The organism is Pseudoalteromonas aliena SW19 (assembly GCF_014905615.1).
In the GTDB taxonomy this organism is placed as follows: Bacteria; Pseudomonadota; Gammaproteobacteria; order Enterobacterales; family Alteromonadaceae; genus Pseudoalteromonas; species Pseudoalteromonas aliena.
This window is the reverse complement of the sequence record NZ_AQGU01000027.1, coordinates 115,344-173,014: the sequence shown is the minus strand read 5'-3', so window position 1 is coordinate 173,014 and position 57,671 is coordinate 115,344. Positions and strand designations below refer to the sequence as shown.

The following is a 57,671-nucleotide window of genomic DNA, read 5'->3' as shown; positions in this document are numbered from 1 at the left end:
CATGTACATTTAGCAGCCCGCAAGCCGGTAAATGGCATATCAGCATTAACGCATACAGTCGCGTTTCTGGTTTAACAATTAGCGGCCAATATAAGCCATAAATAATTAAAAAATAATATTATAAAAAGAAAACCCCGATTGTTAAAGTCGGGGTTTTATATCACTTAAACACATGAAATATTTAAATTTATAGTTTTTCTAGAATAGCTTCTGCACGGCTAATAGCAAATTCTTTGTCTTGCTCTACAAACAAACCCGTTACGACACTATTTTCAACTATCATAGCGTAACGCATCGAACGGATCCCACCAAAACCAGCAGTATCTTTATCAAGTCCTAATGCCTTAGTAAAACTAGCATCGCCATCACCCAGCATTAAAATTTCTTCTGCATTTTGAGAGTCCCCCCATGCTTTCATTACAAACGCGTCGTTTACTGATACACAATAAATGGCATCAACGCCCTTTGCTTTAATTTTATCTGCAAGCGTTATAAATTCAGGTAGGTGGGCATTAGAACAAGTGGGTGTAAATGCACCTGGCACCGCAAATAACACTACTTTTTTACCTTCAAATAAATCATTATTAGTCAGCGTTTTCATACCATCATCGGTTAACTGCGACAGAGTAATTACAGGGAGTACTTGGCCTTGTTCAATCATCATAAATCCTTAAAAAATTGTAGTACCCACTTCATTAAAAATATGATCATTTTAACAAGTAAAATAAATCACCAATTTAATACACTTGGGATAGGAGTAACCAGGGTCTATTGACCTTTGTGGATTAAAATTTGTTCTATCTAGGCGCAGCGCATGTTTGACATTTATGCTGCGTTATCGCTTATGTATGGGGAATAACCACACTACATGGTCTCTACTTTGCCTAAAAACCAAACAACCTGCTGCAAAATCAATCACGAAAGGTCAACACGCCTAGCATACAGGCTTTGCCTAAAAACAACATACACGGCCGTAAATTTAACCTCAAAAGATAGTCTCCATAATTAAAATTTGAGGCTGCCTTTAATCGTTTGCATTTGTTGCTGCAGTTGGTTTTGAATATCGTTAACGAGTAAACTTGACTCGCTTACTTGGCCTTTCATACTCTCCATTGATTGGCTAAAATTATCCAATAAACTATTTTGCTGCTTAGCCAATGCCATAGCCTCAAAAGCAACACTATTTGCACTTTGCGCATTATCGGCCACCCCTTCAGAGTTTAGCTTTAGCTCTTGAGCATTTTGTGTTTGTGATTGAGCCCCTTCGGCTAAGGCCGATATTTGTGCAGAGACAACCCGAGAGTTTTCAGTCAACAAATTGAGCTGATCGTTTATGTCACTTAGCGATCCTTGAGTTTGACGCGCTAATTGCCTCACCTCATCAGCTACTACGGCAAAACCACGGCCATGCTCGCCAGCTCTTGCTGACTCTATCGCTGCATTTAGTGCTAATAAGTTAGTTTGATCCGCAATATTTCGAATAATTTCAATTATTTTTCCTACACCATCAACACCATTTAATAACTCTTGAATACTTTGCATGCCATGCTCTACACGCTCTTGAGTCTCAGAGCTGGCATTGAGCATATTTTGAGAAAACCCTAAGCTTTGCTCCATTGCTGAAAAGGTACTTTTTGCGTTATCAGCAACTTGGGAGTTAATATGATTAACCTGCTCACCTATATGTTGAATATCGCTTAGCAAATTTTGGTTTTGCTCAACTTGCCCATGACTTAATGAGGTTTGCTGGCTGATCGTTTGCAGATGGTTACTCATCTGCTGCATAAAATCGTTAACGACTTCGAGCATTTTTGCACGATCTTGTGCTTCATTTCGCTGACGATCAATTAATAGGTTAAAATATTGCGCTATTTCGCCCACTTCCGTTTTTTCATTTTTGCATTCAATATTTTTAAGTTCATTGCTCTCAATTAAAAAAGCAAAGCCATCACGCAACTGCCTCAATGGTGTGAGCACTTGATTTCGTTGCACAAAATAAACACCTGCAGCCAATATAACAAGTGTGCCTATAGCAACACAAAACACCCAAAAAACACGCTGTTTTAAAGTGCCCTGCTCTACTTTTAACAATTGCTCTGCATTTATAACCGTGCTTGAAAGTGTACTAATTTGTGCACGCAGATTATTAGAACCACTTTCGCGTTGCTGCGTTTGTTTTAGAGTACTTGATAAATCACGCGGATAACGACTGGGCCAACTCAGCAGTTCTGACTTTATTTCGTCGGCTAAATCTTCGGCCTCTTCGTCAACAAATAAAGCATCCTCATCAACATCACTCATTACACCTAAGTTAGGTAGTTGATCGATAGACTTGGCAACTTGATTTAAATTATTAACACTTTGCTGCAAACTTTGATAAGTACTTTCATCATACTGAAGGATTAATTGATAAGTAAACAAAGATAAATTAACAGCTTCGCTATGGTAATCACTGGCCAGTGTATAGTAATTGAGTGCATCACTATTTTGCGGTGATGCTTTTGTAGCGTAACTGATAAGCGCTGACGCAGAGCCCGTCATTTGCCTCAATGCATTATCGAGTAAGGCCGTTTCGTTGCCTGAGAGCTTGCCAAGCGCTCGATACTTACCGTTTATATCATCGTTGAGTGTAGTTAGCTGCTGCTCAAGCTTAATGCTTAGGTCATTGGGGAGTATAGATAACTGATTGGTTTTTATTAACTCAATTGAATTTGATGCGGAATTTAAATATTGACTATCACCTTGGTCTAAGTAGTTACCTAACTGCCCAGCTAAATCGACCAAAATAGTATTTTTAAGCTGGCTGTAGGCCGTATCTTGTTGCTCTAGTTTAAGTAATGTTTGGCTCGCCCAAAACAGTGTAGAACCTAATAAAACGCTTGCTGAAGCCAGCAATATTGCTAATAGCCGAGTAAAGGATGAAACGCGCATAAATCTAAATTCCTATAGTGAATGCGCGCATAGAATATTAACTATTTATGACAACTTAATGACATTTGTCTGTAACTGAAAAATAAACAAAACAAAAGTAGTGTGTTGTAAGCTTATTTTACTTCGTTATACCAACCTGCTTATATATGGGGTCTATTTACCGTTAAGAAAATTACGCTAGAACTAGGCAAAAATTTTTGTATCTAGTTGTTCTAAATAAAAGATTTTTAACGACGTTATAGTGCAATTTAATTCGTTAAATTGATCAAAGATTTATGCAGTTTGGTATTATATAAAAATTGAGAAAACTCCTCACCTAACTTATCATCACGCATGCTGTACTCAACTATCGCTTTTAAATAACCAAGTTTGTCTCCACAATCATGTGAACGCCCGCTCATATGAAATGCCTCTACGGTTTCTTGTGCCATGAGTGAGTCAATCGCGTCAGTCAGTTGTATTTCATCACCAGCGCCAATCGGTGTTTTAGCTAACAGTGGCCAAATGTTTTTGCTAAGCACATAACGCCCAACCACCGCTAAGTTTGAAGGAGCGAGCTCAACCCTTGGCTTTTCAACCATTGCCATAATAGCAGCGCTTTCACCTGGGCTAAGCTGTACACCGTTAATATCTGCAATGCCGTATTTACTAACCTCATCGCTCGCGACTGGCTCCAGCATTATCTGACTCGCCTTAGTTTCGCTAAATCGCTTGATCATAGCGGCCAAGTTTTCGGTTTTTTGATCTGCCGTATAAGCATCAAGAATGACATCGGGTAAAAGTACAACAAAGTCATCATTACCTACAATTGGCTTAGCACATAAAATAGCATGCCCTAACCCTTTAGCTTCGCCTTGTCGCACACTCATAATGGTTACATCCGGCGGACAAATAGAGCGAACTTCATCGAGTAGTACGCGCTTAACGCGCTTTTCGAGTGTTGCTTCAAGCTCGAAACTCGTATCAAAGTGGTTCTCAATAGCATTTTTTGAGCTATGCGTTACTAGCACAATCTCTTTTACCCCTGCAGCAACACATTCATTTACTATGTATTGGATAAGCGGTTTATCAACAATTGGCAACATCTCTTTTGGAATCGCTTTAGTCATTGGCAACATTCGCGTGCCAAGGCCTGCAACGGGGATGACAGCTTTCATAGGTAGTCCTTTGATTTAAAATAAATAAGCAATTAAATTAAGTTACCAGTTGTGAGATAGATCTAAGCTGAATGGGGTTAAATGAGAGTTTAAAAGCAGGTTACGAGGCCAAAAGCGCTGAGTGATTTAAGGATTGAGTTTGATACGACTTACAGGAGCACTTTATTTATTGCTCCTGTAATATGGCATAGATCCTTAAAAAGCGAGGTATAAATTAATCGCTACCAAATAAATCTCGGGTGTAAACTTTATCAACAATATCACTGAGCGCCTCAACCATTCGGTTTGCAACAACCACATCGGATATTTTTTTAAACTCGTTTAAATCTTTAATCACACGAGAATGGTAAAATTCATTTTCATTGAGTGTTGGTTCATACACTACAACTTCAATTCCCTTTGCTTTTATACGCTTCATAATACCTTGAATAGCTGAAGCTCTAAAATTATCTGAGCCCGTTTTCATCACTAGTCGGTATATACCCACAACGCGAGGGTTACGTTTAATTATGGAGTTGGCAATAAAATCTTTACGTGTTGTATTTGCATCAACAATTGCACCAATAATATTATTGGGTACATCTTCATAATTAGCACGAAGTTGTTTAGTATCTTTCGGAAGGCAATACCCGCCGTAGCCAAATGAGGGGTTATTATAATGTGTGCCAATTCGAGGATCTAATCCTACACCTTGAATTATTTGCTTACTATCCAAACCATGAGACTCTGCATAGCTATCTAACTCATTAAAATAGGCGACCCGCATAGCCAAATAGGTATTTGAAAAAAGCTTAACCGCCTCAGCTTCGGTTGAACCAGTAAATAAAATGTCTATATTTTGCTTAATAGCACCTTGCTCTAGTAGTTTAGCAAATACTTTAGCGCGCTCACTTTGCTCACCTACCACAATACGAGACGGATACAAATTATCGTGAAGCGCATTGCCTTCTCGTAAAAATTCAGGCGAAAAAATAATATTATCACAGTTAAATTTTTCTTTTACAGACTCCGTAAATCCAACAGGAACCGTTGATTTAATAACCATTACAGCACCTGGATTTATAGAAAGCACATCAGTAATTACAGCCTCTACTGAGCTAGTATTAAAATAATTAGTCTCTGCATCATAGTCTGTAGGTGTTGAAATTATTACGTAATCTGTATTTGTATAAGCAAGATACTTATCAGTCGTCGCTGTAAAATCTAAATCGGTGCGCTTTAAATAAATCTCAATTTGCTCATCAATTATCGGAGATTGCTGGTTATTTAATAACGCTATTTTTTTCTCATCTATATCAAGCGCTACCACTTGATTATTTTGAGATAAAAGCATCGCATTAGAAAGGCCCACATACCCAGTGCCAACTACAGCTATTTTCATCTTTATTCCCTTAGGCTATTTATTCAGTAGGCTATTAATAATACGTATGCTCGATAAGTCATCACCGTATGGACTATGTGCCACACTCATTCATTTAATATAATGGGCATAACATCTCGCACTTAAAAATTATGTACATTAAATCAATTAAATATGTAGAAATAACAAAATTCAGCGCTTTATTAATCAACCTTACACTTTTTTTGTTAAATAGTAATAAACATATTTAACCAGATTGCCTTGGCGCAGTAAGCGCGAAGGCTGTGACAATAATCTAAATAGCCATTCTAAGTTTAAGGCTCTAAAAAAGTGAGGCGCACGTTTAACTTTATTTGTGAAAACGTCATATGTACCGCCTACACCCATAAAAAAAGTATTAGGGGCATATTTTAAACATTCAAAAATAAACAACTCTTGGCGTGGTGAACCTAATGCGACACTGACTATTTTAGCACCTGAGTCAACAATTTCATCAATCACTGATTGTTGCTGCTCTTTAGTAAAATAACCATCCTTGCAACCAACAACATTTACACCTAACGCTATTAGTTTTTCGCTGGTTTGTGAAACCGTGCTTTGCGTAGCACCTAGTAAGAAAACTGGCGTTTGTTGCTCAATAGAGCGAACCATTAGTCGCTCCCACAATTCGCAACCTGGGATCCGTGCTACTTTAGAATTCAAACGCCTAGACATAACATACGATACACCGACTCCGTCTGGATAACGAAGTGTCGCGCTTTGTAAAATACTCATCAGGAGAGGATCTTTTTTTGCCGCCATTATTTTTTCAGGATTAATTGCGATACCCACGCCAGGTTGCACACCTTCGATTGTCAATATAGATGAATTTATAAGTTCATCTATAGATTGATAAGCAGCAACATCAATACCGCCTACATTTACTTTATTTATCATTAACGTTTTTCGCTTGTAACTTGGCGTACATATTAAATATTTGCTCTGTAACTACTGATAAACGATATTTTTGTACCGAACTAATTGCACTATCGCTCATCTTTGTATACTGATCATCTTGCATGCTTAATATATGCTGTATTGCATTAATAGCACTTGAACAAACACTGTCGTCTTGATTTGGTATTAAAAAACCGTTTTTTCCATCTACTACTTGCGTACAAGCTCCGTCGGTTCGAGTGGCAACAACTAAGGCACCACATGCCATCGCCTCACTCATCACTAAACCAAACGACTCATTATATGACAAGTTTATTAATATTGAGCTTGAGTTATAAATTGTAACCAGTTGCTGTGGAGTGCAGCTACTGAAATATGAAATACTCACATCTTGATTATTTTTAACCTGCTCTATAAATTCACTATTTCCAGCGCCAACAATTGCAACTCGTATTTTACAAGGAAATGTTAGTAAAATCTCTTTTAGCCTTTCTATTCCTTTATTTTTATCAAGCTGCCCAACGAACACAACATCAAACTGCTTGTCTTTAAAAGTACATTTTTCATGTTTTTGATAAAAAATATCATTTACGCCAGCGCTTTGTACCGTACAAGGTACTTGTTTAAAAAATCGTTCTTTTAATTTATCACTTACAAAAATTGACTCATCAACAAAATCAATACACTTTTTATATACTCTACTGGGAGGATAATAACTATAAATATCACTGCCATGAAAAGTTACTATAATTTTAACCTTCCAATTTCTTAGCATTTTATAAGTGATAGCTAATAAAACATTAGGGAAAAAAAAATGAACATGAATGATGTCTAATTTCTTCATCGAAAAAATATACTTAAACAAAAAGCGAAAGTAAAAAAAAGGATAACGAAATAAGCGTAATAAACCAGACTTCTCTTCTTGGTCTAGATAAAAGTAATTCATATCTAAATCAGTATACTTTTTTAAGCTAGTATACTGATTCATTATAAATCGACCTGAATTAGGTTTATTTTTGCTTGGCCCCATATTAGAGAGCAGTAATATACGTATTGCTTTTTTCATTTTTTATTATTTTCCATGCGCTTACTTTTTACACCGTAGTTTGCACGTGATGGAATAAAATGAAACATTAGCCTATAAATCAATTGTATAGATGGAATTGTTACGGGGTTTGAAAGTGGAGTATATCCTGATTCAACTTTGATTTTTTTATACTTTACAGCCACTTTGCTCCATATTTTTTTAAGCGCTCGGTAGCGAACCGCTTTAGCGTAATCTTGCTGTATAAAAGAATCAAAGATCCCCCTTGCAGAAAAAGGTGAAACAACAGTAAAAAATTGCGCAGCTAAAATATTACTGCCAAAAATAGTATATCTGCCACCTCGCCCATATAAAAACTCATAATAAGTCACTTTTTGGTAATCCGTTAACGCTAGGCTATCTGTACGTTGAACAAAGTCTTGCCACAAAATAGTAAATTCTTTATCGGTTAACTCTTTGTACCTTAAACGCATTAAAGTTTTTGCCTTAAAATTAATCACACTATAAATAAACGGAAATAACTTTAAAACTTCACCTCTTTTGCCTTTAAAATTTATATAAGTGCCACGCTGAAATAAATCACCTAAATAACCATCAAAAAATATTTTTGCTTGTTCAAAGTGTTGCGCTACAAAACTATAATTAGTTAATAACCTTGGAATAGGGTTGAGTGTGCCAAAAGCCATTTCATCTAAAATAGCCTGCTCTTGTTCATGTAATGGTTGCTCACTATAATCAAAAGCTAAATACGTTTTAAAATCCTCACTAAAGCTGGCAGCTATTTCTCTCTCTGGTGAGTTATCTGGTCCATAAGTAAAGCCATATTTATAAGTGCCATTTGCCAATAAATACCTAGAATCAAGGCCGCTACTGATAGGTAATATTTTAGAGTGCTCTTGCCAAAGTGAAGTTAACTTTTTAACAGCGTCAGCTAACGAATCTAAAGGCTTAGCTTCATGAAATACAAAATAAGAGCGCTCATTCATCACTCCAACACAACTCCCTGGTGTTAGCCTCTGTAAGCCATCAAAAAGAGTGTAATTACCAAACAAGTGGTTTTTCTTATTTAAAATACATTGCATGTCATGGTTGAGATGATGCGAATCATTTTTTAACACTTTAACGCTAGGAGCAACACGTAACTGAGTCGATAGCTTGTCGATAAAGTGCGTTGATAAACCAAGCGGATCGGTAAAAACAAACTCTTCGTGCTCATTTTGCCAAAAAAGCGTAAACACACCAGTCAAAACATTATTTAAAGCGTCAATTCCTTGTGCCACTATATCGTTAGCTAAAAGAGTTAATGGGTTTAGCTGCTCTTTATAAATAAACCAGCCTGACATAATAAAAATATTATGCTCTATTTGCTCATACGGTAATTGCGACCAATTTTCCTCGTCATACACAATGCAACCACTGACTCTACACGCTTGTGGAAAATCGAAAATACGACTATTGTTTTTAGTCAAATAAAGTGACGACGGTAGTCGTTCTTTATCGCAATTAATATACATGCCACGCATCAAACGCCCCTTAATAATCCGAAGTAGCCATACTGACTGAAGAACGCTGCTGACGTTTCAATAAATAGTACTCAAGTGGCTTTTTACCTAAAATACTGCCAAGTACCAGTTTCGCAAATACGCGCATCGATAGCGGTGACATTTTTAGGGCTTTAAAATAATGTGTTATCGCAGTAGTACGATTACCACTTCTTAGCTCAAAATCAGCAAGGCTTTCATATTGACGCGCAAGGCCTTTCTTTAAGCCTAAACTTATATACTCAGCCTCATATTTAGCAATAACCGCCCTATGCCCATTCGCTTTTGAAATTGGGTTACACGATATACCATCATCCGCTAACTGATAGGTGATCAAAGGCTGCGCAATATGTATTGCTTTGTATTTTTTTGCTAGTCGAAGTAATAAATCATAGTCTTGCATGCTAGGTAAGCTGCTATCAAAGCCATTAATTGATCGGATAGCCGTTGTTGATATAAGTAAAACGGAAGTACAAATACCAAACCCTTGCTTTAGCAAAGACAAATAAAAATCATCATCGCTTACACATTTAAAATACCGCTTCCAGCCTTGATATTCTAAAAACATATCTGAATAACAAATTTTTGCATCACTTGAGCTCAAAGCTGCCACTTGAGTTGCTAGCTTGGTGTCGATCCATAAATCATCATCGTCTAAAAAAGCAACATACTCACCTTTGGCAGCCTCTAAGCCAGTATTCCTAGCTTGACAAGCACCGCTATTTTTATCATGGCGTAGATAATGAATACGCTCATCATTGGCGTATCCAGCCATAACATCAGCTGTTAACCGTCTGTCTTCACTTGAGGGATCATTATCATCGATAATAATGATTTCCAAACATGAATAAGTTTGATTCTTAACGCTTTCAATTGCTTTCGACAAAGCCTCTGCGCGCTTAAAGGTAGGTATTATAACTGTAACTAATTTATTCATATTTAACCTAAATAAAGGTGTACAACTATTTATTACGGTATCCATCGTAATAAATAACTTCAGTGTTCCAATAACGCTTAAACATCACAAGATAATCAAAGCCACGCCTTTCTAGTGGGTGACTGTGTTTATCGCCTTTATAAAAGAATTTACTCTCATTTATTAATACCACATAAGAAAATGCAGCTATATGAAAGCCCATCAGTAAAAATAAAAAGGCGCCAGTGATCGACTTAGGTTGTATATATTGCAAAGCAAAAAGTAGCATAGGTGCGTAAAGTAAGTACAAAGGTAGAAAAATACGATGCAACTCCTCACCTATAAAAAACAGTGCCACTGAGCTGAGTAAGGTTAAGTAACTCATCATGTTAAACAACCTTAAATAAGCCACATTATTGGTTTTTAAATAACCGGGTAGTGCAATAAGGTTCACAACAATAAAAAACAACAACGAAGGGAGCTTTGAAAAGTTAGGCTCAAACACTAATCGCGTCAGAATTTTATTCACCATATAATTATTAACAACTGAGCCGAGTATTTTAATAGCAACAACCCCCGCTAGAGCCGCCAATACAAACCCTAAAAACATGACAATAAGTTGTGACGCACTCCAACGGCGAGTTAAATGCTTACTAAAAATCAGCAAAGGAAGTAATAAAACAAATGTAGAAAAATGAACAAGCCCTCCTAAAATAAAGATAAGGCTGCCATACTTTTTATTTTTTTGCGCATACCATATTCCCATAAGTAAAATAGGAACTGCCATACATGTGCGGATCAAATGCCATTGAAACTGAAAAAACTTATAAAATAGAATAATCAGTAAAAAACATAATAGCGGACTTGGCCCATCAACTAATTTACAAAATTTCCAGATTAATCCATAAGTGATTAATACGGATAAAAAATAATATGTAAAAATATCGTTATCGGTTAACCACGCTACAGCCCAGCTATAAAGTCCAAATAAAGCATCACCATGTTTAGCGTAAAGTAACGATACACTGAGCATACTTGAGAGTTCATCATAGCGATCGTACGCCATTAAATACGATGGCATATCATCGGAACCGTTCCACAAATAGCCAATGTATCTAGACGCAATAAGTATGCTCAGTGAAACAGACACTGCAGCAACTAGCAAACTATCTAAGCGCGTTTTCTTTACTGCAAATGCATATAAAAACAACCCTAGTAACCAAAAAACAAATGGTAAAAGCAGCCAGCTTAAAAGTAATAGGCAGCCAGATATATACAACTTAGCGTCATTACTATTATTGCTATTAACTGTATTTATACTATTACTCGTATTCACTGTAGCTGGCCAAAAATGCATAAGTTAAGCGCGTGCATTTGTAGCTTTATTATCACGAATAAAATGAACTAACAAAACCATAATACATATAAAAAACACCGAAAAAGCAGCACCTAAAATACAAATAACCGCTCTATTGGGCGATGATTTTTGCTCTTCTATAATTGGACTTTCTATTACTTTAAAAGCAAATTCTTTTCTCACTTTAGCCAATAGCATCGCTTTGGTTTGTTCTTCAATAATGGTGTAAAAAACATTTTGCATTTCAGCAATATTTGTATTGGTTAGCTCTTCATTCAAGTATTTAATACTTTCTTTATTTTCTGCGATTTCTCGCTCTCTCACCGATTTATTAATTAATGTAACTATATTTTCTACATACATTTTAGAAACGCGAGGGTCGATGTGCTCAAACGAAATTTCTACCAACCCTGTTACTTTATCTTGTTCTATGGTCAGGCTTTTCAAAAAACGCTCGTATGCCTCATAAAGAGTGGGTTCAAATGTTTCCTGTGTTTTTTCATCTACTAACCACTGACCATTTTTATAAACACTGTCGTCAAGCTCCAGCGTTTCGCTATCTTTGTCCCACTTTTTGGCAGCAAATAAATTTACTTTTACATTATTATTTTCGATAAATTCATATAAAAAATCTTTCGACTTAATAACTTCTAAGTAAACCCCCGTTTCATCACTAGACCCACCTAAATTAATGCCCGCCACACTCGCTAAGCCGCCAAATTCTCCGGCTAAAGCAGACAATCCACCGCCTTCTTGCTGTTTTTGAGGAGAAAGTAGTACCGACGATTTATACATATTTGGTAACGTTAAGGAAAATGCTAACACGCTCGCACAGCATAAAAAAGAAAGTGCAATAATCAGCCATTTTTTATTCCATAAAATTAGCCACAGCTCAATAAGATCAAGTGCGTTTGTATTTTCTGAGTTTTGTGTCGAAAACTGATTTAAATTTTGAGCCATTAGTGTGTTCCTGCCGCCAGCTTTAAAAGGTACTGACCATAACCCGTTTTGTTAAGTGCATGTCCTTGCGCCACAAGTGCATCTTTTGTTAACCAACCTTGTGTATAAGCTATTTCTTGTAGGCAGGCGATTTTAAAGCCTTGTCGTTTTTCAACCGTTTGAACAAACAACGACGCCTCCATTAAGCTATCGTGAGTGCCTGTGTCGAGCCACGCAAACCCACGCCCTAGTACTTCGACTTTTAAGTTTTTATCTTCTAAATAAGCTTGGTTAATTGCAGTAATTTCTAATTCTCCACGAGCTGAAGGTTCAACTTGCTTCGCTTTTTGTATTACTGAATTATCATAAAAATAGAGTCCTGTAACAGCATAATTAGACTTAGGTTTCTCTGGTTTTTCTTCTATAGAAATACCATTAAAATTCTCGTCAACTTCAACCACACCAAAACGCTCAGGATCGTTAACCTGATAAGCAAAAACACAAGCCCCTTGCTCAATTTTTGCCATCGCTTTTAGTTTAGGTGAAAAATTAGCGCCATAAAAAATGTTATCACCTAAAATCAAACATACTGAGTCTTGGCCAATAAAGTCCTCACCAATTATGAATGCTTGAGCTAACCCTTCAGGTTTTTCTTGAATTGCATACGTTAGATTTATACCAAAATTACTACCATCACCGAGTAGAGCTTGAAATTGAGCTTGGTCTTGCGGGGTTGTAATGATCAAAATATCTTTAATGCCAGCAAGCATTAATACCGACAGTGGATAATAAATCATCGGTTTATCGTAAATAGGTAAAATCTGCTTAGACACGCCAAGCGTAATCGGGTGGAGCCTTGAACCACTCCCGCCAGCTAAGATAATTCCTTTCATGTATTTTCTCCTAAACGCTCTCGCTGATAAGTTCCTGCTTGTACTTGCTTGCACCAGTCAAGGTTGTCTAAATACCACATAATTGTTTTTCGAATACCAGACTCAAAGGTTTCTTGTGGCTGCCAGTTAAGGCGGCTATCTATTTTTGATGCATCTATTGCGTAACGCCTGTCATGACCTGGTCTATCTTTTACAAACGTTATTAACGCTTTAAATGATGCCAAATTGTGAGGTTTGCTTTCAATGAGTTTATCTAGCTCTGTACAAATAGTACTTACAACGTCAAGATTAGACTTTTCGTTATGCCCACCAATGTTGTATGTTTGACCTACTTCGCCAGCACTGGCCACAGCAAACAGGGCTCTTGCATGATCCTCTACATAGAGCCAATCTCTAATTTGTGAACCATCGCCATAAATAGGTAAGTCTTTACCTTCTAATGCATTTAAAATAACTAATGGAATAAGTTTTTCAGGGAAGTGGAACGGCCCATAGTTATTTGAGCAATTAGTAATAACAACAGGTAAGCCATAAGTACGCTGCCATGCTCTTACTAAATGATCTGAACTTGCTTTACTCGCTGAATACGGGCTACTAGGCGCATACGCAGACTCCTCAGTAAACAAAGGTAAATTTTGTGAAGCGTTTTCACCCTTCTCACTTCCCTCTTCAGTCTTCATATCTGCTGGATGTGGTAAATCGCCGTACACTTCATCGGTCGAAACATGATGAAACCTAAATGCGTGTTTTTTAGTTTCGTTTAAAGAAACCCAATATGCACGCGTTGCTTCAAGCAAAGTATATGTGCCAACAATGTTAGTCTGAATAAAATCACCAGGGCCATCAATTGAGCGATCAACATGAGACTCCGCCGCTAAGTGCATGATAATATCTGGCTGGTACGTTATAAATAATTTATCCAGTTTTTCCCGATCGCAAATATCGCCCTGTACAAAAGTATAACGCTCTGAGCTATCAATGCTTTTTAATGATTGTAAGTTACCTGCATAAGTGAGTTTATCTAAATTAATTACTTTATGCGGTGTCTCCTTGATTAAAAAGCGTATCAACGCACTACCAATAAACCCTGCTCCACCAGTAACAACAATAGTTTTCATTAAAAGCCTTTACTTTTTACATATACAATTTGCTCACCAAATACAATTTGCAAGCACATCAAGTTATTATCGCAAAATAATCCCGTGTTTACCATATTCGCTACTGTTTGAGGCATTACGTAGGCGCTTTAAATAAAGCTCAACAGTTAATAAGCTGCCTATTTTTTCAGGCTTAATTGCATCGTCCATAGCAAAAAAACGGGTCACAACATTATCAATATATTCATCACCTAATAACTTTTTAACATCGCTATTTGAATCACATAATGTGTTTTCTACATAACGTTTAAATTTAGCCTCTCGCAACCAAGTATCGTATGCAACATAATGCCTTTTAGGTGTAATGCGTCGATATAGCTTACGGGCAAGACGTTCAAAAACAGAGCCTTTAATTAAACCCACTAGGCGTTGCTTTAACGGGTTGTTCAGCGGTTCAACATGTGTTGATTGCAACGAAATAGGTTTTCCTGTTTGCTGCCATGCAATCGTTTTAAAGTAGTCAGGGTAGTAACGCAGTAACATCGCATGATAAAGCTTACCATTGCGGCGATATTCATCTGGTAACGAGTACAAAAACGCCACTAAATCGTTATCCATAAACGGCTTGAAATTATGAAGTTCATGGCTGAGCAAATCACTACCAGCGCCAATAAAACGTACACCTCGGTTGTAAATTAAAATGGGATCATCGTTAGTGTGTTCAAAGTAGGCATCGGTAATATTTGCATTGGGTAAGTGTTCAAAGTAACGCTCTGCGATTCGCTGCGATTGGCTAAGCGATGCTTTGTCCTGATCAAACAAGTAACTGCCACCAAACGTTACATCCCCTAAATAGCCGTTAAGCAAATAATTGGAGTCAGCGGCTATATTACTTACTGAACTTAATGCGTGCATATGTAACATATTTTTAAGGCCGTCGGTTAGCCATACGCCATGCTCACGGCCATCAAACCAGTTATGCTCATCTATACTTACCAACTGATTCGATACACCTGCCAACTGTGCAACTTGCTCAGCCAGTACAGCATCATCGCAACCAGCCTCACCAAAGGTGTACGTTTTTATTGTACCTTTAAAGTGCTGTTTTGCAGCCGCAAGTAATACGCGAGAATCAAGCCCGCCACTTAATGTTATAGCCAATGTTGGTTGCTTAACTGTTTTTATGCAACGTTCAACCGCACTATCAAACAGGGTATAAGCGTGCGCTGTTGCCTCATCAAACGTCATTGCATTGTTTGTTTTAATATCGCCCCAACTCCAATACCGTACCGTGTCATACTCTAAGCTAGTAATATCAATACTTGTAATTGACGCCGGTGCTAAACGTTTAATATTGCTAAACAAAGTTTGCTCACCTAGCATGTGTCCCACATCAACAAATGTTTTAAGTGCCGCAAGGTCAATGTGTTGCACATAGTCGGGGTGTAGAGCAAGTGCTTTAGGCTCACTGGCAAACCCTTTAGCTACATAGTTATCAGCCCACAAATAAAGAGGCTTTATGCCAAAGCGATCTGTTGCTAATGTCACTTTCTGAGCTTGTTTATCAAAAATAACAAACGTGAAATAGCCATTTAGTTGGCTACATAACTCACTTAAGTTGCCTATCAAATATTGATTTGCTACAAGCTCTGCAACATCGTCTTGCTGGCAATCTGTGCCATTAATAGAGTACACATCCCCCCATATATCAACACTTAAGTTTTGATTATTAAAGTGATGATGCGCAATGCCCGCAGTTGTTTTTATTAGCTGCTGGTATTGGCCTTCTAAACACCAGCTACTTGCAACTTTACCCGCTACCTCAGACAAACAAGGGTGAGTATCGGGTAATATATTCTTACTAATAAAACCTACTATGCCGGGCATTCTACGAACCTCGAATAAACTTAAAAACTTTTATTAATTGTGGAGCTATAGCAAGCACATACCCAACACAAATAAACGCAAACAAATATACTGCCGATAACATTAATAAAGGCTGTACACACACCAAAATAAACAACGACACCATAGCAAATGCCAGCACAGCTGGCGCAAGTGATAAACACAAACGTGCTGCCGACAGGCCGCTAACTGGTTTTATTAAATACAGCCAATGTAATACAAATAATACAACTTGCAATAACACCAACATCTTAACCATTTCAACAATGCCCGACTCAATGCTAAACACAATAATCAATGGCCGGGCAATTGTTACTCCCATATTCCACCAAAAACCACGTTTAACGTTACCACTGGCTCTTAAAAGCACCCCAATAGGATTCATCATCGAAATTATTAACATATACAAAGCCAGCCAACGCAGTAGCTGAGCATGTTCAAGCCATTGCTCACCAAAAGTGAAACTCAAAACTAAATTCGGAAATAACGCAACAAGGCTATACAAAGGAATATTAATTAAGCTAAGCAAACGTAAAATCATGCTATATAACAGCGCTAAACTGTGTGTATGTTGATGATTAACCATCAACGGAAACGCGACTTTATTAACCACCGGATTTATAAGCTGCAATGCAGGCCTAAACACTAATGCTTTTACGTAAGCATAAATACCCAATGCCTCAGCACCCAATAACTTACCAATTAAGAGCTGATCTAGTTGAGCACTTATAAAATTTACAAAGCTCTCACCGGTTTGGTACAAACCATATTTGATTGGCTCAATAATGCTGTGTATACGCAAACGCGTAAGCTTTGGTCGTAAATGTGCAAAACCAATAAGTAAACAACCACTGAGAAGCAACGCATTTAACAACTGCGATACCACCACCGAAAGCAAGCGCAAGTCAAATGCAAGTAACACAATGAGTACGGTAAAACTTGCGACACTGGCAAATACCTCTATTTTAGCAATGCTATTAAACCGCATAGCTTGTTGTAGTAAAGCCAAAGGTTGCTGGCCAAAACTACGAATTAAAAATACCGGCGATAAATACCACAACAGCAATGTTAGTGCCTGCATATCAAAAAATAACGCCATAGGAAACGCCATTGCAAACACCACAACCGAAATAAATAACCCCAGCAATACATTTACTATATATAACTGGTTAAGCTGATCTTTAACTAAATTTTTATGAAAAATAAGGGCATTAGAAATACCCGCATCACCAAAAATTTGTGCAAAGCTAACCACCAATTGCACTATTGCCAGTACACCCAGCTCAGCAGCAGTTAAATAGCGCGCCAGCACTATTAACTGAACTAACTGTAACAACCCCTTAATAAGCGTTGATGAGGCCGTCCACGACACCCCACTTAACGCATCACGCGCTACGCTCATGTATTTTTCTCAATAAAAATCGGGCACATAAAACTAGGCTTCTTCATACAAACTTTGCAACATTGCACGCCATTTAGGGGCCAGAGCCTGCTCGGTAAAATGCTGCTGCATTAAATCTGCATTTTTACTATTTTGCTTGCTTGCTAACTGTGCAAGCTCATCAAAACTAAGCGCTGTTAATGTTTGTGTTTTATACACGTCAAAACCTAACGACGTTAAATTGCTGTAGCTTGACGTGCTCGCCAGTAAAAATAAAGGCTTCCCCATAAGCAACATTGCATACGCAACATATAGACCCTGCTGCCTTTGCTGAGCAAATACAGTAATATTAACGTCGTTTAATAAATCGTCATATTGCGCTTTGCTTAACATGCTTGTGATAGCCACTGCTTTATTAGCAAATAGTGCATTAGCATGGCTAATAACGCGTTCAACATAGTGAGCTTCACCGCCATAATTAAGCGGCATTATTATTTGTATATTACACCCCGCTAAATGAGATAGCTTATCCAAGGCTTCAATATGATTATTGCTTGAGGCAGCCGAATTACCCAGCAAGATTTTTAAAGGTTGCTTGGTAAAATTAGCGTTGGTCGTTGTTTCCTGAACCTGCATACCAATAAGTGGATAAGGCAGTACGTCAACTGCCTTACGTTTTAAAACCTGTTTAGCAAGTTGAGCATCGCCTGGATTTAACGCAAAAACGTGATTAAAACGATTAATAACCAATGCATGCAATACATGCACAATACGCTGCTTAATAGTGCGCCCTGCTTTAGTGTGCCTATATAATTCTGCGCCCCACAACACACAGCTACTGCGTTTAGTAACAGGGTTAAAAAGTAACTTTTTCCATATGTGCATATCAAACACACCATGAAATACCACGTTATCGGCTTTAGTTAAGTCGTTAAGCAACGCAAACAGCTCAGCATTATTTGCATAGGTTACAAAACCATCAACGCTCTGCGCTGATTTAACCCAAAATACTTGGCTACAATTGGGCTTGCACTGCACATTAAAAAATTGCTGCATGGGAAAATAATGATGTGGTGTGTCGGCAAACACATGAATAACTCGGTTCATATAGCTTTACTCATAGCGTAGACTCATTGTTGCTCGCTATTATAATGCGTTAAAAATGCAGGTTCTAAATTAAGTAAATTTTTACTGCGCGGTTTTATATATTTCGCAGGTTGCCCGGCGTAAATACCCCAAGACTGTAAATCACGATTAACCAAGCTTAATGCGCCAAGAGCAACACCGTCATCAAGTACTACATTGGGTAAAATAACGCAGCCAGCCCCCACAATAACGTGTTTTTTGAGCGTTACAGGGCCATGATCTACGTTAGTAAACTGCTCATTCACTGTGGGATTAGTTAAGTACTCGCCCGAGTAATCGTCACTGCTTGAATAAATAGACACTCTGGAGGAAATATTACAAAAATCATCAATACTGATTTTACCCGCGCCTATTAATGAACTAAACACCGCAATATGTACATGGCTGCCTATAAAAATCCCGCCCTTACCTGCGCTGATTACACAAAAGTCGTCAATACGTACGTTATCACCTAGGCTAATTGAGCCTACCCCGTAAAATGAGGCCTGCGTAGAAATACGTACATTTTTGCCTACACGCAAAAAACCTAAATCAAGCAATGCTTGTTGTGTATATATTGCCATATTAAACGCCTTGTAATATCAACCTAAAACAGCTTAAGTATTGGCCTTAAGCACAGTCATTAAATGATCACATATTTCGTCTACGCCATCGAGGGTTAAGTCTGTAAACATAGGCAAGCACAAAATACGTTCGCTAAGGCTATTTGCAAGTGGGGTATCTCCGCGCATGCCATACGCTGGGACTTGGCTCAAACTTGGGAAAAAATAACGACGAGTTTGCACACCCACCTCAGTGAGCGCCGCCTGCACTTTTAGTAGTAGGGTTTGTGATTCAAAAACCACCGGCATATATGCGCCATTGTTATTACCATCACAGTGCCAAACTTGTAACTGTACCGTATTGATTGCTTTTAATCGTTCAGTGTAACGCTTACTTAATTGCTGGCGCCAAGACGTTATATGGTCAAGGTGCTCAAATACACTTAACCCCATAGCAGCGTGTACTTCGCTCATTTTCGCGTTTATACCTACAAATTCAGGGTATTGTTGTGCATCAAAGCCAAAGTTAATTAACTGCTTTGCTTTTAAATAATCGGCTTTGTGCTTAAAAACAATCGCACCGCCTTCAACACTATGAAACAGCTTTGTTGCATGCAAACTCAATGTAGCTACATCTCCTTTGTGCAATACGCTTGTTATAGTCATATCATTGTCAGTATTTTTAATATCGCTGGCAAAAGCATGAGCCGCGTCGTAAATAACTTTTAAATTATGCTGTTTGGCAGCGCGTTCAATACCTGCCACGTCACACGGATTACCAAATACATGCACCCCTAAAATAGCCGTTGCTTTATTTAACTGTGCCTCACTGGCTTTTGCTATATCTATATTGTAGGTCTCAGGGTCAATATCAATGAACTCAGGGGTCAGGTTTGCAAAACATAGCGAGCTGGCCGTCGCTGCAAATGAGAAGGGGGTCGTTAATACACAACCGCTTTCGTTAGTGTCAATATTAAGTGCCGCAAACGCCACTTGCAATGCTAATGTACCGTTAGCAACCAGTAATAGGTGCTCAACATTAAAGTACCCAGCAAGTTGTTGTTCAAGCTTTTGCAAACACGGGCCATTATTAGTAAGCCAGTTGCGCTCAAATACCGATGCAATGTGTGCTGTATAGTTATTTAACGGGGGTAAAAAGGGCTTTACAATGGGGTATTTCAAAGCGGTCACTCATAAAACAAAAAGGTGGGGCAGTGTAGCAAACAAGCATAAATGGGTCTAGCCGCTAAGTGTTATCAGGCTGTTACAGCGAGTTACAAACATAAAAAATATGCAATAAAAAAGCGAGCCTAAGCTCGCTTTTTTTCATAAACCAGTTGGCCTATGTATAAAACTAATTACTTAGTTTTTACACGGTCAGCATCAGCTTTATGGTAGTAAACACCAGTTACGTCGATGTCGCCAGCTGGAGAGTTAACTACAACTTTCACGTGTGCATTACCCATAACACCACTTGCTGTTGCGAAAGCTTTAACTTCGCCAGAAATGTTAGTAGTTGCTTTAGGTGTAGCAGTAGCTGTTAAAGTTTTAGTGTAAGTTTTGCCTTCAGCTGTAATATCTACAGTGATTGCACCAGCTACAGAACCAGTGTTAGAAACATTGATAGACTGAGCGTACTGAGCATCAAACGGCATGAAAACGATGTTTTCATCAAAGCCATTTAGAGTCCAAGCACCAGCAGAAGCTGAAGCAATAGTCTTAGTTGAAGCAGCGCCTGCAGCAGTGTTGTATTTGATTGCAGAATCAATAGTGAACATTTGCGTAGGTAAGATTGGCGCTTTAGCGTTTGCTTTACCAAGAACAGTGAAAGTACCTGTCATAGCTTCAGCTGTATTACCAGCAGCATCAGCAACTACTACAGTGATAGAATCGCCAGCAGTGTTAATTGTGCTAGTGTATGTATCAGCACCACCAGTTGCAGCAAATGCAGCAGCTAGTTCAGCAGCATCAATACCTGCGTCGCCATCGCTTTCCATCCAAGAGAAATCACCCTTGATTACGTGAGTAGCACCAGTGTAAACTGCGTCGTGTGTACCAGCAGCTGCAACAACAGGAGTAACTACTAAAGTATCTGTAGTGATTGAATCATTACCAACTGTAAACTGCTTACGCTCGTTTTCAACGTCAATTACAGCGTTAAGTTTAGTTGTTGCTGAAGAGCTTAACTGTGACTTAGAAGTAACAACAGTAGAAGTTGCTGTACCAACGTTATCAAGATCTAAACCAGTAGATGTTTTTGCAGCGTAAGAAAGCTTGATATCGCCTGCAGCATCAGTTACTGAAGTAGTTTTAAGAGTTAAACCGTTAAGTAGGAAATCTTTACCGCTGAATACTTCAACTGGTGAAGGAACTGCAGTTACACGGAAAGTAGCTGTAGATGCAGTCTTAGATAGTAGACCTACTGTAGGTACATTAGTAAAACCAGCAAAAGTGATAGCAGGAGCTGATGTAGTATCAAACTCAGCGCCACTTAAAGTAATAACGAACACATCACCAACTGCATATTCTGCAGCAAGTCTGATTGTGTAAGTAGGTACAGCTACAGAAGTTTGGCCTACAGCACCTTCTAGAGATACTACGTTAGGTGTAGCAGAAGTAACAGCAGCGTTAGCAAAACCAGCAACACTTGTTAGCGCTAGCGCTAGTAAAGTTCTTTTAAACATTTTTTATTCTCCAAAGTTTCATGAAACAGGAACTTTCATTGTTCCCTTTATATTTATGGCTGACCATGCACCATAGGCCGTCACCTAAGTGACTACTAATCAGACCAAGAGTAGTCTAAACATTGTTAGTTTATTGTCAAGCAATTAACTAAGCTTAAACTAATAGATTAATGTTACCGTTTTATGCACCAGCGCACAAGGTTTAAAAACCCTTAAAAATCAGCGTGGTATAAAAAACATAAACAAAAAAAACATATTGTTAACAACAGCTTAAATAAAATCATTAGATAGCGTTTATTGATCATTTATACAGTGTAGTAAATATGCAGCACTATGCATAAAACCGATTATAAATACTTACAAGCCCACATAATATAAAGCACAAACTCACTAAGTTATAAATAACACTCTTAAAAAACAATCTTTTATTAAAACCAACAACTAAAAACAATACTTTTTAACTACATAAAATCTAGTGTTTTTTTATGTGTTTTTTTATTTTTTGCCATCTACTTTGCTTTCAGAGAGCTTAAGCTCAGTTAAGCCCAATTTAAACTGATTATAGGCACTATCCCACTCGGCAGTAGAGTTAACAATTCGCGGCGTAACCAATACCACTAGCTCTGTTTTATTAGTGTTGTTATCTGTGCTATCAAATAATCGGCCAAACAATGGGATTGTTGATAAAAAGGGTACCGACTGATCGCTTAGCGTGCTGTTCTCGCTAATTAAGCCACCCAACATAATGGTTTGCCCGTTACCTGCTATTACTTCTGTTTTTAAAGAGCGTTCGAAAATAATCGGGTTACCGCCTGCGCCACTAGTGGTCGCTTGATTACTTATTTTTTGGGTTATTTCCATTAATACCACCCCTTGCGCATTTACGGTTGGAGTGACTTGTAAATCAATACCGGTTTCTAAATATTCTACTGAAGTGCGTGAGCCATTAACTGGGTCGGTAATTATGTCGCCCACCACAGGAATACGATTACCTACAGTTATACTTGCTTCAACACCATCGCGCACTGCAAGGCTTGGGCGTGAAAGCACGTTTACATAAGAATTTTTTTGCAGCAAATTCAGTGTGAGGCTGCCTTGTATACCACTTAATACATAAGATAACCCTGACTCATTGTTATCTAAATTAAAACCACCTTGCTTTGCTACGCCTTTATTTGTTAAAGCAAACTCCACCCCTTGTTTAAACTCATCGGTAAGGGTGACTTCGGCAATCATCACTTCGAGTACGATTTGTTTTGGCATTATATCAAGGCGCTTAATCATAGGCAGTAAATTACGATATGCATCCCCAGTGGTATAAAAAATAATTGAATTAGAGCGCGAATCCACCACCATTTTCATGCCATCAACGCTGACTGAAATACTTTGCTTAGCGTTACTTTTAGTATTATTGCCACTACTACCAACTTGCTTATTTTGGCTCGCCGCTGAGGTTGAGCTGCTCAAGCCTTGTGACGTACCACCGCCTAGTAATGCTTGTAGGCTCTCACCTAAATCTGCTGCTCTGGCAAATTCAGGGTTAAACACAAAATATTGCTCTTGGTTGCCGTCGGCGGGTTGATCAAGCTGTTTCGCCCAATATTCGACTCTTTTTATAAAGCGCTTGTCGTTGGTGAAAAATACCAGAGTATTAGTACGTTCTATTGGTACTACCGACACTGCTTGTTCATTTGAAGCATTAATGCTTACAGAAATACCCTCTTGCTTCATTAAACTCTGTAGCTGCTTACCTAGCTCATCAACCGGTATAAAGGTTGACTTATACATGCCTATTGAGCGGTTTCTAAATGCGGGTTGATCGACCAATTGCATAAACTCAAGCGCTTTTATTATGTCGCTGCGTTTACCTTTAAACATAATTGCTTGTTGGTCAAATAATGGGGTTGCATTAACATTAGTTAACTCCCTAATCGTGTTTGCTAATGGTGTTTGCATGCCCGATTTAAAGGGTGCAAGTTGTACGATTTCGTTTGCTGAATTAGGGACGTCTTCTGGATTTGCGCCATAGCCGTAAACTAAGTTACTTGATAAGCCTCCTTCTGACTTATGAATATAATAAATACCCTCTTGATAACGAATGAGTATGTTACGCTCTTGCAGCATTTGCTCACTCAAGGAGAATAGCTTTTGCTTACTTAGCTCATCTTGCAAATTAAGGGTTATTTGATCTTTAGAATTATTGAGTTCTTCGCCTAAAATGTAATTTACGTTAAGTAACTCACCAAACACATAATGCAGGTAGTCTTTTACTAATAAGCTGTCGGCAGTTAGCTTTACTGTTTCGGTACTGCTAAATTTACTGGCTAAGTCGGCTTGGGTGCTCTGGCTTGTTTTGTTACTTGCTAAAGGCTCTAAATACGTGATGCCGTGTTGAGCAGCGGTTTTAGAATCGCTAGTGCTTAAATTTTCTACATCGTTTGCTTTAACGTTTACTATAGTAGTATTTTCTAAATACGATGGTTGCGGAGCAATACCGCCATTGGTGGTGTTACAACCAGCTAATACGCCACTTGCCAGTAATCCTAAAATAAGTGTTTTGCTGTGTTTCATAATTTTTCCGTGCAATAGTGTATTAAGCAATTAACCGCGCTGGTACATTACTAAAGTAATATGTTGAGGTGCTTTATCAAGCTCCACCTGTGTATTTGACAATATACTCAGCGTATACCCTTCCACGCTTTGCTCATTTATATATTTAACTAGCGTAGTTTGCTGCGTTTTTATATTTTTTTGCTCTATAAGTACATAAGGTATCGGTGCAAAAATAACCGCTTTAAGACTCAGTTCTAAATCGCCTGCAAATACGCTTAATAACTCACCATTTTGCGCCGCTTGCGCTGCTTTACTCAGACCTTGCTCTGTTTGTACTGGCTTAGTCACCTCAACATAATTAGTGTAAAGCTGCGTTAGTTGTACATTTGCTGGATCTGACAATAAAGGCAGAGGCTGTGCATTATTAATACCGGCAGAAAAGTCGTTTTGCCCCTGCGGCTGTTTTTGTATAAAACGCCCCGTAATATCGCTAATTAATAACAATACACATGCCGTAATAGCCGCTAAGGTTAATTTATTCATAGCGCCTCTTGCATTGCTGTAGTTTGTTCACTTTTTGACTGTTGCATATAAAAGGCAAGCTCTATGGTGCCTTCTACTCGGCCTAACTGCTCATTATTTTGCCCGTTAAGGTTTATATTAAAGGTTTTTAACTCAGCCTTTGGCGCGGTATTTTCAAGCAAGGTTATTAATTTTATATAATTAAGCGTGCTGCCCTTTATATTTAAACGTAATTGATGGCGCATTAATTGCCCGTTAGCCACTAACAAACTAGGAAGCCAACTACTGGTGTTTATTTGCAGCTGCTTACTGGCAATGGTTTGCTCTATTTGCTGTTGCATGGCTAATTTAAATTCGGCTTCGCTTTTATAGCTAATAAATAAGCTATTAATTGCTTTTAGCTGTGCATTAATTTGCTGCTGACTTTTGCTTATTTGGTTTTGATTAATAATTACATTTTGCGATTTACTGGCACGCTTTTGTAAATTAGCTAACTGGCTCAATTGCTCATTTTGCCAATCAAACAATGGCACTATTATAAATTTTAATATAATTAGTAATGCTAATGCACCGAGGGCCAACTGGTGTTTAGGCTGTTTTAAATCAAACATGGTTATTTAGCCTCGCGAGTTGTATTGGGTGCAATAGGCATGCTTTGATCTTGTAACGTTGTGAGTGTAAAGCTAATTACAAAGCTCTCGCCACGGCGCTCTTTACGCGATGGGTAGTCAAATTTTGCGTTATTTACCCGTGGATTGTTTATTATTATTTGCAAGGCGTTAGTGGCTTTATCTGCGGTGCCTCGTAGTACATAACGACCCTCTTCAAAGCGTATATTACTGAGCTCTGCTGATAAAAATAACGGATGCAGTACAAAAAACAATGAACTTGAAATTTGCTGGCTTTGGGTAAAGCTTTGCAGCGTTTTGAGCGTGTCGGACGAAGTTTGAAATTGCTCTAACGTAGTAAGCGCTTGGTTAACTGCACCTTTATTTTGTGCCAGCTCACTTTGCAGCGACTGTGTTTTATACATTAAATAACCGCAGGTTAACGCAACATATGCACCAAAAAACACGCTAAATATTATGGCTGATTTTTTTAGCTGTGCTTTAGTAAAAAGCCCTGAAGGCAACGTAAAAAATGCTGCTAGTTGCTGCTTAGGTTGTGCTTGCAAACCTTTAATTAGCGTTTGGGCGTACTGTGTGGGGTCGCTAATATTAATAACATGCTTGCAAGGTATGCCAAACATTGCAGCAAAACGTTCAGCACTATTAACTAGCGGACTTGTTAACGCCGAAAACACACTTTGCTGATGCTGAGCTACAAACATAGCCGCAAATACACTGCTGCTTATTACTTGTTCAGTTTTGAGTGTTTGGCTTAGTAATAAAGTTTCCGGCAAGTTTAACCATGCTTTAGGGACGCCAGTAAAGCGCCAATGCGTTACTTTACTTTGATCTTGCTCTAGGGCCTTAATAATATAAGCATTGTGTGTATTAGGTTCATTATTGACAGTAGAGTTATTAATTTTAATTAAATTAACCAGCTCTTTTTTATTGCCTATGGGGTAGTTTTCACTTTGCTCTGAGTAATGTATACGCCCTACTATTTGTATTAGGGCTGTGTTTTTACTTTCATCACTTACAACGGGCGTTGGTACTAAAGTAAATTTTTGCTCGCCATTTAAAGCAAACTTATAGGGTGCATTGCTGTAGTAAACTACATTTTTGCACAGCCACTTTTTTATCCATAATGTTAGTTTACTTTTAATCATTAAATACTCTACTGCGCCTTAACTGCAACAATATTCACAACAAGCTGCTTATTTGGTTGCAAATGGTAATAAGTTATTTTTTTAATATTTGCATCGCCCACATGAGCTTGCAAGGTAACTTTAAATAAGTTTGACGGGTATAAAATAATATCCTCACTCTCGTAAAAACCAGTTACTTGTGCAAACTCATTTACTGTTAGCTGTTTTGCATTACGCAGCATAATAACATGACTTGCTACGTCGTTGCTTAACAAGGCATTAAGCAATGAGTCTGGCGCTGTCATGGGATTGAATAACCCCTTTTTATATTGCGTTGTATTATCCTGCAACGCATTTAACTGTTTGGGCTGTAAACCTAAATGCTTTAACTCACTAATGTCGTGAATAGCAGCATGGCGCGCGGTTACATTATTTGGTAAGTAATCGCTGCGTGCATCTACGCTTTGCCAATCTATTATTTGCTGCGAAGTTAGCTGCGCATCATAATCATTTAGACCACTGTAGGTCAACAGTTGGGTTAAGCGCTGCTTATTGGGGTAGTGCAAATTCAGTAAGCCCCGTAAATCTTGCAAAGCGATATTTACATATTCGTTGTATTTAAACTCTTTGTCATGAAAGTTCCAATTTGCAATAAGCGCGCTATTACTTTGATTATCTGTTTGCTTACGAGATTGCGGATTTTTGTCTTCTGTTAGCAAAGCATACAGTATATTGGCCTCGGCGTTATGCAGCTCGACATACGCTTGTGCTTTGTCGACCATTAAGGTGGCATTATGCACTTGGTTACGCGCTGATTGAGTAAAATACAATGCTAATATAGAAAGCACCGCAACTATTAGCAGTACTTGTACTAAGGCTATGCCCGAGATACCGCGCTGCATTAAAAGTCACCCGTTTGTATATAGTTACTAAACCAGCTATTAGATTCTTTATCTAACTGGCTGTAAAACGCGAGTACTTGTTGGTTTTTAACGAGGGTGATTTTTATTTTTTGTGGCGTAAGTTGCTGATCTAACCCCGAGTAGCTAGTTTGCCAAGTCGGCACTACGCCAGGAGTTTGCATTGCCATTTCATCCAGGCTTTTCCAGCCCAAATAGCTTATGTTTACTTCATCTAAGTTAGTTAATAAGATTTTTTGCTGTGTAAACTCTATATTTTGCTCGCTATTGATTAGCAGTAACTCACTGCCGGATATAGCTTGATAAACTAGATTGTATTTACCATTGGGGTTTTGCGCAGCGGTTAGCCTAAATATTTCGGGGTTTTGTGTATCTATAAGGCCGCGCTTAGTAATGGCTAATAAGCTATCAATGCCTCCTACAAAAAACATTTCTGGACGACCTTTTTTATTTTTAATTAAATAAGGTTCAATACCGTCAATGGTATTTTGTAATAGATAAACGGCTCTAGTTTGCGCTGCATTTTGTTCAAAACTGCCCAGCTCTTTATCCCAACGCGAAGCTAACTGCATATATACGTAGTTACCAGTAAACATCAGTAACGACAGTAACGTCACCGATATTAGCAATTCAATAAGGGTAAAACCTTGCTGCTTATGCATCGTGCCAGCTTACTTCGTTAAAGGTATAGTTTTTTACAATTCCGTTGCTGTTAATGGTTAAAACAACTTGCCATAATTTAAATTGCTTTTTTAATGCCATTTGCTCACCAAACTCTAACTTACTTACATCGTCGGTTACTGTTTTAGTTTGTTGCACTGTGGCTTGCCACGTATATGTACTTTGCCAAGCACTGCCTTGAGCGTTTAATTGCGTTTGCTGTGAGCTTGCATTTTGTACATCTTGTTTTATTTGGCTTAATAACGCGGGCACGTTAGCCACTATGTTAACGTGGTTGCTGGCTTTTTCGCTTGATATAAATGCACCTCGGTAAATAAGCGATACGGCCCCCATGGCGGTGAATAAAATAATGGTGGCAACCAGTAACTCTATTAGTGTAAACCCGCTATTGTTGTTATTTTTCATTCGCAAGCTCTAACGAAATAGATAATGGTTGGTCTCTAAAGTGGCCATTAATTTGTTGCGGACTAACAAAACCATTTGCATTAAAGTTAACCCACTGTAGGGTAAATTTTAATGATTCTAAGGTTTTTGTTTTAATCAACTCATTACTTGGTTTTGAATATAAATTTAATGTATTACCATTGAGTTCTAGTGCATAATTTTGCTGTTCTATGAATGCTTGAAAACCAATGTTTTTAATCCACTTTGTAGTAGTTAACAGCTCTGTTTTAGCTTCTGTTTTATCAACCGCTTTAATAGAAATAGGCGCAACAACAGCTAATAATAAACCAACAATACTAAGCACAATAATAAGCTCAATTAGGGTAAACCCTTTATTAAACCTACGACTAACTAAGTACATTTAAAAACCTACGTCGTTTAGTGAAATCATGCTCATTAGCATTACAACAACAATACCACCGACAAATCCACCCATAAATAAAATCATTAATGGTTCTATTAATGCTGTCATGTTGTCGGTCCAAGTTTCAAAATCTTGGCGTGAGCGATTGGCTATTTCTTCAAACACAATATCGAGGTTTCCCGATTCTTCACCTACTTCGAGTAGTGAAATATAAAATGGTGGGTACAAAGATGTCTGCTCAAGTGTAGGCGTTAGCTGGCTACCACGTTTAACTTTTTTACGGGCAATATTCATCTCGCGATTTAACACGTGATTTTTAATATTACCGGTTGAGAGCTCAAGGGCTTGATCGATAGGTACACCGGCTTTAAGCATTAAGCTTAAACCGCTATTAAAACGTATGCGCTCTACCGTTATAGTAGCGTTAGCAACAACAGGCAGTTTAAGTGCAGATGTGTGCCACCACTTTAAAAATGCTGGCTTTTTTGAAGCCCACATTAATGCCGGTATTGTAGCTATAACCCCTAGTACGAGCAACCCTTGGTATTGATTCATCCACGCGCTAATAGATAACATTAGCTCAGTGTACCAAGGCATAGTGTCGAGCTGACCAAACATATCGGCCATTTTAGGTATGATAAAGTTAAATATAAAAAATATACTTAACACACATACAAATAAAATAACGCAAGGGTAGGTAAGCGAGCCTATTATTTTACGTTGCAGCTCTCGTTTGAATTTTAGATCTTTAGCAAGTCCTGCAAATATTTCGCTTAAATTCCCTGAGGCTTCACCTAACTCAATTAAGTTACAGTAAAGGTTATCGAATACCTCAGGATGCGCCCTGCATGCTTGCGATAAGCTACTGCCTTTTTTTATTGTGTTGCTTATATCGCCTAGCATTTTAGCCAATGCAGGCTTTGCTTTGGTCCGCCTAATTATATCTAAACCACGATCGATTCTAACCCCTGTTGCTAATAACAAGCTTAGCTCTGCAGTTAAAAATTCGAGATCCGATAACGATATTTTGTTATTAAACGATAGCCCAAACGATACGTGTTTTTTTTCTTCTCTGACTTCAAAGGCTAGTAACTTTTGGCTTTTTAATTTTGCTATAGCATCTTGTTGGCTGAGCGCATCTATTTGCCCTTGCGATTTAGCGCCTGAAGCATCGTACGCCTTGTAATTAAATAGTGGCATTAACCTGCTACCCTAATCACTTCTGCTATAGTTGTGTGTCCAAGTACCGCTTTGTATAAGCCATCTTCGAGCAATGTGCGTCTGTTTAAGCTTTGATTATGCTGTTTAGCTTTAGGTATAAAATCGGCATCTTTTGGCATTGCTTTTATTTCGCTATCACAACGTAAATACTCCGTTACAGCCATACGGCCTTTATACCCTGTTTGGCTACAATGCTCGCAGCCTTTGCCACGTTTTAACTCTATTTTTGGTAGATTAAAGCGTTGAGCAAAGCTATCTAAGTTGTATTTTTCTATAAGTACTTGCGCATCTGGCTCTGGCTCTGAGCAATGTGCACAAATTTTACGAGCTAAACGCTGAGCAACAATTGATACTAGTGCTGCATTAAGTAAAAACTCTTCAACACCTAAGTCAAGTAAACGTGTATACGCACTGGCTGCATCGTTGGTATGTACAGTACTAAATACTAAGTGCCCCGTTAGCGCTGATTGCAACGCTATTTGTGCTGTTTCTTTGTCGCGTATTTCACCTAACATTATGACGTCGGGATCTTGACGTACAATTGAACGTAGACCTGCCGAAAAGTCAAAACCTATATCACTGTTAACCTGTACTTGGTTTATACCAGGAAGCTGGTATTCAACAGGATCCTCTAAAGTAATGATTTTTACATCATCGTTATTTAAGGCGTTTAAAAATGTGTATAAAGTCGTTGTTTTACCCGAGCCCGTTGGTCCTGTAAGCAATACAACCCCAGCGGTCGTTTTTATGTCTTCTAAAATCATTTGATTAATATCAGCAGACAAACCTAATACAGACATGTCGTAACGCACGTTTTCTTTTCGTAAAAAACGCATTACGACTGACTCGCCATCATTTAGAGGCAAAGCCGATACTCGAATATCGATTTCTTGATTGGCAATTTTCATTTCTATTTTGCCATCTTGCGGACGACGTTTTTCAGCAATATCCATACCAGACAGTATTTTTAATCGGGTAATGATAGGCAACTGTTTGCGAGCCGAAATTGTTTCCGCTTCGTGTAATACGCCGTCAACACGAAAACGTGCACGATAACGCCCTTGATAAGGTTCAAGATGCATATCGGACGCACCTTGGCGTAATGCACGACTAATTAAGGAATTAAGTAAGTTTACTGTTGGTGCTTCTGTGGCAAGTTCTTTGAGTCGCTCTTCTTCATCAAGTGGGTTATCGTCCAACACATCTGCGGTTGGTTCTTCGTATTTAGCAATGAGAAGCTGTGTATCAACTTCGTTTGCTATAAATAACGAGTACGCTTGGTTATTTTTAATTAACCATTCATTCATTACTTGGTTTAGCGGATCTTTACATGCAAACTCAATATGCTGGGCGCTTTCACTAATAGGCACCCAATTTTGAGCTATAAAAATATCGAGCGTTGGTTTGTCGATTAGCAAAGGCGTAAAATTTGCATATTGCTCATTAGTAAATAAAGGGATATCCAAATATTCACTAAGTAATAATGCAACTTGATCCTCTGGTAAACTCCCCATATTGACAAGAATTTGCTCTAACCGGCCACTGTACTTTGCTTGGTAGCTTGTTGCACGTTCAAGATCGTGCGGATCTATGCTAAATTTATTTAGCAGTAAGTCGTGTAATTGCATTATTGATGAATGATATCCGCGTTATTGTCTGTGCCACCTTCTTTCCCATCACTACCATAAGATTTTAAAGTGTATGGATTACCGTTTGTACCAGGTATTTTGTAGATATATGGATTACCCCAAGGGTCTAGCGGGATATCTTTTGGTAAGTACGGGCCATCCCAACGAGGCTCATCACCTTGACGCAATTTTGATAGCTCTGTTGGATATTTACCTAAATCAAGACGGTAAGTATCGATTGCGGTTTCAAATGATGACATTTGCGCTGCAGCAATTTTACGTTCAGATGAACTTAGTTTTGAGAAAAATTTAGGTGCTACTAACGACATTAGCAAACCCAAAATAACAATAACGACGAGTAGTTCCATCATTGTAAAACCGTGACTTTTTTTCATAACTCTCTCTTTATTCATGAATGCTTACTATTTTTTTTTCTTAAAAAACGCGCTACTTTCCAGCAATGCTGTAATGCTAATGCGTAAAATACAAAAACAAGTATAAATAACGTAAGCATTAACCACTCTGGTACTTGTAATATTTCACCGATTATCCCTATTGAACTCATTACAATTGCAAAAAATAATATTGCACTCAAAGCTCTACGAGGGCTGAAGCCTACTCTCATAAAAATATGATGCAAGTGATCTCTATCTGCATGAAACGGGGAAATACCTTTACGTGTGCGACGTATTATTATAGCCATCATATCCATCAATGGCACTGCGATTATCCATAATGCAGTAACGGGTCTAAATGCTGGCTCACTCGCTTGTGTACTCACCATCAAAAACCATATTACGCTTAAACCAATAAACATTGAGCCTGCGTCACCCATAAATATTTTTTTATTTTTATGGCCTTTAACACCTAAGTTAAACGCTAAATAAGGCACAACTGTCGCAACAATAATAAGTGGCAGATAAGCAAATGCATAATTGCCACTCAATAGCATTAAAATAAAAACTGAAAGTAAAGTTAGGATACTCAGTGAGCCAGCAAGACCGTCTATGCCATCAATCATGTTAAAAGCATTTATACAGGCTATAACGCTAATTATTGTAAATATAATACCTAGCCAGCTTAAATTAACATCACCAAAGGAGAAAAGATCACCCAGGTTTTGAATATAGACATCGCTACCCATTATCATAACTAAGGCAACCACAACCTGTATACATAAGCGTATTTTTACACCAAGCTGGCGGTAGTCATCGACTACTCCCAAAATAACAATTGCACCTGCACATACCAAGTAGCTAATAACTTGTGTTGTAAGTGGGTAAAATGCGATAACTGATATAAATACCGCCAAAAAAATAGATAAGCCACCAATTAACGGTATCGACCCATCATGCTGTTTGCGATTGCATGGCGTATCAACTAAACCAAATTTTACCGCCAATGGCGTAATAGCAAATATAACGGCATACGAAAAGCCGAATGCAAAAACCAGCATCATAAGTTCAAATATCATAGCGAAGACCCAATTTCTCTTTAGAAATATACTTCATGTTTACAGTTTACTAATAGCAGCCACCGCTATACCCGTTTGGTAAAGGATTTGTGTTGCGGTGCTCCACAACGTTAGGGTATCAGTATGCTCTGTGTCCAGTGGTATTACTATGGTATCGCCTGGGCTCAACTCATCTGCTTTATTAGATGCAAACCATGAACCCCTGTTTGGCACTTCAACCAAACCACTGGCTTTAATTATGTATATACGATCTTCATCAGCGCGTTGTTTAAACCCACCACTTCGATTAATGTAATCATCAAGTGACAAAGATGGATTGTAAATATGCGACGTGGCAAAGTTAACCTCTCCTACAACACTAATACTGTTACTTTTTGTTGGAATGTAAAGTATATCTTGATTTTGCAGTGGTAAATGCTCTTTACCCTGTTCGATAGCTGTTAAATTTACAACTAAACGACCTACCGCTTTTACCTTCGCTAAATCATTAATCAGGCTATCCATATCTTTATAACTAAGCGATGAATCTGTAACTGAGCTATTAAAGCTTTTGGTTGCAATATCGCGCCTTAAGTCTTCAGATAACTTATTTAACTGCTGTTGTTCTTGAAACCTAATTGATTCACGAGTAAAAACAGAGCCCTGTGGATAAGCGAATTCAGTGAACCCACCGGCTCTTTTTAATACATTGGTAAGGTCTTCACCTTTGCGAATACTATAGACACCAGGGAAACGTACTTCACCGACAATTTCTACTTGTAGATCTTTTTGCCAGTTAGGTATTGGGTAAATACTGATTGAGTCTTTGCTTTGTATAGCAAAATTTACTTTAGAGTCACTCGAAAGTGCTTTGTTTAAATTAACAGTTACATGATTTAATGCACTTTTATTTTCGTTGCCGTAACGTGTAATTTCTGCTTTTTCAAGGTATGTTGATTCTTTTAAGCCTCCGGCAGCAAGCACTGCTTCTTTCATTGTTGCATTTGCTGGTAATGGATAAACACCACTGAAACGAACTTCCCCACGGATCCCAAATATTTTAACTTGGCTGGTATACGTTGACTGCTGATTAAGCTTTGCAATAATAGGTTTTAATAATTTTTCTCGGCTAAAAACAGCGTAGTCACTGTCTTTTAGTTCTTTTTCTTGGCTATTAAGGTAGTCAGTAATGTTAGTGATTTTTTTACTTTCTTCATCAGCCAATTGCTCTGCTAATTCTTTTTCTAGCGAGCCACCTAAATCTATAAATTCATAAAATTGTTTTTCTTCATATTTATCCCACAGCTTGATTCGGTCACGTAACGCTAACTGTTCTTTTGTTAATGCTAATGTTTTTAACGCTGTTTCCTCATCTTCTTTTGTTTGAAACCGGCTAAAAATGACAATAATATCTCTAGGCTGAAGCGCTATATCACTTTTACTATTTTGCTTTGAAGCTTCAATAGGTGAAAATTGATATATTTCAATATCACCTTTTTGATTGATTTCACGAACAACAAGTGCGTATTCATAATCCGCAGTAGGTAATAGGTCACTTTTAATCGAGGTAAACAAACGACTAATTTTATCCCCTTTTTGCCAAGAATAGTTACCTGGATAAGTAACGGCCCCTAACAACGTTACAGCGTTATCTAATTCATCGCTTGATGTAGGTACTTTTATTATGTCGCCATTTCTAGGCTTATATTCAGTACTTTTAGTCAGATCAAGCTGTAGAATAGTTTTGGAGCTATTACCTGTAAAACGTTCAATTACTGTTTTTTGTTGATAGGCTTCAGCTTTAAGTCCGCCCGCCATCGCGATCAAATCATCCATTGATTCTGAGCCTGTTAGCTCAAAAATAGCTGGTCGACGTACTTCACCACTAACCGTGACTTGTTTGCCTACTGGCGGTATAAATACTACATCACCTGGCTTTAAAATAACGTCGTTTGAACTATCGCCTTTTATTAGTAAGTCATATAGATCGAGTGTTTGTATTGTTTTCCCCGCACGCTTTAACTGAATGTTGCGCAAAGAACCAATGTCTGATAGCCCGCCACTAACAAATAGGGCATGCGTTATTGATGATAATGAAGGAATCGTATAAGCGCCTGGCTTGTAAGCCTCTCCTAGCACCATTACTCTTATGGTTCGAGTTTCACCCATAGAAACGAATGCTTTTACACCAATCATTTCTTGTTCTACTTTTTGCTTAATTAGCTCAACAACTTCGTTATATTGCATGCCAGCAACATTAACAGGTTGAAGTTTATCAATCGCAAGACGACCTTCCCGATCAACTATCACTTCTCCATTAAATGACTCTTTACCATATAAGTTAATAGTAAACGTATCACCTGGGCCAACCACATAGGTATTCGGCACTAAAGCATTTTCAGATGGTTCAAACGTGGTTGGTTCACCAGAAAACAATTCATAACCGAATGGTTTTATTTCTTCTTCTTTAGGTTTGAATTTTTCTTCGTCGGTTAATTCTTCAGTGTCTTCACTTTCTAAATCACGAGGCAATATTGAAGATAATTTTTTATCACCATTTTCTTTATCTAATGTTTGGCTAGCATCTAAAAAGCCAAGTGAATCTAAATCTATACCATATTTTTCAGCTAACGCTTTTTGCTGTGACTTCGGTAGTTTTTTAAATTGTTCAAGTTGCTGTTCTGTTGGTGCAACCCCCTGACCACTTCCTTGCGCAAATGATGGTGTTACAATTGCAAAAACAAGCAATACCGTAATTAATTTAATTAACTTCACAAAGTTTCCTTCCAGTAAAAATATAAAGAGAGCCGCAGCATGTTACATTATTTTTTAAGTAAAAAAAATGGGTAAGCATGCTTACCCATTATATATCCTATAACGGTGTTAAAAACTGTAAACAAGTGTTAATGATGTTTCAGTATCTGTGCTTTCTTTGTCATCGGCAACGTCTGAGTTATTTGTAATGTTGTAAGCGACTTTCATTTGTAGTGAGCCGTTGATTTTTGCAAGTAACGCAGTTTCAGAGCGAGTTTTAGTATTTGTATCACCATATTCGATAGCCACTAACTGAGTGAAACGTGCATTATCTGAAATTTTCCAGTTGTAATCTAACTTACCAAGCGCAATGACTTCTCCGTCAGACTCGCCAGCAAGTAGCTTGCCGCTATCATCTGTTTCTGTGCTATCGTCAGGGTATGTGAAATGCTTATAACCTGGACCTATCTCAGCGCTCAACCACATCGTTTTTTCGTTTAATAAGCGTAGGCCATAACCTGCAGAAATTACTGATTCACTTCTGTATGAGCCAAAGTAGTCTGATACGTGTGAACCATAAATGAATAGGTGAGCGTGTTTTTCATTTAATTTGTAATTACCTTGAGCAGAAATTGAGTACTTTTCATTTGTACGCTGTTTTTCTTTGCTGCCGTTATCACTTTCAACTTCATCTTCTTTGTAGATACCGTCGATTTTGTACTCATTGTTCCAGCTTTCTAAATTATGCTGTACTTTTATGCCACCTTTGAGTGTGGTCGTTTCGGTGTTACCGCTAGTGATGATAGCGCCTAGCTCACTGGTAACTTCCCATGTTTTTTGCTCAGATACTGCGTCTTCTGCGAATGCGTTAGTTGCTACAGATAAAGCAACTACAGCTGATAAAAACTTTAATTTCATTAAAAACAACCTTTGTATTAATTTGCGCCTATTTTATTAAAGCATGGCTTGTTAGAGCAAGCTAAATAGCTCATAAACGATTATGTTTATGAGCTATTATGTTACTCAAGCGATCAAAAAACAGCCAAGTATTTTAAAATTAGTCTTGTTTGTGTAAATGAACATCCATTTGTGGAAATGGAATTGTAATGTCGGCTTCATCTAATGCAATTTTAATATTTTCCATTAAAGACCAATATGTAGGCCAATAGTCAGCTGAGTTAACCCAAGGACGAACAATAAAGTTTACGCTTGAGTCACCTAACTCAGATACAGCCACAGTGTAAGCAGGGTCTTTTAGTAGACGCGCTTCTGCATCGAGTACTGATTTTAATACTTCTTTTGCTTGGCGTAAATCAGCGTCGTAACCAACACCAATGACTAAATCAATACGACGAGTAGACTCTCGTGAGAAGTTAGTAATTGCGCCCGACATTATTTGCGAATTTGGCATGATAATAACTTTATTATCTGGGGTACGCATTTCAGTTGAAAATATTTCGATTTTTTTGATTGTTCCGGCTTTTCCGCCTGCTTCTACATAATCACCCGATTTAAACGGACGAAGTAAAATAATAAGAACCCCAGATGCAAAATTAGAGAGCGAGCCCTGTAATGCCAAACCAACAGCTAAACCAGCGGCACCTAAAATAGCAATGAACGATGTGGTTTCGATACCAATTTGCGAAAGTGCCATTAAAATAGTGACAGCAAATACAAGTGTGTACACAATACTTGAAACAAATGATCCAACCGCTTTGTCGACTTTCTTTTTGTCGAACGCTTTTTCAGTTAAACGAGCACAAAGCTTAGCGATACGGCTACCAAGCAAAAAGATAACAAGCGCAACAACAGCTTGAATGCCATAATGCAATACTAGCCCTGAGTTTTCGTTAAGCCAATTAAGTACTGAATCCATATTTACTCCAAATATTATTTATTAAGCAATTTTAAGCGTTATCATACATTAATTTACAACCTATTCTCATAAAATAATGAATTCTCACTACCAATGAAACTTGTGTCCTCTATTTTAGGTGAATTAAAAACCAACACACTATAGCTAATATTTTGAGACCTAAGCAGTCATTTTATTTTATTTTATTTTTTTTACAAAAAAGCTTCACAACATTTATTATTTTATGTATTATGCGCGCCACACCAAACAAGGTGTGTTGTGGCGGTTGTAGCTCAGTTGGTAGAGCCCCGGATTGTGATTCCGGTTGTCGCGGGTTCAAGCCCCGTCAATCGCCCCAATTTTTCTTCTCTAATATCTATCCTGTATTTCCTATATTATATATCTTCATTTTTATACTAATAGTCTACTTTAAAATTCAGTTTTTATACGCTTATAGTCGCTTTATTTCTACTGTTTGTTCAATAAATAATCGTTGAAACGGGCGCTCAACTAAAAATCATGATATACAATTTTTCATATATATTATTTTTGATGCTGTAGATTATTTGGATAGGGCCTGTTGATCTTTTGGGATTAAAGTTTGTTGCGATTTAATCGCAGTGAGAGGCTATAAAAGCAGATGTAATCTAGAGGTAAATATATGTGTAGCGCTATTTTAAAAGCAGCCTTAAAAAAATGCCACCTTGCGGTGGCATTTACACACGGGGTTATTTCTACTTATAGAAATTCTTTTTTTATTAATTTTTATTTAACAAAATATGCTGTTGCAAAGGTAGCATTTAGGGCTTTGTGAGGCAACAGCAAAGAGTAAAGATCATATATCTGCCACATTAGTGTAATAAACCAAGTTGGCTAGGCCTGTTGACCTTTCAGGATTGAAATTTGTTCAATCTAGGGGCGATTTAAGCGCGGCGTGAGGTTTGTAACCTAGTGGGCTAAGTAAAAACCGAGCAACAAAGAGTTAATTGCCCCTAGGTTATTTACTGCAAAAGATAAGCGCAGCCTTAGCCGCGCTTGCAAGTGTGCTAAACCTTAATGCACACGTACTTTTCTTCTAGGTATTCATCAAGCCCTTGGTGCCCTCCTTCGCGCCCTAAACCTGATTGCTTTACACCACCAAATGGTGCAACAGGGTTTGATATAACCCCTTCATTTACACCGATCATGCCAAATTCAAGCCCTTCACTTATTCGGTAAATTTGCTTAATATTCTGGCTGTAAAAATACGCTGCTAAACCAAATGGTACATCGTTAGCAAGCGCAAGCACTTCGCTTTCTTCATCAAAAGGAATAACCGTTAATACTGGGCCAAATACCTCTTCGTGGTAAATATCCATCTCAGTGGTTACATTATTTACTATTAATGGGTTTTGAAAGCTGCCACCTAAATCACTATTATCGCCAATAAGGGTAGCGCCTTTATCGAGTGCGTCTTGCACTAGTTGTTGTACTTTCTCTTTTGCTTTGGGATAAATAAGCGGGCCAATGTCAACATCGTCTTCAAAACCATTTGCTACTTTTAATGCGGCAACTTTAGGTGTAATTTTTGAAAGTACTTTGTCGAGAATGTTACGCTGTATAAAAATACGGTTTGCAGCAACACAGGCCTGTCCGCTATTTCTAAATTTAGCCGCCATTAATCCTTCAACGGCTTCATCTAATTCAGCACTATCAAAAATAATAAAAGGCGCGTTACCGCCAAGTTCCATTGATGTACGTTTAATGGTAGAAGCGCACTGTGATAGTAACTGCTTACCCACTCCCGTAGAGCCGGTAAATGTGAATTTGCGAACAATTTCTGAGTCAGTCAGCATTTTTCCTACTGTTTTAGCATCTTGCGATACAAGCACGTTAAATGCACCTTTTACAAAACCAGCTTGATCGGCTAGATAAGCGAGTGCAATAGCACATAGTGGCGTGTGTTCAGAGGGTTTAAGTATAAAACTACAGCCCGCAGCGTAAGCTGGAGCTATTTTACGAGTAACCATAGCAACAGGAAAGTTCCAAGGCGTTATGCCAGCGACAACACCTACTGGTTGCTTAAAGCTAGTTAACCTATGAGTGTTGTCTGTTGGCGGAATTACATCGCCGTAACTACGTTTAGCCTCTTCGGCAAACCATTTGATAAAACCTGCACCGTAATCAATCTCACCAAGGGATTCTTTGAGTGGTTTTCCTTGCTCTTTAGTCATCAGCTCTGCAAGTGTTTGTTTGTGCTTTATAACTAGCTCATACCAGCGCATCAGGGTTTCACTTCGCTCGGTCGCGTTCGTGGCTTTTAACTTAACAAAAGCCCCCTGTCCTGCACTTATTGCTAAACTTACACCCCGCTCGTCAATATCGCTTACATCAACAATACTTTTTTCGGTCGCGGGATCGTTAACGCTGAAATGCGTGTCCGTTTTATAAAATTCACCGTTAATAAATGAGTCTGAAAAAATAAGATTACTCAAAATAAACCTCCAAAATTACGTCTAAGTTCGTCACGCTAGCAAGCTGTGCGTCTACAAAGCAAATGTATAATTTAAAGTTTACTGTAGACGTTGAGCTTGCTCACGTAAGAAGCGCAGCTTCTATATTTACCTTCAAGCTAAAACACATTACGCCAGCAAACTGTGCGTCTACAAAATAAATGTATAATTTAAAATTTACTGTAGACGTTGAGCTTACTCACGTGAGAAGCGTAGTTTCTATATTTTTGCCCTTGAACTAAAACACACATAGCGCTAGCAAACTACGCGTCTACAAAATAAATATATAATTTAAAATTTGCTGTAGACGTTGAGCTTGCTCACGTGAGAAGCGCAGCTTATATATTACCCTCAAGCCAAAACACATCACGCCAGCAAGCTGTGCGTCTACAACATAACTTGCGAGCTTTGCGCGTCACGCCTGCAAGCTGCGCGTCTACAGAATAACCTACGAGTTTTACTCGTTGCGCTTACAATTCACAAAAAAAAAGCCGCTGTATCAAACAGCGGCTTTTAAAAAATACATCGTTAAAAACTAGTGCTCTTCATTAACGATATTGAGATTGTACTTAGGTATTTCAACTACTAGATCTTCATCTCTTATAATTGCTTGGCAACCAAGGCGTGACTCTGGCTCTAAACCCCATGCTTTATCTAGCATGTCATCTTCTAGCTCATCACTTTCATCAAGTGAATCAAATCCTTCGCGAATCACTAAGTGACACGTAGTACATGCACACGACTTTTCACAGGCATGCGCAATACTAATACCATTTTTAAGTGCAGCGTCGAGTACCGTTTGGCCTGTAGGAGCTTCAATAGCCGCGCCGTCAGGACATAATTCAGGATGTGGAAGAAAAACAATTTGTGGCATTCTAATCTCTCTTAAATGTTGTCTACTGACTGCCCTGTAAGGGCCTTTTTAATTGATGCATCCATTCTGCGCGATGCAAAGTCACTACTCGCATTATCAACTTTTTCGATAGCGGCTTTAATTTCGTTTGGTTCTTGTGCATTTTCGCGCACTTTTACTAGTTCTGCAATTTCAGCGCGTAAGTTTGCTAGTTGCGTATCGTCTAGTAATGATCCATCGCTTGCAAGTGATGCATTAAGCGCTTCAATAACACGCAGTGCTTCTACTTGTTGCTCTTTAAGCATACGTGCTTGCATATCGCCTTTAGCGTTGCTCATTGACTCTTTTAGCATGTTAGCTACTTGGTCATCAGATAAACCAAACGACGGTTTAACCTGAATCTCAGCTTGCACGCCTGTTGATTTTTCCATTGCTGAAACACTTAATAGACCATCGGCATCAACTTTGAAGGTAACACGAATATGCGCAGCTCCAGCCGCCATTGGTGGAATACCTTTTAAGCTAAACTTAGCAAGTGATCGACAATCATCAACAAGCTCACGCTCGCCTTGCAACACATGCAATGACATGGCTGTTTGGCCGTCTTTAAACGTTGTAAATTCTTGTGCGCGAGCTACCGGAATCGTGGTATTACGTGGAATAATTTTTTCAACCAAACCACCCATCGTTTCAAGGCCTAACGACAATGGTAAAACATCAAGCAATAACATGTCAGAATCTGGCTTGTTGCCAATTAATACGTCAGCTTGAAGTGCAGCGCCTAAGGCGACAACGCGATCAGGGTCGATAGAGGTTAGCGGCTCTTTATCAAAAAAGCTTTGAACTTGGCTACGCACTAGTGGCATACGGGTTGAACCGCCGACCATAATAACTTGCAGTACGTCTTCGTTTTCTATGCCAGCGTCTTTTACAGCACGTCGACACGAACGCAGCGTTTTTTTAACCAATGGCATAGCCAGCTCATCAAAGGTTTCGCGCGTTACTTCAACAGTGTATTTTTGATCGTCAAACTCAAGACCTACATTCACTTTTGCATATTGGCTAAGTGCTTCTTTACACGCTTTTGCTTTATTGATGAATAAACGTAAAACTGAAGATGATAACGCTGACACACCAGTTTGCTGTTTAAAGTAATCAACAAGGAGCGAGTCAAAGTCATCGCCACCGAGGCTAGAGTCGCCGCCCGTTGCCATTACTTCAAATACACCTTGATGTAGTCTAAGTACTGATATATCAAACGTACCACCGCCTAAGTCGTAAACAGCAATAATACCTTCTTGGTCAGAATCTAAGCCATAAGCAACGGCTGCTGCTGTTGGCTCATTTAATAAACGTAGTACGTTAATGCCTGCAAGCTCTGCTGCATCTTTAGTACTTTGGCGCTGCGCGTCATCAAAGTACGCTGGTACAGTAATCACAGCACCTAAAATCTCTTGATTGCCAAAGCTTTGTTCGGCACGTGCTTTTAATGCAGCTAAAATGTGGCTTGATGCTTTAATTGGACTGATTTTACCTGCCGCAGTTTCTATTGCTAGCGCACCATTGTGTTCACAGAACTGATACGGTAATTGGCCATAACTTTGCTCTATTTCAGTCTGAGTTTTACCTAAAAAACGCTTAACCGAAATAAGTGTATTCGCAGGGTCTTGCGTTGCAGCTTGTGCAGCCTCTGCGCCAACAGTAATACCACCTGCTTGATAACGCACAACCGACGGTAACATAGCCGCGCCAAGATCATCAGTTAACGTGCGGGCTTCGCCACTTTGCACTGTTGCTACCAATGAATTGGTTGTACCAAGGTCAATACCAATCGCTAGTTTATGTTCGTGTGGTGCCGCGCTCTGCCCCGGCTCAGCAATTTGCAATAATGCCATAATGCTCTTTAAACTCGTGTTGCTCGCTTTACAGCAAGTAATTAATCGTCAAATAAACTATCTTCAATACGTTCAAGTTCGTCGCGTAACTTATAAACAAACTTCAGTCTGCGAATATTATCTGCTGCAAGTTGATATTGCTGCTCATCGTTACTTGCTAGTTGTTCAGCAAGTTGTGCACTGTATTGATTGTTTAGTTGCTTAATTTGTTTTTCAAAATTTGCAATCGCAGTATCAGGATCGCTTGCTGATGTTAGCTCTTCAAGTTCTTCGCGAAGTTCCATTTGCTGCATTAAAAACATTGGATCTTGTAAGGTTTGCTGCTCTGCACGAATATCAACGCCTAGCTCGCTCAGCATGTACTCGGCACGCTTTACTGGGTGCTTTAATATTTGCAACGCATCGTTAATTTCGGCGGCGCTTTGCACGGCCATTAATTTATCGCGGCTGCTCGCATTCGCGTGGCGATCAGGATGTACAGTACGCTGTAATTCCAAGTAGTGCTTGTTAACTGTTGCTAAATCAATATTGTAATCAACGGGGACTGCAAATAATTCAAAGTAACGCATAACTTCAACCAATAATATTCAGAAATTAATTTCAAAAATAACAAAGCCCTACATTAACTGGCAGGGCTTATTTATACTACAAAGATATTTAAAGCTTAAACGGTAAAGCTTTCGCCACAACCACACTCATCTGCTTGGTTAGGATTTCTAAATTTAAACCCTTCATTTAAGCCTTCTTTAGTGTAGTCGAGCTCTGTGCCATCGATGTAAACTAAGCTTTTAGCGTCAACAATTAATGTGACACCTTTAGCCGCAAAAGTTTCATCGTCTTCGTTTAAATCGTCAACAAACTCAAGTACATAAGCAAGACCTGAACAGCCCGTCGTTTTAATGCCAACGCGCAGGCCTAAACCTTTACCGCGGTTTGCTAAAAATGATTGTACGCGGTTTGCTGCCGCATCTGTCAATGTCACTGCCATGAGTTTCTCTTCTTACTTCGCTTGTTTACTTTTGTAGTCTGCAATTGCTGCTTGAATTGCGTCTTCGGCTAAAATTGAACAGTGAATTTTCACTGGTGGTAATTCAAGCTCTGCACTGATATCAGTGTTTTTAATTGTCGCTGCTTCGTCTAATGTTTTACCCTTAACCCACTCTGTTACAAGTGAAGATGAAGCAATTGCACTACCACAACCATAGGTCTTGAATTTTGCATCTTCAATAACGCCTTCGGCTGATACTTTGATTTGCAATTTCATTACGTCACCACATGCTGGTGCGCCTACCATACCCGTTGCCACTGACGGATCGTTCTTATCTAGAGTACCTACGTTACGTGGGTTTTCTACGTGGTCGATTACTTTATCACTATAAGCCATTATTCTATCCTCATTACCTGCTAGGGTATGTGCTCACACTATTAGTGGTGGGCCCATTCAACTGAATCTAAATCAATACCTTCTTGATGCATCTCCCAAAGTGGAGACATTTCACGTAGGCGACCGATAGAGTTTTTCATTAATTCAACGGTGTAATCAATCTCTTCTTCGGTAGTAAAGCGACCAATACTAAAACGAATTGAGCTATGTGCTAATTCGTCGTTACGGCCAAGTGCACGCAGTACATAAGAAGGCTCTAAGCTTGCAGATGTACAGGCTGAACCTGACGATACTGCAATGTCTTTTACTGCCATAAGTAACGACTCACCTTCAACAAAGTTAAAGCTGATGTTTATAATACCTGGTACTGATTGGTCTTGTGTGCCGTTAAAGTATACTTCGTCCATATCAGACATAATGCCGTCAATTAGACGTTTACGTAATGCACTGATGTGTGCGTAATCTTTTTCAAAATCTTCTTTGGCGATTCTAAATGCAGTCCCCATACCCACTAATTGGTGAGTAGCAAGCGTACCAGAGCGCATACCGCGTTCATGTCCGCCACCGTGCATTTGCGCTTCAAGGCGAGCACGTGGTTTACGACGAACGTAAAGTGCACCAACACCTTTAGGACCGTACGCTTTGTGTGCAGAGAACGACATAAAATCAACTTTAAGCTGTTGTATGTCGATAAGTACTTTACCCGCACTTTGTGCTGCATCTACGTGGAACATGATTTTACGTTCACGGCACATTTCGCCAATAGTTGCGATATCTTGAATTACACCTAGCTCGTTATTAACGTGCATGATACTTACTAGTACGGTGTCATCACGCATTGTATCGGCTAGTTTTTGCAGATCAAGTAGGCCATTTTCTTCAACGTCCATATACGTTACTTCAAAACCTTGGCGCTCAAGCTCACGGCATGTGTCGATAACCGCTTTGTGCTCAGTTTTAGCGGTAATAACGTGCTTACCTTTCTTTTTGTAAAACTGTGCGGCACCTTTAATAGCAAGGTTATTTGATTCAGTTGCACCCGAAGTGAAAACTATTTCACGTGGGTCTGCATTAATTAAATCCGCAATATCATTACGCGCTTGGTCAACGGCTTCTTCTGCTTGCCAACCAAAACGGTGTGAACGTGACGCAGGGTTACCAAATTTACCGTCCATTGTCAGGCATTGCATCATTTCTTTAGCAACACGTTCGTCAACAGGCGTGGTCGCTGCGTAATCTAAATAAATCGGTAACTTCATTTCTCTCTCCGCTGCAGGTCAACCTTAAAGTTGACAGCTTACTTGAATGTTTTCCAACTGCTTGATTGCATTATTAATACTGTTATCTTGGCGCGATGCTATTTCTTTCACATCTGACTTTTCCACCAATTCAGCAAGGGTAATATTGTTTAAAAATTCTTCTATACGTGCGCTTAAATCTGACCACAAATTATGTGTTAAACAACGCATGCCACTCTGACAGCCGGTATCGGCACCTTGGCAACGTGTTGCATCGACCGATTCGTCTACGGCGCTAATAATATCGCCAACAGAAATAACGTTCGTTTCTCGCCCTAGTAAATAACCACCACCAGGCCCACGAACAGAACTTACTAAGCCATTTTTACGTAAACGGGCAAATAATTGTTCAAGGTATGACAAAGAAATTTCTTGTCGCTGTGAAATATCAGCAAGGGCTACAGGACCTACACCTGTGTGCAGTGCAACATCCAGCATCGCTGTAACGGCATATCTGCCTTTTGATGTTAACTTCATAACGCCCCCTGCACAAAGAGTGCAAATTTTAATTACCAGAGTAAATTAGTCAAGTATTATCACTTGATAAAAATTTGATTTAAACACTCTTACTTTTAAATTGTAGAGTTAACAAATTTTCAATACTTGACCTATTTAGTCAAGTATTACGGCCATTGTAATTACCTGAGTAATTTAGTCAAGTATTAGCGCGTTAATTAGTCCCAGTCTTTTATAACTAATCGCTATACCTAAGTTACTTAGGGATAGACTTATTAATTGAGGTGAGAATACCGCGTAAAATGTTCATTTCGGCATCTTCTGGACGAGCACGGTTAAATAAGCGACGTAGCTTTGTCATTACAATACCTGGGTGCTGTTTTATTATGAAGCCAGTTTTAAACAGTGTATCTTCAAGGTGATCGTAAAATAGCTCTGTTTGTTTTGAACTCGGGTAAACTGTGTCATCCTCTTCAACCTTTTTAGGCTGTTGATTTAAAAACGCCATGCGTGTTTCGTAGCACAACGTTTGCACTGCCATCGCTAAGTTAAGCGAGCTATATTCAGGATTCGCAGGGATGCATACATGGTAATTACAAAGCTGTAATTCATCGTTGCTTAAACCACTGTTTTCACGACCAAACACAAGTGCTACAGGGCCATCTACAGCTTCTGCAACCAGTTTTTCACCACATTCACGTGGTTCAACCATAGGCCAAGAAAGCGTACGTGAGCGCGCACTGGTGCCAATTGTTAATGCACAATCGGCAATCGCTTCTTCAACAGTCCCAACAATAACTGCATTGCCTAAAACATCACTGGCACCTGCAGACAAAGCACTCGCGTGGCTGTCTATTTCACATGCGGGGTCAACTAAATAAAGTTTTGATAAACCCATGGTTTTCATGGCGCGAGCTGCTGAGCCAATATTGCCTGAGTGTGATGTGTTAACTAAAACAACGCGAATATCATCTAAGATCATTGCTATGCCACTTACCTATGCCAAAAAATTGCGCGAATTCTAACATGAAAATGCCACAAGATCCTAGATTCAAAAAGCTAGATCCTAAGATCCAGCCCAATATAACGCTTCTTACATGAGCCGGCTTATTGTATAAAAACACCAATCTATGCTTAGTGTTTAAACCATTGCCGCTTTTACATACACATCAAAGCGATTTTTTTTAGTTTTAATTTGCATACTTGGGGTTTGATCATTTAAAAATGGGGCGTAATCGGGGCGCTTTACGACTACGCGTTTACTGGCGAGTGGGTAGGCGAATTCGAGTAAATCGTCGGCGTCGGTATCTGCACCAACAAGCTCTTGGAATACACGCATTTCTTTTTTAACAAGAGCTGATTTTTCACGATGCGGGAACATAGGATCTAAATAAACTACATCAGGGATGCTTTCACATTGCGATAGTAACGTATGGCTCGAACCAAATATGAGGCTCATACTTTGCTTCATCCATGAGCCAATTTCTATGTCGTTATAAGCGCGCTGTAAACCATCATACAATAACGCGGCCACTACGGGATGACGTTCATGCAATATAACGTTGCACCCTAGTGACGCAAGTACAAAACCATCACGACCTAAGCCTGCTGTTGCATCAAGCACAACGGGCGTTGCCCCTTTGTTTAAGCCAACCGCTTTTGCAATTGCTTGGCCTTTCCCCCCACCAAACTTACGTCTATGTGCCGCTGCACCGGTTACAAAATCAACATTGATTGCGCCTAATTTGGGTTCATCTGTTTTATATAAACTCAAGCCACTATCGTCATAATGTAGGCTAAAACCATTGCTTTGTTCTGCCCACTGAGCCAAACCAAAACGTGTTTCTAACTCATTTAAATAAGGGCGACACTCTTTAAAAGCACACTGAATAACCACTATACACTCCGACGATAAAATACCTACTCAGTATATCAATCAGTGCAAGTTAAAGCACTAAAATAGCTCTATATCATTATTTTCAGTGGTATTTTGTAAGACAAGTTCACCAGCGTTACTACGCAAGCTAGCGAGTAACTCATTGCGAGTTTCATTAATTTGCTTAAGCTGACATTTAATAAATGCTAAATCGCTATTAGCAGAAGTAAATAGCTGCATAGTTTGATCTAGCTTGATAAAGTAGGGTGTTAAGTCACAAAGCTTATCACTTTCTTTTTGCAGTTTAATTGCACAATCAAGCTCATGTAATTGTTCTATAAACTGTTTAGTAATACTGTTTTGTGCCTGATTCTGAGAAACTAATTGTTTTACTATATCTTCAAGCGCAATGCCTATTTGCGCGGCCTGTTCGTAGCTATTTTCATTATTTTGTATGGTGATCGCTTTTTCATTGGTGATCTCCAAAATATGCGGAAACAAATCTTTGTAACGTCCAAATTTAGCACTATCGTCAACGGGCATATTTTTTATCAGTAATGATACTTTAGGGTAGTTAATAATGGTGCTGGCACCAACATCAACAAACCGCTGCGCATACCTATGTTGTTCTAGCAATTCTTGCTCTAATGGGCACACCGCACTTTGTAAGCTATAGAATATGCCTTGGCTTTTGTACCAAAACACAACCACGACATCTAAATTGAAAGGAGTAAAAAATGCTAAAAAATATTCGCTTAATAATTGAAAATTATTAGCATGGTAACTTTGCCCAACAAAACGCATTATTCGCCCCATATCTCCGGATTCAGTCATGGCTATTTGGGCCGTTTTTTCTGCATGCTCTACATCATTTTTTAACTTTATGCCTTGTTGACGATATTCATAAAGCACCTTTATGCGCGCCATCAATTCTTGAGCATTAAAAGGCTTAGCTATATAGTCAGATGCACCAGCACTGTAACCTTTTACACGATCAGCCAACTCGATATTGGATGATAGAAACATAACGGGGATGTCTTTGGTCTGCTCATTTTTTTTAATGACTTGGCAAACGTCAAAACCTGATTTACCCGGCATTTCTATATCGAGTAAGATAATATCTGGCTTGTATTTTTTTGTGAGTCTTAAGCCTTCATCACCATCTTTGGCATGAATAATTTTACAAAAACCTGCTAAAGACTCCTCAATTATATGGTGAACCAACTTATCGTCATCAATTGCCAATATTAGCTTTGCCATGCCCTAGTCCATTTTATTAGGTATGTTAAGAGCATAGCTTGGTAGACTGAATTTACTAAAAAATTTAGGGAATAAGTTAAGGCGTGTTGATCTTTGTGGATTGAAATTTGTTCAATCTAGGGGCGATTGAATCGCGGCGCGAGGTTTGTAACCTAGTGGGCTCGGTAACTGCTCCTGCGTTACTCTAATGGCTTACATCCCTGTAAGAATAAGTAAAAATCGAGCAACAAAGAGTTAATCGTCCCTAGAAAGAACCCAAAGGGCAGCGCATGTTTGGCATTTATGCTGCGTTATCGCCTATTTATGGGGAATAACCACACACCATAGGCGCTGCCTTACCTAAAAACCAAACAGCCTGCTGCAAATTTACCCACCAAAGTTCAACATGCCCTAAAATTTAGATAATAAAAAAGCGCCATCAAGGCGCTTTAGTTTAGTTTGTGCTAAAAAATTTATTTTTAAGCCGCAATACCACTATGACGCAGTAAAGCATCTACATTTGGCTCGCGGCCACGGAATTTTTTAAATAGCTCCATCGGCTCCTCACTGCCGCCTTTTTCTAAAATATTTTGCATGAAGGCTTGCCCTGTTTCTGGGTTAAAAATACCTTCTTCTTCAAACTTAGAAAATGCATCAGCAGAAAGAACTTCAGCCCACTTATATGAATAGTAACCAGCACTATAACCACCAGCAAAGATATGACTAAAACCATGTTGAAAACGATTAAATTCAGGCGGATTAACCACCGACGTGCGGCTACGTACATCGTTTAATACCGTTTGAATTTGGCATTCTTCACCGGCTTTATAATCATTATGGATTTTAAAGTCGAATAACGAGAACTCAATTTGACGTAGCATTTGCATGCCTGAGTTATAGTTTTTAGCCGCTAGTAACTTATCAAGTAGCTCTTTAGGTAACGGCTCGCCCGTTTCATAATGACCTGAAATAAAGCTCAGTGCTTCTTCTTCATAACACCAGTTTTCTAAGAACTGACTAGGAAGCTCTACTGCATCCCAAGCAACCCCATTAATACCCGCTACTGGTGCTGCATCAACTTGAGTTAACATGTGATGAATACCATGGCCAAACTCGTGGAACAAGGTTGTCACTTCGTCATGAGTAAACAGTGCAGGCTTATCGCCTACCGCTTTATTAAAGTTACATACTAAATAAGCAACCGGTGTTTGTAACTCGCCGTTAGCACGTACTTTTCGACCCATACAGTCGTCCATCCACGCACCGCCGCGTTTCCGGTCGCGCGCATATAAATCGAGATAAAAACGTCCGCGTAGGGTATTGCTGCTGTCTACAATTTCAAAAAAGCGTACATCTTTGTGGTAGCTGTCAAAGTCAGTAACTTCTTTTACGCTAATACCAAATAAGCGGTTAACGGTTTCGAATAAGCCACTTAATACTTTATTTGCTGGGAAGTAAGGACGTAGTACTTCGTCTGAAATTGCGTATTTTTCTTGCTTAAGTTTTTCGCTGTAGTAACCAAAATCCCATGCCTGCAATTCAGAAATACCATGCTTTTGCTCAGCGTAAGCTTTTAGCTCTGCCACTTCTTGCTCTGCTTGTGGTTTTGATTTAGCCGCTAGGTCTTCTAAAAACGAGAATACTTGCGCCGGTGTTTCGGCCATTTTAGTTGCCAGTGATTTTTCAGCGTAGCTGTTGAATCCTAGTAACTGTGCAAGTTCATGGCGAAGCGCAAGCTCCTCACTCATAATATCAGAATTATCAAATTCACCGGCGTTAGGGCCTTGATCGGATGCGCGGGTAGAAAACGCAGTGTAGGTTTCTCTGCGAAGCTCGCGGTTATCTGCATAAGTCATAATTGGCAAGTACGACGGAAAATCAAGGGTAAATACCCAACCGTCTAATTCTTTACTTTTTGCAGTGTCGGCTGCAAGTGCTAAGGCTGATTCTGGTAAACCGGCTAAATCGGCTTCGTCAGTAATGTGTTTGTGCCACGCTAAGGTCGCATCCATTACGTTATTACCAAACTTAGAAGCAAGCTCTGATAAACGCGCGCTTATTTCACCGTAGCGTTTTTGCTGCTTCGGCGCTAATGCAATACCCGATAATTTAAAATCACGCAGCGCATTAGTTATTGTTTTTTGCTGTGCTGTAGTCAGCGTTTTAAATTCGTCGCTGCTATAAAGCGTATTATACGCGTTGTATAAACCTTGATGCTGACCTACAAATGTTGAATATTCAGATATTAACGGTAAGCACTGCTCGTAAGCTTCGCGTAATTCGTCGTTATTCATTACTGAATTTAAATGCGATACAGGGGAGAACATGCGCGATAATTTATCGTCAGCTTCTTCAAGGGGTAATACTAAGTCATCCCACGTGTACGACCCTTTTGCAAGTACGTCATCAATGGCTTTACGACAAAGCTCAATACCGTCTTTAAGTGCTGGTACTACGTACTCAGGCTTTATTTTTGAAAATGGTGGTAAGCCTTCAAGGCCAATTAATGGGTTGCTCATAAATACTCTCTTTGCGTTAATGCATTACGTTTAAATTGGGTCTAAAAATAAAAAAACAACTCTTATCTAATCAGTAAATGGCGCTTACTTTGCCTAATGAAATCTAAAGCGGCCTCTGTTACGTATTCTTGATATTCTGATTTTGTGACTGTTAAACCGCTCTCTATTATTGTTTTGTTCAAGCAAAGTGATAAATTCGAATGTTTTTTTACTAAACATAGGTCACCTAAACACTCTTTATTTTTAAAACTTAATGTTATGCTAATGCGCATAAAACTCAACGCCTAAGGACATAAAATGACACAACACTTTGATTATATTGCAATCGGTGGTGGCAGTGGTGGTATTGCCTCTGCAAATAGAGCAGCGATGCGTGGCGCTAAAGTAGCACTTATAGAAGCAAAGCACATGGGCGGCACGTGTGTAAACGTAGGCTGCGTACCTAAAAAAGTAATGTGGCATGGTGCTCAGGTTGCTGAAGCAATTAATTTATATGCCCCAGATTACGGCTTTAATGTTGAAGTTAAAGGTTTTGACTGGAGCAAGTTAGTAGAAAGCCGCGAAGCCTACATAGGCCGAATTCATAAAGGTTATGACAGTGGCCTTGCCAGCAATGGCGTTACTGTAATTAAAGGCTTTGCTAAATTTGTAGATAATAAAACAGTTGAAGTAAATGGCGAGCATTACACAGCCGACCATATATTAATTGCAGTTGGTGGGCGCCCAAGTATTCCAAATATTGAAGGTGCTGAGCACGGCATTGATTCAAATGGCTTTTTTGAACTAAAAGAACAGCCTAAGCGCGTTGCCGTTATTGGCGCAGGCTACATAGCCGTTGAGCTTGCTGGTGTATTACACGGTCTAGGTACTGAGACGCATTTATTTGTACGTAAACACGCTCCACTTCGCAGCTTTGATTCGTACATTGTAGATACACTTGTTGAAGTAATGGCTGCCGAAGGCCCTACTTTGCACACTCATTCTGTACCAAATAAATTGATAAAAGAAGATGATGGCTCTGTAACACTGCATTTAGATAACGGTAAAACTCATAACGTTGACCAAGTTATTTGGGCAATTGGTCGCGAGCCAACAACCAATGCTATTAACGTTGCAGCCGCAGGCGTAGAAGTAAACAGCAGTGGTTTTGTAAAAGTTGATGAGTATCAAAATACGACAGCTGAAAATGTATACGCGGTTGGCGATATCATCGAAAACGGTATTGAACTTACACCAGTAGCAGTAAAAGCAGGCCGTACCTTATCTGAGCGGTTATTTAATAAAGAACTATCTGATGATTTAAAAATGGATTACAGCTTAGTTCCTACGGTTGTATTTAGTCACCCACCAATTGGTACTATTGGTTTAACTGAGCAAGAAGCTATTTCCCAGTATGGCGAAGAAAACGTTAAAATTTACCAATCTGGTTTTACAGCTATGTACACAGCCGTAACCAAACATCGTCAACCTTGTAAGATGAAACTTGTATGTGCCGGCCCAGACGAAAAAGTAGTTGGCTTACACGGTATTGGTTTTGCGGTTGATGAAATGATTCAAGGTTTTGCAGTTGCCATGAAAATGGGCGCAACTAAAGCTGATTTTGATGCCGTTGTTGCTATTCACCCAACAGGCTCAGAAGAGTTTGTTACCATGAAATAAGCTTTTTACAAATTTGAAAACATAAGCCCCTTCGTATTAATTTGCTAAGGGGTTTTTATTTGCATTAAGTTTACCAATTGGCTTAATAAATCAATATACTTAGTGTGTCTTAATCAACTCGTATCGAACTGGAAATTATGCTCACAGATATATTATCTCACCCATTTCTTATTTCATTAGTGATGCTCACAATTGCATTTATTCTCAAAGTACTTGTTGATAAATTAGCGAAAAATCGTGCAGAAAAAAAAGAAAAAGATATTCGCTACATTGCACACAATATTAAGCACTTTATTAATTTTGTAATGGTGTTATCACTACTGTTTGTTTGGTCAACTGAAATACAAAACTTTGCTCTCTCAATTGCCGCTTTTGCTGTTGCAATTGTACTTGCTACACGTGAATTTATTCAGTGTGTCATTGGCTTTTTTTACTTAGTGACAACGCGGCCATTTAGAGTCGGCGATTGGATTCAGGTCGGTGAGTATTATGGTGAAGTCGCCGAAACTGATTGGATAAAAACCACTATGCATGAAATTGATATGCATACTTATCAGTTTTCAAGAAAAACCATATACATACCTAACAATAAACTGATCACCAGCCCAATTAAAAACTTAAATTTTGTAAAACGCTTTGCCACTCATCATTTTACTATTGTACGTAAAGAGAGTTTTAACCCATACCCAATTTACGACACGTTAACTGCTAAAGCTAAACTTTACTGTAAAGAATTTGAAGAAGTAGCCAGTCGATACAATTCAATTATTGAAAGAAAGCTGGATGCTAAAATTTCGGGCCCTGAGCCTGAAATTCACTTTGGTACAACGGATTTAGGTGAGTTTAGAGCCAGTTTTACGTTGTTTTGCCCAACCGATAAAGCACTTGAAATTGAACATAAACTCACTGAGTGTTTTATGGCACTGTGGTATGCACAAGCGCTGAAAAGTAGCACTGATGCGGGCGAGGTATAAATCTTACTTAACCTGAACTATAGTTAAGAGATTTACTAACATATTGAATCATGGTGATATTTAGATTTATTTCCAGAGTTCAGGTTACTTATACCAATCGACATAAGCATTTAAACAAATTAACGAGTTAAATACTCCATAACATCGTTAAATAGACCCATATTTAAGCCGATTGATATGACAATAACCATTAAAAATAAGCGCGAGTTGATTTCGCGCTTATTTAACTTTTAGGTAGTACTGCAAACCACTCTTTGGTTTTTTAGCCTAAGCCTCGCTTATCTATAACTCGTATTCAACACGAAACGAAGGCAACTTATTTAATAATGGAATAAGCGAACGCTCTCGTCTTAAAGAGCTGCGCTCATCATCAAGTACCCTTCGCTCATTAGTGAGCTCTCTGCGCTGATTACTGGAGACATTTGCAGCACTTAACTCATTGCTGATCACTTCAAGTCGTCTGTTTATTGTGTCGAGTCGGTTATTTATTTCGGTTTTTCTTGCTTCGATTTGGTAACGATCATTACCTTCTTCCCAGGCCTTTCGAAACTGTTTGCTGTTACACACACCATTAAATGACTCGCCACGAATGCCTACTGTAAAGCCGTTTTCAGGTTTGCAATAGTGCTGCAGGCCATTGTTATAACCTTCTTTATACAAAGCAACGTCAGGTGAAATACCAAACTCTCGACAAGCTTTTACTGTATCAATACCTTGGTTATAAGCCTTGCCTGATTCGCCATGATCATAACCTAGCTGCTGCCAATTTGCGTATGCACACTCTTCTTGCGATAAGCTAGTACAGCCACTGAGAGTAATAAGGGCTAGGCTAAAAACAAGTTTTTTAATCATATCAACAACATCTGTTTTCATTTGAATATACAAGCATATTATCCCCTCTTTAGGGCCATATCAATAGGCCCTAAAGCTGCGTATGTTTAGTCTATCATTCAGTGCTGTTGCATCAGTCGTTAAATTTTCTTGCTGGATTAGTCGGCACTTGTGTTTGTTGCATGATCCATTTTGCTATATTGTCTTTACGCATAAACTTAATACCTTGATGCTGCTTGGCGTACAGAATAAAGTCATCAAGTGCTTTAACTCTCGCAGGCGTCCCTGCAACACGGTCATGCGCACTTATCGACATAATTCGCCGTCTTGTTTTACCTTCGCTATAAAGTACATCAAACTCATCTTTTAGTTCTTGTAAATAGGCTTTACCTGTCATCGCAGTGCTGCCCGAGTAACGAACAATATCGTTATTTCTAAAGGTATAAGGCACTACAACAAAAGGCTTACCATTTACAGGTGTATACGATGGTTCATCACGTGATAAGTCGTCAATGTGATAAATAAAGCCTAAGTTTTGTAAAATGGATAATGTGTTTTTTGAGTGTCGCATCCAAAAAGCATTAAAACCAACAGGGCGAGTGCCCGTTATTTCCTCAATTATATTAGCGCTTTTAATATATGAAGCACGCTCTTGCTCTGCTGTCATTGAGTATTGCGGGGTCCACGTTTGACCATGACCCGATGCTTCATGCCCTCTTGTAACCACTTCTTTGGCTAACATAGGATTTAACTCAACAGCCCTGCCCACCATGTGCGACGTCACTTTGATATTATGCTTATCCCATAAGTCGAGCAACCGTGGAATACCCTCGTTCATACCATATTGATACCATGTAGGAGAGATAGTGTCGTTGTAGCCCACTTCTATTTGAGGAAATGGCCCAGCATCAGAAGCATCCTGTGCGGTGGCTTCAAATTGCATTGAAATAGAGATCACTAGCTGTGCATTATCTGGCCAAAACCCTGATTTTTCAGAGAGCTGTTCAGCGCTAGTTGGTAAACTACCAAGTAATGCGATTAAACACGTAAACAGAGATAATATTTTCATCTGTATATCCTAAGTTAATTAACGCGGACCTGCCGTCACCGTGATACTGGCTGTATCTAGGGCATGCTGGTGTATAAAAAAACCTGTTAATGCACTCGTTGCGCCCTTTGGTACATCAAGCTTTTCAACATCCAATGCATATACTTTATAAGTGTAATTGTGCTTTCTTCCCTCTGGTGGACAAGGGCCAAAGTAGCCAGCTTTGCCCATATCAGTATTGCCCTCAACAGCACCAAGAGGTAGTGACTTGGATGCAATTGAGCTCGTATTTGCTGGAATGTCGTACACCACCCAATGCCAAAACCCGCTGCCTGTCGGTGCATCATTGTCATAAACTGTCACAGCAAAACTTTTGCTCTGTTTAGGCGCATTTTGCCAATCAAGTTGCGGCCTAATATTGCTTCCTTGACAGCCAAAGTGGTTCCAATATTGTGTCTTCGTTATTGCCTGACCTTGCTGTAAATCAGGGCTTGATAAATTAAATTCAGCAGCAAAACTTATACTACTAAACAAGCCGGTCAGTATTAAAGCGGCAGCTGTTTTTGTTATATTAAACATAGGTATTCCTTGTTTTTATCTTTAAAAATCTGATTTATTGCTGATAAGGAAGGTAATCGGTATAACCTACCGCTGTGCCACCAAAAAGCGTTGCATGGTCAGTAATACTGCTTAATGGTAGTTGGTGTTCAATGCGATACGGTAAATCAGGGTTGGCAATAAAACGTCTGCCAAATGCAATAAAGTCGGCAAGGCCTTTATCGATAAGCTCAGCCCCTGTTTGTTCGGTGTAATTACCAGCAACCATAATAGCGCCACTAAAGCCGCGACGTAGCGCCTCTCTAAATTCACGTGTCACTGTTGGCGCATCGTCCCAATCTGCTTCTGCTAGGTGAATATATGCAATACCAATGTCATCAAACTTATTTGCAGCGAGTAAAATTGTTTCAATGGCTTCATTGTCATCCATACCACGCTGGGTTATAAAAGGTGCGAGTCTGATACCCACTTTGTGCGCGCCAATAGCTCCACTAATTGCAGCGATAATTTCACACGCAAAGCGTATTCTGTTTTCTTGACTGCCACCATATTCATCAAGGCGCTTGTTCGATGAGCGTCGTAAAAACTGGTCAATTAAGTAACCGTTACCA

The 57,671-nt window shown here is 38.9% G+C and carries 52 protein-coding genes and 1 tRNA gene (2 of these 53 cut by a window edge); 4 read left to right on the top strand and 49 right to left on the bottom strand.

Annotated elements, in window-relative coordinates; translation table 11 throughout:
- On the top strand, positions 1–101 hold the end of the coding sequence (locus tag PALI_RS14070; protein ID WP_193156230.1) for a S8 family peptidase. Its footprint begins 1,687 nt before the window's first position; only the last 101 of its 1,788 coding nucleotides appear in the window; its start codon lies beyond the left edge, outside the window; its stop codon occupies positions 99–101.
- A gap of 86 nt (positions 102–187) precedes the next feature.
- Here PALI_RS14070 and PALI_RS14065 read toward each other — a convergent pair whose 3' ends face one another.
- The 33 genes from PALI_RS14065 to PALI_RS13905 all read right to left on the bottom strand — a co-directional run bounded on the left by PALI_RS14065 (position 188) and on the right by PALI_RS13905 (position 37,999).
- Positions 188–661 carry a peroxiredoxin gene (locus PALI_RS14065; RefSeq protein ID WP_193156371.1) on the bottom strand — a complete coding sequence of 158 codons (474 nt, stop codon included), beginning with the start codon at positions 659–661 and terminating at the stop codon, positions 188–190.
- Positions 662–1,005: 344 nt separating this feature from the next.
- Positions 1,006–2,931, bottom strand: a complete 1,926-nt coding sequence (locus PALI_RS14060; protein WP_193156229.1) for a methyl-accepting chemotaxis protein — start codon at positions 2,929–2,931, stop codon at positions 1,006–1,008.
- 248 nt (positions 2,932–3,179) lie between these two features.
- Entirely contained in the window at positions 3,180–4,088 is a 909-nt protein-coding gene (gene galU, locus PALI_RS14055; protein ID WP_193156228.1) for a UTP--glucose-1-phosphate uridylyltransferase GalU, read from the bottom strand.
- A 214-nt stretch (positions 4,089–4,302) separates the two neighbouring features.
- Positions 4,303–5,469 carry a nucleotide sugar dehydrogenase gene (locus tag PALI_RS14050; protein ID WP_193156227.1) on the bottom strand — a complete coding sequence of 389 codons (1,167 nt, stop codon included), beginning with the start codon at positions 5,467–5,469 and terminating at the stop codon, positions 4,303–4,305.
- A gap of 192 nt (positions 5,470–5,661) precedes the next feature.
- Complete coding sequence (locus PALI_RS14045; RefSeq protein WP_193156226.1) at positions 5,662–6,384, bottom strand: WecB/TagA/CpsF family glycosyltransferase; 723 nt, start codon at positions 6,382–6,384, stop codon at positions 5,662–5,664.
- Entirely contained in the window at positions 6,374–7,450 is a 1,077-nt protein-coding gene (locus PALI_RS14040; RefSeq protein WP_193156225.1) for a glycosyltransferase family 4 protein, read from the bottom strand. Before PALI_RS14040 ends, PALI_RS14045 begins: the two co-directional genes overlap by 11 nt.
- Positions 7,447–8,952: a hypothetical protein gene (locus PALI_RS14035; protein WP_193156224.1), complete on the bottom strand. Its 1,506-nt coding sequence runs from the start codon at positions 8,950–8,952 to the stop codon at positions 7,447–7,449. The genes PALI_RS14040 and PALI_RS14035 overlap by 4 nt, the downstream gene beginning before the upstream one ends.
- Before the next feature lie 10 nt (positions 8,953–8,962).
- A complete protein-coding gene (locus PALI_RS14030; RefSeq protein ID WP_193156223.1) occupies positions 8,963–9,907 on the bottom strand; it encodes a glycosyltransferase family 2 protein in 945 nt (314 codons plus the stop codon).
- Between the two features lie 25 nt (positions 9,908–9,932).
- On the bottom strand, positions 9,933–11,243 hold the full coding sequence (locus PALI_RS14025; RefSeq protein ID WP_193156222.1) for an EpsG family protein: 1,311 nt from the start codon (positions 11,241–11,243) through the stop codon (positions 9,933–9,935).
- A 3-nt stretch (positions 11,244–11,246) separates the two neighbouring features.
- Entirely contained in the window at positions 11,247–12,203 is a 957-nt protein-coding gene (locus PALI_RS14020) for a Wzz/FepE/Etk N-terminal domain-containing protein (protein WP_193156221.1), read from the bottom strand.
- The gene (rfbA, locus tag PALI_RS14015; RefSeq protein ID WP_193156220.1) at positions 12,203–13,075 is read right to left on the bottom strand and encodes a glucose-1-phosphate thymidylyltransferase RfbA; all 873 of its coding nucleotides are present in this window, start codon (positions 13,073–13,075) and stop codon (positions 12,203–12,205) included. Before rfbA ends, PALI_RS14020 begins: the two co-directional genes overlap by 1 nt.
- On the bottom strand, positions 13,072–14,193 hold the full coding sequence (rfbB, locus tag PALI_RS14010; RefSeq protein ID WP_193156219.1) for a dTDP-glucose 4,6-dehydratase: 1,122 nt from the start codon (positions 14,191–14,193) through the stop codon (positions 13,072–13,074). Before rfbB ends, rfbA begins: the two co-directional genes overlap by 4 nt.
- Positions 14,194–14,259: 66 nt before the next feature.
- Positions 14,260–16,059, bottom strand: coding sequence for an asparagine synthase-related protein (locus PALI_RS14005; protein WP_193156218.1), 1,800 nt, complete (start codon positions 16,057–16,059; stop codon positions 14,260–14,262).
- 1 nt (position 16,060) lies between these two features.
- Positions 16,061–17,479 (bottom strand): MOP flippase family protein, encoded by a 1,419-nt coding sequence (locus PALI_RS14000; protein WP_193156217.1) that lies wholly within the window; start codon positions 17,477–17,479, stop codon positions 16,061–16,063.
- Between the two features lie 33 nt (positions 17,480–17,512).
- Positions 17,513–18,565, bottom strand: coding sequence for a TDP-N-acetylfucosamine:lipid II N-acetylfucosaminyltransferase (locus tag PALI_RS13995; protein ID WP_193156216.1), 1,053 nt, complete (start codon positions 18,563–18,565; stop codon positions 17,513–17,515).
- Positions 18,566–18,588: 23 nt separating this feature from the next.
- The gene (locus tag PALI_RS13990) at positions 18,589–19,167 is read right to left on the bottom strand and encodes an acyltransferase (protein WP_193156215.1); all 579 of its coding nucleotides are present in this window, start codon (positions 19,165–19,167) and stop codon (positions 18,589–18,591) included.
- Between the two features lie 33 nt (positions 19,168–19,200).
- Complete coding sequence (locus PALI_RS13985) at positions 19,201–20,328, bottom strand: DegT/DnrJ/EryC1/StrS family aminotransferase (RefSeq protein WP_193156214.1); 1,128 nt, start codon at positions 20,326–20,328, stop codon at positions 19,201–19,203.
- A gap of 176 nt (positions 20,329–20,504) precedes the next feature.
- Complete coding sequence (locus PALI_RS13980; RefSeq protein ID WP_193156213.1) at positions 20,505–21,830, bottom strand: hypothetical protein; 1,326 nt, start codon at positions 21,828–21,830, stop codon at positions 20,505–20,507.
- Positions 21,831–22,325: 495 nt separating this feature from the next.
- Complete coding sequence (locus PALI_RS13975; protein WP_226894555.1) at positions 22,326–24,401, bottom strand: secretin N-terminal domain-containing protein; 2,076 nt, start codon at positions 24,399–24,401, stop codon at positions 22,326–22,328.
- A 30-nt stretch (positions 24,402–24,431) separates the two neighbouring features.
- Positions 24,432–24,926, bottom strand: a complete 495-nt coding sequence (locus PALI_RS13970) for a hypothetical protein (RefSeq protein ID WP_193156212.1) — start codon at positions 24,924–24,926, stop codon at positions 24,432–24,434.
- Positions 24,923–25,516 carry a hypothetical protein gene (locus PALI_RS13965; protein WP_193156211.1) on the bottom strand — a complete coding sequence of 198 codons (594 nt, stop codon included), beginning with the start codon at positions 25,514–25,516 and terminating at the stop codon, positions 24,923–24,925. The genes PALI_RS13970 and PALI_RS13965 overlap by 4 nt, the downstream gene beginning before the upstream one ends.
- A 2-nt stretch (positions 25,517–25,518) precedes the next feature.
- Positions 25,519–26,679, bottom strand: coding sequence for a hypothetical protein (locus PALI_RS13960; RefSeq protein ID WP_193156210.1), 1,161 nt, complete (start codon positions 26,677–26,679; stop codon positions 25,519–25,521).
- Between the two features lie 8 nt (positions 26,680–26,687).
- The gene (locus tag PALI_RS13955) at positions 26,688–27,560 is read right to left on the bottom strand and encodes a type II secretion system protein GspK (RefSeq protein WP_193156209.1); all 873 of its coding nucleotides are present in this window, start codon (positions 27,558–27,560) and stop codon (positions 26,688–26,690) included.
- Positions 27,560–28,240 carry a PulJ/GspJ family protein gene (locus PALI_RS13950; RefSeq protein WP_193156208.1) on the bottom strand — a complete coding sequence of 227 codons (681 nt, stop codon included), beginning with the start codon at positions 28,238–28,240 and terminating at the stop codon, positions 27,560–27,562. The genes PALI_RS13955 and PALI_RS13950 overlap by 1 nt, the downstream gene beginning before the upstream one ends.
- Positions 28,233–28,664 (bottom strand): PulJ/GspJ family protein, encoded by a 432-nt coding sequence (locus PALI_RS13945; RefSeq protein ID WP_193156207.1) that lies wholly within the window; start codon positions 28,662–28,664, stop codon positions 28,233–28,235. The genes PALI_RS13950 and PALI_RS13945 overlap by 8 nt, the downstream gene beginning before the upstream one ends.
- Entirely contained in the window at positions 28,654–29,064 is a 411-nt protein-coding gene (locus PALI_RS13940; protein ID WP_193156206.1) for a type IV pilin protein, read from the bottom strand. The genes PALI_RS13945 and PALI_RS13940 overlap by 11 nt, the downstream gene beginning before the upstream one ends.
- On the bottom strand, positions 29,065–30,267 hold the full coding sequence (locus PALI_RS13935) for a type II secretion system F family protein (RefSeq protein WP_193156205.1): 1,203 nt from the start codon (positions 30,265–30,267) through the stop codon (positions 29,065–29,067). It abuts the gene before it with no gap.
- The gene (locus PALI_RS13930; protein WP_193156204.1) at positions 30,267–31,916 is read right to left on the bottom strand and encodes a GspE/PulE family protein; all 1,650 of its coding nucleotides are present in this window, start codon (positions 31,914–31,916) and stop codon (positions 30,267–30,269) included. The genes PALI_RS13935 and PALI_RS13930 overlap by 1 nt, the downstream gene beginning before the upstream one ends.
- Complete coding sequence (gspG, locus tag PALI_RS13925) at positions 31,916–32,311, bottom strand: type II secretion system major pseudopilin GspG (RefSeq protein ID WP_193156203.1); 396 nt, start codon at positions 32,309–32,311, stop codon at positions 31,916–31,918. The genes PALI_RS13930 and gspG overlap by 1 nt, the downstream gene beginning before the upstream one ends.
- Before the next feature lie 14 nt (positions 32,312–32,325).
- Entirely contained in the window at positions 32,326–33,390 is a 1,065-nt protein-coding gene (gene wecA / locus PALI_RS13920; RefSeq protein ID WP_193156202.1) for a UDP-N-acetylglucosamine--undecaprenyl-phosphate N-acetylglucosaminephosphotransferase, read from the bottom strand.
- A gap of 39 nt (positions 33,391–33,429) precedes the next feature.
- Positions 33,430–36,144, bottom strand: a complete 2,715-nt coding sequence (locus tag PALI_RS13915; RefSeq protein WP_193156201.1) for an SLBB domain-containing protein — start codon at positions 36,142–36,144, stop codon at positions 33,430–33,432.
- Between the two features lie 108 nt (positions 36,145–36,252).
- A complete protein-coding gene (locus PALI_RS13910; RefSeq protein ID WP_193156200.1) occupies positions 36,253–37,041 on the bottom strand; it encodes a DUF481 domain-containing protein in 789 nt (262 codons plus the stop codon).
- 139 nt (positions 37,042–37,180) lie between these two features.
- A complete protein-coding gene (locus tag PALI_RS13905; RefSeq protein WP_182702352.1) occupies positions 37,181–37,999 on the bottom strand; it encodes a mechanosensitive ion channel family protein in 819 nt (272 codons plus the stop codon).
- A 261-nt stretch (positions 38,000–38,260) separates the two neighbouring features.
- Here PALI_RS13905 and PALI_RS13900 point away from each other — a divergent pair.
- Positions 38,261–38,336: transfer RNA gene (locus PALI_RS13900), tRNA-His, on the top strand.
- Between the two features lie 688 nt (positions 38,337–39,024).
- On the opposite strand, the gene PALI_RS13895 is transcribed toward PALI_RS13900, so the two are convergent.
- The 12 genes from PALI_RS13895 to prlC all read right to left on the bottom strand — a co-directional run bounded on the left by PALI_RS13895 (position 39,025) and on the right by prlC (position 51,990).
- Positions 39,025–40,452, bottom strand: a complete 1,428-nt coding sequence (locus PALI_RS13895) for an NAD-dependent succinate-semialdehyde dehydrogenase (protein WP_193156199.1) — start codon at positions 40,450–40,452, stop codon at positions 39,025–39,027.
- A 553-nt stretch (positions 40,453–41,005) separates the two neighbouring features.
- On the bottom strand, positions 41,006–41,344 hold the full coding sequence (fdx, locus tag PALI_RS13890; protein ID WP_007377671.1) for an ISC system 2Fe-2S type ferredoxin: 339 nt from the start codon (positions 41,342–41,344) through the stop codon (positions 41,006–41,008).
- An 11-nt stretch (positions 41,345–41,355) separates the two neighbouring features.
- Positions 41,356–43,218: a Fe-S protein assembly chaperone HscA gene (gene hscA, locus PALI_RS13885; protein WP_193156198.1), complete on the bottom strand. Its 1,863-nt coding sequence runs from the start codon at positions 43,216–43,218 to the stop codon at positions 41,356–41,358.
- A gap of 41 nt (positions 43,219–43,259) precedes the next feature.
- Positions 43,260–43,787, bottom strand: a complete 528-nt coding sequence (gene hscB / locus PALI_RS13880; protein WP_182702348.1) for a co-chaperone HscB — start codon at positions 43,785–43,787, stop codon at positions 43,260–43,262.
- A 95-nt stretch (positions 43,788–43,882) separates the two neighbouring features.
- On the bottom strand, positions 43,883–44,206 hold the full coding sequence (iscA, locus tag PALI_RS13875) for an iron-sulfur cluster assembly protein IscA (RefSeq protein ID WP_007377674.1): 324 nt from the start codon (positions 44,204–44,206) through the stop codon (positions 43,883–43,885).
- A 12-nt stretch (positions 44,207–44,218) separates the two neighbouring features.
- Entirely contained in the window at positions 44,219–44,602 is a 384-nt protein-coding gene (gene iscU / locus PALI_RS13870; protein WP_007377675.1) for a Fe-S cluster assembly scaffold IscU, read from the bottom strand.
- A 41-nt stretch (positions 44,603–44,643) separates the two neighbouring features.
- Positions 44,644–45,861, bottom strand: a complete 1,218-nt coding sequence (locus PALI_RS13865) for an IscS subfamily cysteine desulfurase (RefSeq protein ID WP_077536140.1) — start codon at positions 45,859–45,861, stop codon at positions 44,644–44,646.
- A gap of 24 nt (positions 45,862–45,885) precedes the next feature.
- Positions 45,886–46,377 (bottom strand): Fe-S cluster assembly transcriptional regulator IscR, encoded by a 492-nt coding sequence (gene iscR / locus PALI_RS13860; RefSeq protein WP_024612845.1) that lies wholly within the window; start codon positions 46,375–46,377, stop codon positions 45,886–45,888.
- Between the two features lie 235 nt (positions 46,378–46,612).
- Complete coding sequence (trmJ, locus tag PALI_RS13855; RefSeq protein WP_193156197.1) at positions 46,613–47,338, bottom strand: tRNA (cytosine(32)/uridine(32)-2'-O)-methyltransferase TrmJ; 726 nt, start codon at positions 47,336–47,338, stop codon at positions 46,613–46,615.
- Between the two features lie 159 nt (positions 47,339–47,497).
- Entirely contained in the window at positions 47,498–48,253 is a 756-nt protein-coding gene (locus PALI_RS13850) for a class I SAM-dependent methyltransferase (RefSeq protein ID WP_138586561.1), read from the bottom strand.
- A gap of 57 nt (positions 48,254–48,310) precedes the next feature.
- The gene (locus tag PALI_RS13845; protein ID WP_193156196.1) at positions 48,311–49,492 is read right to left on the bottom strand and encodes a response regulator; all 1,182 of its coding nucleotides are present in this window, start codon (positions 49,490–49,492) and stop codon (positions 48,311–48,313) included.
- Between the two features lie 458 nt (positions 49,493–49,950).
- Positions 49,951–51,990 (bottom strand): oligopeptidase A, encoded by a 2,040-nt coding sequence (prlC, locus tag PALI_RS13840; protein ID WP_193156195.1) that lies wholly within the window; start codon positions 51,988–51,990, stop codon positions 49,951–49,953.
- A gap of 297 nt (positions 51,991–52,287) precedes the next feature.
- On the opposite strand from prlC, the gene gorA reads away from it, so the two are divergent.
- Both gorA and PALI_RS13830 read left to right on the top strand, forming a co-directional pair.
- The gene (gene gorA / locus PALI_RS13835) at positions 52,288–53,649 is read left to right on the top strand and encodes a glutathione-disulfide reductase (RefSeq protein WP_193156194.1); all 1,362 of its coding nucleotides are present in this window, start codon (positions 52,288–52,290) and stop codon (positions 53,647–53,649) included.
- A gap of 137 nt (positions 53,650–53,786) precedes the next feature.
- The gene (locus PALI_RS13830; protein WP_077536151.1) at positions 53,787–54,623 is read left to right on the top strand and encodes a mechanosensitive ion channel family protein; all 837 of its coding nucleotides are present in this window, start codon (positions 53,787–53,789) and stop codon (positions 54,621–54,623) included.
- A gap of 282 nt (positions 54,624–54,905) precedes the next feature.
- Here the strand turns inward: PALI_RS13830 and PALI_RS13825 are convergent, their stop codons facing one another.
- The 4 genes from PALI_RS13825 to PALI_RS13810 all read right to left on the bottom strand — a co-directional run.
- Complete coding sequence (locus PALI_RS13825) at positions 54,906–55,496, bottom strand: DUF2799 domain-containing protein (RefSeq protein WP_226894554.1); 591 nt, start codon at positions 55,494–55,496, stop codon at positions 54,906–54,908.
- Between the two features lie 91 nt (positions 55,497–55,587).
- Positions 55,588–56,523 (bottom strand): polysaccharide deacetylase family protein, encoded by a 936-nt coding sequence (locus PALI_RS13820; RefSeq protein ID WP_193156193.1) that lies wholly within the window; start codon positions 56,521–56,523, stop codon positions 55,588–55,590.
- An 18-nt stretch (positions 56,524–56,541) separates the two neighbouring features.
- Positions 56,542–57,081 (bottom strand): YbhB/YbcL family Raf kinase inhibitor-like protein, encoded by a 540-nt coding sequence (locus PALI_RS13815; protein ID WP_193156192.1) that lies wholly within the window; start codon positions 57,079–57,081, stop codon positions 56,542–56,544.
- A 34-nt stretch (positions 57,082–57,115) separates the two neighbouring features.
- Positions 57,116–57,671 carry the 3' portion of an alkene reductase gene (locus PALI_RS13810; RefSeq protein ID WP_077536153.1) on the bottom strand. 545 nt of this gene lie beyond the right edge of the window, so the window shows 556 of its 1,101 coding nt (coding positions 546–1,101); the start codon falls outside the window, past its right edge; its stop codon occupies positions 57,116–57,118.

What these genes read in the sequence shown, in the direction of transcription:
- PALI_RS14065 (WP_193156371.1), bottom strand. Translation starts at nt 661, where the DNA reads ATGATTGAACAAGGCCAAGTACTCCCTGTAATTACTCTGTCGCAGTTA.
- PALI_RS14060 (WP_193156229.1), bottom strand. Translation starts at nt 2,931, where the DNA reads ATGCGCGTTTCATCCTTTACTCGGCTATTAGCAATATTGCTGGCTTCA.
- galU (WP_193156228.1), bottom strand. Translation starts at nt 4,088, where the DNA reads ATGAAAGCTGTCATCCCCGTTGCAGGCCTTGGCACGCGAATGTTGCCA.
- PALI_RS14050 (WP_193156227.1), bottom strand. Translation starts at nt 5,469, where the DNA reads ATGAAAATAGCTGTAGTTGGCACTGGGTATGTGGGCCTTTCTAATGCG.
- PALI_RS14045 (WP_193156226.1), bottom strand. Translation starts at nt 6,384, where the DNA reads ATGATAAATAAAGTAAATGTAGGCGGTATTGATGTTGCTGCTTATCAA.
- PALI_RS14040 (WP_193156225.1), bottom strand. Translation starts at nt 7,450, where the DNA reads ATGAAAAAAGCAATACGTATATTACTGCTCTCTAATATGGGGCCAAGC.
- PALI_RS14035 (WP_193156224.1), bottom strand. Translation starts at nt 8,952, where the DNA reads ATGCGTGGCATGTATATTAATTGCGATAAAGAACGACTACCGTCGTCA.
- PALI_RS14030 (WP_193156223.1), bottom strand. Translation starts at nt 9,907, where the DNA reads ATGAATAAATTAGTTACAGTTATAATACCTACCTTTAAGCGCGCAGAG.
- PALI_RS14025 (WP_193156222.1), bottom strand. Translation starts at nt 11,243, where the DNA reads ATGCATTTTTGGCCAGCTACAGTGAATACGAGTAATAGTATAAATACA.
- PALI_RS14020 (WP_193156221.1), bottom strand. Translation starts at nt 12,203, where the DNA reads ATGGCTCAAAATTTAAATCAGTTTTCGACACAAAACTCAGAAAATACA.
- rfbA (WP_193156220.1), bottom strand. Translation starts at nt 13,075, where the DNA reads ATGAAAGGAATTATCTTAGCTGGCGGGAGTGGTTCAAGGCTCCACCCG.
- rfbB (WP_193156219.1), bottom strand. Translation starts at nt 14,193, where the DNA reads ATGAAAACTATTGTTGTTACTGGTGGAGCAGGGTTTATTGGTAGTGCG.
- PALI_RS14005 (WP_193156218.1), bottom strand. Translation starts at nt 16,059, where the DNA reads ATGCCCGGCATAGTAGGTTTTATTAGTAAGAATATATTACCCGATACT.
- PALI_RS14000 (WP_193156217.1), bottom strand. Translation starts at nt 17,479, where the DNA reads ATGAGCGTAGCGCGTGATGCGTTAAGTGGGGTGTCGTGGACGGCCTCA.
- PALI_RS13995 (WP_193156216.1), bottom strand. Translation starts at nt 18,565, where the DNA reads ATGAACCGAGTTATTCATGTGTTTGCCGACACACCACATCATTATTTT.
- PALI_RS13990 (WP_193156215.1), bottom strand. Translation starts at nt 19,167, where the DNA reads ATGGCAATATATACACAACAAGCATTGCTTGATTTAGGTTTTTTGCGT.
- PALI_RS13980 (WP_193156213.1), bottom strand. Translation starts at nt 21,830, where the DNA reads ATGTTTAAAAGAACTTTACTAGCGCTAGCGCTAACAAGTGTTGCTGGT.
- PALI_RS13975 (WP_226894555.1), bottom strand. Translation starts at nt 24,401, where the DNA reads ATGAAACACAGCAAAACACTTATTTTAGGATTACTGGCAAGTGGCGTA.
- PALI_RS13970 (WP_193156212.1), bottom strand. Translation starts at nt 24,926, where the DNA reads ATGAATAAATTAACCTTAGCGGCTATTACGGCATGTGTATTGTTATTA.
- PALI_RS13965 (WP_193156211.1), bottom strand. Translation starts at nt 25,516, where the DNA reads ATGTTTGATTTAAAACAGCCTAAACACCAGTTGGCCCTCGGTGCATTA.
- PALI_RS13960 (WP_193156210.1), bottom strand. Translation starts at nt 26,679, where the DNA reads ATGATTAAAAGTAAACTAACATTATGGATAAAAAAGTGGCTGTGCAAA.
- PALI_RS13955 (WP_193156209.1), bottom strand. Translation starts at nt 27,560, where the DNA reads ATGCAGCGCGGTATCTCGGGCATAGCCTTAGTACAAGTACTGCTAATA.
- PALI_RS13950 (WP_193156208.1), bottom strand. Translation starts at nt 28,240, where the DNA reads ATGCATAAGCAGCAAGGTTTTACCCTTATTGAATTGCTAATATCGGTG.
- PALI_RS13945 (WP_193156207.1), bottom strand. Translation starts at nt 28,664, where the DNA reads ATGAAAAATAACAACAATAGCGGGTTTACACTAATAGAGTTACTGGTT.
- PALI_RS13940 (WP_193156206.1), bottom strand. Translation starts at nt 29,064, where the DNA reads ATGTACTTAGTTAGTCGTAGGTTTAATAAAGGGTTTACCCTAATTGAG.
- PALI_RS13935 (WP_193156205.1), bottom strand. Translation starts at nt 30,267, where the DNA reads ATGCCACTATTTAATTACAAGGCGTACGATGCTTCAGGCGCTAAATCG.
- PALI_RS13930 (WP_193156204.1), bottom strand. Translation starts at nt 31,916, where the DNA reads ATGCAATTACACGACTTACTGCTAAATAAATTTAGCATAGATCCGCAC.
- gspG (WP_193156203.1), bottom strand. Translation starts at nt 32,311, where the DNA reads ATGAAAAAAAGTCACGGTTTTACAATGATGGAACTACTCGTCGTTATT.
- wecA (WP_193156202.1), bottom strand. Translation starts at nt 33,390, where the DNA reads ATGATATTTGAACTTATGATGCTGGTTTTTGCATTCGGCTTTTCGTAT.
- PALI_RS13910 (WP_193156200.1), bottom strand. Translation starts at nt 37,041, where the DNA reads ATGAAATTAAAGTTTTTATCAGCTGTAGTTGCTTTATCTGTAGCAACT.
- PALI_RS13905 (WP_182702352.1), bottom strand. Translation starts at nt 37,999, where the DNA reads ATGGATTCAGTACTTAATTGGCTTAACGAAAACTCAGGGCTAGTATTG.
- fdx (WP_007377671.1), bottom strand. Translation starts at nt 41,344, where the DNA reads ATGCCACAAATTGTTTTTCTTCCACATCCTGAATTATGTCCTGACGGC.
- hscA (WP_193156198.1), bottom strand. Translation starts at nt 43,218, where the DNA reads ATGGCATTATTGCAAATTGCTGAGCCGGGGCAGAGCGCGGCACCACAC.
- hscB (WP_182702348.1), bottom strand. Translation starts at nt 43,787, where the DNA reads ATGCGTTACTTTGAATTATTTGCAGTCCCCGTTGATTACAATATTGAT.
- iscA (WP_007377674.1), bottom strand. Translation starts at nt 44,206, where the DNA reads ATGGCAGTGACATTGACAGATGCGGCAGCAAACCGCGTACAATCATTT.
- iscU (WP_007377675.1), bottom strand. Translation starts at nt 44,602, where the DNA reads ATGGCTTATAGTGATAAAGTAATCGACCACGTAGAAAACCCACGTAAC.
- PALI_RS13865 (WP_077536140.1), bottom strand. Translation starts at nt 45,861, where the DNA reads ATGAAGTTACCGATTTATTTAGATTACGCAGCGACCACGCCTGTTGAC.
- iscR (WP_024612845.1), bottom strand. Translation starts at nt 46,377, where the DNA reads ATGAAGTTAACATCAAAAGGCAGATATGCCGTTACAGCGATGCTGGAT.
- trmJ (WP_193156197.1), bottom strand. Translation starts at nt 47,338, where the DNA reads ATGATCTTAGATGATATTCGCGTTGTTTTAGTTAACACATCACACTCA.
- PALI_RS13845 (WP_193156196.1), bottom strand. Translation starts at nt 49,492, where the DNA reads ATGGCAAAGCTAATATTGGCAATTGATGACGATAAGTTGGTTCACCAT.
- prlC (WP_193156195.1), bottom strand. Translation starts at nt 51,990, where the DNA reads ATGAGCAACCCATTAATTGGCCTTGAAGGCTTACCACCATTTTCAAAA.
- gorA (WP_193156194.1), top strand. Translation starts at nt 52,288, where the DNA reads ATGACACAACACTTTGATTATATTGCAATCGGTGGTGGCAGTGGTGGT.
- PALI_RS13830 (WP_077536151.1), top strand. Translation starts at nt 53,787, where the DNA reads ATGCTCACAGATATATTATCTCACCCATTTCTTATTTCATTAGTGATG.
- PALI_RS13825 (WP_226894554.1), bottom strand. Translation starts at nt 55,496, where the DNA reads ATGAAAACAGATGTTGTTGATATGATTAAAAAACTTGTTTTTAGCCTA.
- PALI_RS13820 (WP_193156193.1), bottom strand. Translation starts at nt 56,523, where the DNA reads ATGAAAATATTATCTCTGTTTACGTGTTTAATCGCATTACTTGGTAGT.
- PALI_RS13815 (WP_193156192.1), bottom strand. Translation starts at nt 57,081, where the DNA reads ATGTTTAATATAACAAAAACAGCTGCCGCTTTAATACTGACCGGCTTG.